At 57.8% G+C, this 56,559-nt stretch carries 57 protein-coding genes (2 of these 57 running past the window's edge); 22 read left to right on the top strand and 35 right to left on the bottom strand.

What is annotated here, in order from left to right; all coding sequences use genetic code 11:
• The 3 genes in view from B0B09_RS12070 to B0B09_RS12060 are tightly spaced (at most 13 nt apart) and all read right to left on the bottom strand, a layout consistent with a single transcriptional unit that may run on beyond the window.
• A protein-coding gene (locus B0B09_RS12070) for a mechanosensitive ion channel family protein (protein ID WP_076660115.1) crosses the window boundary here: on the bottom strand, positions 1 to 296 show its beginning. 1,012 nt of this gene lie to the left of the window's left edge; the window shows 296 of its 1,308 coding nt (coding positions 1–296); its start codon is at positions 294 to 296; the stop codon falls past the left edge of the window.
• A gap of 13 nt (positions 297 to 309) precedes the next feature.
• Positions 310 to 933, bottom strand: a complete 624-nt coding sequence (locus B0B09_RS12065) for an enoyl-CoA hydratase/isomerase family protein (protein ID WP_076660113.1) — start codon at positions 931 to 933, stop codon at positions 310 to 312.
• Positions 930 to 1,679 (bottom strand): SDR family oxidoreductase, encoded by a 750-nt coding sequence (locus tag B0B09_RS12060; protein ID WP_076660649.1) that lies wholly within the window; start codon positions 1,677 to 1,679, stop codon positions 930 to 932. Before B0B09_RS12060 ends, B0B09_RS12065 begins: the two co-directional genes overlap by 4 nt.
• Positions 1,680 to 1,807: 128 nt before the next feature.
• Here B0B09_RS12060 and B0B09_RS12055 point away from each other — a divergent pair, with 128 nt between their 5' ends.
• From B0B09_RS12055 to lpxK, 6 genes are all read left to right on the top strand, one after another.
• Positions 1,808 to 3,310 (top strand): DUF2125 domain-containing protein, encoded by a 1,503-nt coding sequence (locus B0B09_RS12055; RefSeq protein ID WP_242654423.1) that lies wholly within the window; start codon positions 1,808 to 1,810, stop codon positions 3,308 to 3,310.
• Between the two features lie 122 nt (positions 3,311 to 3,432).
• Positions 3,433 to 4,779, top strand: a complete 1,347-nt coding sequence (locus tag B0B09_RS12050; protein ID WP_076660112.1) for a TldD/PmbA family protein — start codon at positions 3,433 to 3,435, stop codon at positions 4,777 to 4,779.
• Positions 4,766 to 5,557 carry a 3'(2'),5'-bisphosphate nucleotidase CysQ gene (locus tag B0B09_RS12045; protein ID WP_076660109.1) on the top strand — a complete coding sequence of 264 codons (792 nt, stop codon included), beginning with the start codon at positions 4,766 to 4,768 and terminating at the stop codon, positions 5,555 to 5,557. Before B0B09_RS12050 ends, B0B09_RS12045 begins: the two co-directional genes overlap by 14 nt.
• A gap of 36 nt (positions 5,558 to 5,593) precedes the next feature.
• Entirely contained in the window at positions 5,594 to 5,839 is a 246-nt protein-coding gene (locus tag B0B09_RS12040) for a DUF4170 domain-containing protein (protein WP_055295023.1), read from the top strand.
• A 21-nt stretch (positions 5,840 to 5,860) separates the two neighbouring features.
• Positions 5,861 to 7,057 (top strand): 3-deoxy-D-manno-octulosonic acid transferase, encoded by a 1,197-nt coding sequence (locus B0B09_RS12035; protein ID WP_076660107.1) that lies wholly within the window; start codon positions 5,861 to 5,863, stop codon positions 7,055 to 7,057.
• Positions 7,058 to 8,044, top strand: a complete 987-nt coding sequence (gene lpxK / locus B0B09_RS12030; protein WP_076660104.1) for a tetraacyldisaccharide 4'-kinase — start codon at positions 7,058 to 7,060, stop codon at positions 8,042 to 8,044.
• Here the strand turns inward: lpxK and B0B09_RS12025 are convergent.
• From B0B09_RS12025 to B0B09_RS12015, 3 genes are read right to left on the bottom strand one after another with little or no spacing between them, the layout of a single operon-like run.
• On the bottom strand, positions 8,041 to 9,162 hold the full coding sequence (locus tag B0B09_RS12025) for a CaiB/BaiF CoA transferase family protein (RefSeq protein ID WP_076660102.1): 1,122 nt from the start codon (positions 9,160 to 9,162) through the stop codon (positions 8,041 to 8,043). The genes lpxK and B0B09_RS12025 overlap by 4 nt on opposite strands.
• 31 nt (positions 9,163 to 9,193) lie before the next feature.
• Positions 9,194 to 9,859 carry a DsbA family protein gene (locus B0B09_RS12020; protein ID WP_055295016.1) on the bottom strand — a complete coding sequence of 222 codons (666 nt, stop codon included), beginning with the start codon at positions 9,857 to 9,859 and terminating at the stop codon, positions 9,194 to 9,196.
• A 2-nt stretch (positions 9,860 to 9,861) separates the two neighbouring features.
• Complete coding sequence (locus B0B09_RS12015) at positions 9,862 to 10,380, bottom strand: DUF721 domain-containing protein (protein WP_055295014.1); 519 nt, start codon at positions 10,378 to 10,380, stop codon at positions 9,862 to 9,864.
• 122 nt (positions 10,381 to 10,502) lie between these two features.
• Between B0B09_RS12015 and B0B09_RS12010 the strand changes: the two genes are divergently transcribed.
• Positions 10,503 to 11,501 (top strand): A/G-specific adenine glycosylase, encoded by a 999-nt coding sequence (locus tag B0B09_RS12010; RefSeq protein ID WP_242654461.1) that lies wholly within the window; start codon positions 10,503 to 10,505, stop codon positions 11,499 to 11,501.
• A gap of 52 nt (positions 11,502 to 11,553) precedes the next feature.
• Positions 11,554 to 12,696 (top strand): alkane 1-monooxygenase, encoded by a 1,143-nt coding sequence (locus B0B09_RS12005; protein ID WP_076660099.1) that lies wholly within the window; start codon positions 11,554 to 11,556, stop codon positions 12,694 to 12,696.
• A gap of 6 nt (positions 12,697 to 12,702) precedes the next feature.
• Here the strand turns inward: B0B09_RS12005 and B0B09_RS12000 are convergent, their stop codons facing one another.
• The 5 genes from B0B09_RS12000 to B0B09_RS11980 are packed head-to-tail and all read right to left on the bottom strand — an operon-like array spanning position 12,703 to position 17,295.
• Positions 12,703 to 13,440, bottom strand: coding sequence for an SDR family NAD(P)-dependent oxidoreductase (locus B0B09_RS12000; RefSeq protein WP_076660097.1), 738 nt, complete (start codon positions 13,438 to 13,440; stop codon positions 12,703 to 12,705).
• Between the two features lie 2 nt (positions 13,441 to 13,442).
• Entirely contained in the window at positions 13,443 to 14,015 is a 573-nt protein-coding gene (locus B0B09_RS11995; protein WP_076660095.1) for a DUF3833 family protein, read from the bottom strand.
• A gap of 3 nt (positions 14,016 to 14,018) precedes the next feature.
• Positions 14,019 to 15,245 (bottom strand): MFS transporter, encoded by a 1,227-nt coding sequence (locus tag B0B09_RS11990; protein ID WP_076660093.1) that lies wholly within the window; start codon positions 15,243 to 15,245, stop codon positions 14,019 to 14,021.
• Positions 15,242 to 16,000, bottom strand: a complete 759-nt coding sequence (locus B0B09_RS11985) for a DUF1365 domain-containing protein (RefSeq protein WP_076660091.1) — start codon at positions 15,998 to 16,000, stop codon at positions 15,242 to 15,244. The genes B0B09_RS11990 and B0B09_RS11985 overlap by 4 nt, the downstream gene beginning before the upstream one ends.
• A complete protein-coding gene (locus B0B09_RS11980) occupies positions 15,997 to 17,295 on the bottom strand; it encodes an NAD(P)/FAD-dependent oxidoreductase (protein WP_076660089.1) in 1,299 nt (432 codons plus the stop codon). Before B0B09_RS11980 ends, B0B09_RS11985 begins: the two co-directional genes overlap by 4 nt.
• 257 nt (positions 17,296 to 17,552) lie before the next feature.
• On the opposite strand from B0B09_RS11980, the gene B0B09_RS11975 reads away from it, so the two are divergent.
• Together B0B09_RS11975 and B0B09_RS11970 are read left to right on the top strand one after the other, a co-directional pair.
• Positions 17,553 to 18,077 carry a sigma-70 family RNA polymerase sigma factor gene (locus B0B09_RS11975; protein WP_242654421.1) on the top strand — a complete coding sequence of 175 codons (525 nt, stop codon included), beginning with the start codon at positions 17,553 to 17,555 and terminating at the stop codon, positions 18,075 to 18,077.
• An 8-nt stretch (positions 18,078 to 18,085) separates the two neighbouring features.
• Positions 18,086 to 18,736, top strand: a complete 651-nt coding sequence (locus tag B0B09_RS11970) for a ChrR family anti-sigma-E factor (RefSeq protein ID WP_055295490.1) — start codon at positions 18,086 to 18,088, stop codon at positions 18,734 to 18,736.
• Positions 18,737 to 18,809: 73 nt separating this feature from the next.
• Here B0B09_RS11970 and B0B09_RS11965 read toward each other — a convergent pair whose 3' ends face one another.
• The 10 genes from B0B09_RS11965 to B0B09_RS11920 form a co-directional block, all read right to left on the bottom strand.
• Positions 18,810 to 19,568, bottom strand: coding sequence for an SDR family oxidoreductase (locus B0B09_RS11965; RefSeq protein ID WP_076660087.1), 759 nt, complete (start codon positions 19,566 to 19,568; stop codon positions 18,810 to 18,812).
• A 3-nt stretch (positions 19,569 to 19,571) separates the two neighbouring features.
• Positions 19,572 to 20,810, bottom strand: a complete 1,239-nt coding sequence (locus tag B0B09_RS11960; RefSeq protein WP_076660085.1) for a DNA recombination protein RmuC — start codon at positions 20,808 to 20,810, stop codon at positions 19,572 to 19,574.
• Entirely contained in the window at positions 20,807 to 22,618 is a 1,812-nt protein-coding gene (mutL, locus tag B0B09_RS11955; RefSeq protein WP_076660083.1) for a DNA mismatch repair endonuclease MutL, read from the bottom strand. The genes B0B09_RS11960 and mutL overlap by 4 nt, the downstream gene beginning before the upstream one ends.
• Positions 22,619 to 22,679: 61 nt before the next feature.
• Positions 22,680 to 23,990, bottom strand: a complete 1,311-nt coding sequence (locus B0B09_RS11950; RefSeq protein WP_076660080.1) for a M16 family metallopeptidase — start codon at positions 23,988 to 23,990, stop codon at positions 22,680 to 22,682.
• The gene (locus B0B09_RS11945; RefSeq protein ID WP_076660077.1) at positions 23,990 to 25,321 is read right to left on the bottom strand and encodes a M16 family metallopeptidase; all 1,332 of its coding nucleotides are present in this window, start codon (positions 25,319 to 25,321) and stop codon (positions 23,990 to 23,992) included. Before B0B09_RS11945 ends, B0B09_RS11950 begins: the two co-directional genes overlap by 1 nt.
• 84 nt (positions 25,322 to 25,405) lie before the next feature.
• A complete protein-coding gene (locus B0B09_RS11940) occupies positions 25,406 to 26,128 on the bottom strand; it encodes a DUF3035 domain-containing protein (RefSeq protein ID WP_242654420.1) in 723 nt (240 codons plus the stop codon).
• Positions 26,106 to 26,612, bottom strand: a complete 507-nt coding sequence (locus B0B09_RS11935) for a signal peptidase II (RefSeq protein ID WP_076660072.1) — start codon at positions 26,610 to 26,612, stop codon at positions 26,106 to 26,108. The genes B0B09_RS11940 and B0B09_RS11935 overlap by 23 nt, the downstream gene beginning before the upstream one ends.
• 9 nt (positions 26,613 to 26,621) lie before the next feature.
• The gene (purH, locus tag B0B09_RS11930) at positions 26,622 to 28,211 is read right to left on the bottom strand and encodes a bifunctional phosphoribosylaminoimidazolecarboxamide formyltransferase/IMP cyclohydrolase (protein ID WP_076660069.1); all 1,590 of its coding nucleotides are present in this window, start codon (positions 28,209 to 28,211) and stop codon (positions 26,622 to 26,624) included.
• Positions 28,212 to 28,227: 16 nt separating this feature from the next.
• On the bottom strand, positions 28,228 to 29,928 hold the full coding sequence (locus tag B0B09_RS11925) for a heparinase II/III family protein (protein ID WP_311135459.1): 1,701 nt from the start codon (positions 29,926 to 29,928) through the stop codon (positions 28,228 to 28,230).
• A 109-nt stretch (positions 29,929 to 30,037) separates the two neighbouring features.
• The gene (locus B0B09_RS11920) at positions 30,038 to 31,312 is read right to left on the bottom strand and encodes an RsmB/NOP family class I SAM-dependent RNA methyltransferase (RefSeq protein ID WP_076660067.1); all 1,275 of its coding nucleotides are present in this window, start codon (positions 31,310 to 31,312) and stop codon (positions 30,038 to 30,040) included.
• A gap of 72 nt (positions 31,313 to 31,384) precedes the next feature.
• On the opposite strand from B0B09_RS11920, the gene B0B09_RS11915 reads away from it, so the two are divergent.
• Together B0B09_RS11915 and B0B09_RS11910 are read left to right on the top strand one after the other, a co-directional pair.
• Entirely contained in the window at positions 31,385 to 31,561 is a 177-nt protein-coding gene (locus B0B09_RS11915; protein ID WP_055295486.1) for a DUF1674 domain-containing protein, read from the top strand.
• 104 nt (positions 31,562 to 31,665) lie between these two features.
• Positions 31,666 to 32,778, top strand: a complete 1,113-nt coding sequence (locus tag B0B09_RS11910) for a polysaccharide biosynthesis/export family protein (RefSeq protein ID WP_076660064.1) — start codon at positions 31,666 to 31,668, stop codon at positions 32,776 to 32,778.
• Between the two features lie 6 nt (positions 32,779 to 32,784).
• Here the strand turns inward: B0B09_RS11910 and B0B09_RS18175 are convergent, their stop codons facing one another.
• Both B0B09_RS18175 and galE read right to left on the bottom strand, forming a co-directional pair.
• Entirely contained in the window at positions 32,785 to 34,962 is a 2,178-nt protein-coding gene (locus B0B09_RS18175) for a calcium-binding protein (protein WP_076660062.1), read from the bottom strand.
• Positions 34,963 to 35,286: 324 nt separating this feature from the next.
• Positions 35,287 to 36,303: a UDP-glucose 4-epimerase GalE gene (gene galE, locus B0B09_RS11900; RefSeq protein ID WP_076660059.1), complete on the bottom strand. Its 1,017-nt coding sequence runs from the start codon at positions 36,301 to 36,303 to the stop codon at positions 35,287 to 35,289.
• 162 nt (positions 36,304 to 36,465) lie between these two features.
• On the opposite strand from galE, the gene B0B09_RS11895 reads away from it, so the two are divergent.
• From B0B09_RS11895 to B0B09_RS11870, 6 genes are all read left to right on the top strand, one after another.
• The gene (locus B0B09_RS11895; RefSeq protein WP_055294977.1) at positions 36,466 to 36,819 is read left to right on the top strand and encodes a DUF2793 domain-containing protein; all 354 of its coding nucleotides are present in this window, start codon (positions 36,466 to 36,468) and stop codon (positions 36,817 to 36,819) included.
• Between the two features lie 347 nt (positions 36,820 to 37,166).
• A complete protein-coding gene (locus B0B09_RS11890; protein ID WP_055294975.1) occupies positions 37,167 to 37,727 on the top strand; it encodes a F0F1 ATP synthase subunit delta in 561 nt (186 codons plus the stop codon).
• Entirely contained in the window at positions 37,728 to 39,263 is a 1,536-nt protein-coding gene (gene atpA / locus B0B09_RS11885; RefSeq protein ID WP_055294973.1) for a F0F1 ATP synthase subunit alpha, read from the top strand.
• A gap of 25 nt (positions 39,264 to 39,288) precedes the next feature.
• Positions 39,289 to 40,161 (top strand): F0F1 ATP synthase subunit gamma, encoded by an 873-nt coding sequence (locus B0B09_RS11880; protein WP_055294971.1) that lies wholly within the window; start codon positions 39,289 to 39,291, stop codon positions 40,159 to 40,161.
• A gap of 18 nt (positions 40,162 to 40,179) precedes the next feature.
• The gene (gene atpD, locus B0B09_RS11875; RefSeq protein ID WP_055294969.1) at positions 40,180 to 41,604 is read left to right on the top strand and encodes a F0F1 ATP synthase subunit beta; all 1,425 of its coding nucleotides are present in this window, start codon (positions 40,180 to 40,182) and stop codon (positions 41,602 to 41,604) included.
• A gap of 24 nt (positions 41,605 to 41,628) precedes the next feature.
• Positions 41,629 to 42,054 carry a F0F1 ATP synthase subunit epsilon gene (locus B0B09_RS11870; RefSeq protein WP_076660057.1) on the top strand — a complete coding sequence of 142 codons (426 nt, stop codon included), beginning with the start codon at positions 41,629 to 41,631 and terminating at the stop codon, positions 42,052 to 42,054.
• Between the two features lie 83 nt (positions 42,055 to 42,137).
• Here the strand turns inward: B0B09_RS11870 and B0B09_RS11865 are convergent, their stop codons facing one another.
• Positions 42,138 to 42,818 carry a hypothetical protein gene (locus B0B09_RS11865; RefSeq protein ID WP_076660055.1) on the bottom strand — a complete coding sequence of 227 codons (681 nt, stop codon included), beginning with the start codon at positions 42,816 to 42,818 and terminating at the stop codon, positions 42,138 to 42,140.
• A gap of 152 nt (positions 42,819 to 42,970) precedes the next feature.
• Here B0B09_RS11865 and B0B09_RS11860 point away from each other — a divergent pair, with 152 nt between their 5' ends.
• A complete protein-coding gene (locus B0B09_RS11860) occupies positions 42,971 to 43,321 on the top strand; it encodes an H-type lectin domain-containing protein (protein WP_076660054.1) in 351 nt (116 codons plus the stop codon).
• Positions 43,322 to 43,329: 8 nt separating this feature from the next.
• Here the strand turns inward: B0B09_RS11860 and B0B09_RS11855 are convergent, their stop codons facing one another.
• Positions 43,330 to 44,349, bottom strand: coding sequence for a ribose-phosphate pyrophosphokinase (locus B0B09_RS11855; RefSeq protein WP_055294961.1), 1,020 nt, complete (start codon positions 44,347 to 44,349; stop codon positions 43,330 to 43,332).
• 116 nt (positions 44,350 to 44,465) lie between these two features.
• Here B0B09_RS11855 and B0B09_RS11850 point away from each other — a divergent pair, with 116 nt between their 5' ends.
• Positions 44,466 to 45,062, top strand: a complete 597-nt coding sequence (locus B0B09_RS11850) for a 2-hydroxychromene-2-carboxylate isomerase (RefSeq protein ID WP_076660052.1) — start codon at positions 44,466 to 44,468, stop codon at positions 45,060 to 45,062.
• Complete coding sequence (locus B0B09_RS11845) at positions 45,062 to 45,847, top strand: alpha/beta fold hydrolase (RefSeq protein ID WP_076660049.1); 786 nt, start codon at positions 45,062 to 45,064, stop codon at positions 45,845 to 45,847. Before B0B09_RS11850 ends, B0B09_RS11845 begins: the two co-directional genes overlap by 1 nt.
• Here B0B09_RS11845 and B0B09_RS11840 read toward each other — a convergent pair.
• The 6 genes from B0B09_RS11840 to B0B09_RS11815 form a co-directional block, all read right to left on the bottom strand.
• Positions 45,816 to 46,862, bottom strand: a complete 1,047-nt coding sequence (locus B0B09_RS11840; RefSeq protein ID WP_076660047.1) for a threonine aldolase family protein — start codon at positions 46,860 to 46,862, stop codon at positions 45,816 to 45,818. The genes B0B09_RS11845 and B0B09_RS11840 overlap by 32 nt on opposite strands.
• Positions 46,863 to 47,330, bottom strand: a complete 468-nt coding sequence (locus B0B09_RS11835) for a YcgN family cysteine cluster protein (RefSeq protein WP_076660045.1) — start codon at positions 47,328 to 47,330, stop codon at positions 46,863 to 46,865.
• Positions 47,320 to 48,261 carry a bifunctional riboflavin kinase/FAD synthetase gene (locus B0B09_RS11830; RefSeq protein WP_076660042.1) on the bottom strand — a complete coding sequence of 314 codons (942 nt, stop codon included), beginning with the start codon at positions 48,259 to 48,261 and terminating at the stop codon, positions 47,320 to 47,322. Before B0B09_RS11830 ends, B0B09_RS11835 begins: the two co-directional genes overlap by 11 nt.
• Before the next feature lie 94 nt (positions 48,262 to 48,355).
• Positions 48,356 to 48,799 carry a MaoC family dehydratase gene (locus B0B09_RS11825; protein WP_055294950.1) on the bottom strand — a complete coding sequence of 148 codons (444 nt, stop codon included), beginning with the start codon at positions 48,797 to 48,799 and terminating at the stop codon, positions 48,356 to 48,358.
• Positions 48,800 to 48,890: 91 nt separating this feature from the next.
• On the bottom strand, positions 48,891 to 49,766 hold the full coding sequence (locus tag B0B09_RS11820; RefSeq protein WP_076660040.1) for a TIGR01459 family HAD-type hydrolase: 876 nt from the start codon (positions 49,764 to 49,766) through the stop codon (positions 48,891 to 48,893).
• Between the two features lie 86 nt (positions 49,767 to 49,852).
• Positions 49,853 to 50,770: a manganese-dependent inorganic pyrophosphatase gene (locus B0B09_RS11815; RefSeq protein WP_076660038.1), complete on the bottom strand. Its 918-nt coding sequence runs from the start codon at positions 50,768 to 50,770 to the stop codon at positions 49,853 to 49,855.
• Positions 50,771 to 50,917: 147 nt separating this feature from the next.
• Here B0B09_RS11815 and B0B09_RS11810 point away from each other — a divergent pair, with 147 nt between their 5' ends.
• The gene (locus tag B0B09_RS11810) at positions 50,918 to 51,577 is read left to right on the top strand and encodes a DUF2161 domain-containing phosphodiesterase (protein ID WP_076660036.1); all 660 of its coding nucleotides are present in this window, start codon (positions 50,918 to 50,920) and stop codon (positions 51,575 to 51,577) included.
• A 57-nt stretch (positions 51,578 to 51,634) separates the two neighbouring features.
• Here the strand turns inward: B0B09_RS11810 and B0B09_RS11805 are convergent, their stop codons facing one another.
• The 4 genes from B0B09_RS11805 to B0B09_RS11790 form a co-directional block, all read right to left on the bottom strand.
• A complete protein-coding gene (locus B0B09_RS11805; RefSeq protein WP_076660034.1) occupies positions 51,635 to 52,627 on the bottom strand; it encodes a TraB/GumN family protein in 993 nt (330 codons plus the stop codon).
• Positions 52,628 to 52,691: 64 nt separating this feature from the next.
• A complete protein-coding gene (locus B0B09_RS11800) occupies positions 52,692 to 53,006 on the bottom strand; it encodes a hypothetical protein (protein WP_055294941.1) in 315 nt (104 codons plus the stop codon).
• A 446-nt stretch (positions 53,007 to 53,452) separates the two neighbouring features.
• On the bottom strand, positions 53,453 to 54,133 hold the full coding sequence (locus B0B09_RS11795) for a Crp/Fnr family transcriptional regulator (RefSeq protein WP_076660032.1): 681 nt from the start codon (positions 54,131 to 54,133) through the stop codon (positions 53,453 to 53,455).
• Positions 54,130 to 56,559 carry the 3' portion of an ATP-binding protein gene (locus tag B0B09_RS11790; protein ID WP_076660030.1) on the bottom strand. It continues 582 nt past the right edge of the window, so only the last 2,430 of its 3,012 coding nucleotides appear in the window; its start codon lies off the right edge, out of view; it ends in the stop codon at positions 54,130 to 54,132. The genes B0B09_RS11795 and B0B09_RS11790 overlap by 4 nt, the downstream gene beginning before the upstream one ends.

Below are 56,559 nucleotides of genomic sequence, written 5' to 3'. Positions count from 1 at the left end.
GTGACGCTTTCGCCGACGGCGGTGAACCCATAAGCCAAGAGCGGCAAGGTGAGCGGTAGGAAGATGAGCAGGAAGCGGCGCGCCTTGGAGAGGATGGATCGGTTGGCCGCATCCGGTGTGAGCAATGTGCGCAGGCGCGGCGTAATAATCCCGCTCGCGATCCGTGCCAGAAGGTAGGCACCGATCAGAAGCGCAAATTGCGACCATGCCGCCGGTGAAAGAAGCCAGCCTTGCGCAAGGACCAGTGCCTGATCAAAAGCGTTATGGGCCTGCGCCATCAATCCGTTTGGTTCCATCCGCGCCCGCCCTTTACTGTTTAAACGCTTCTACTGTCATGCGTTTGATCGCTGCAATATGCTCCGGCGCGGCAGAGAGCGCATCTGCCCCAAGATTTTGTGCGGTTTCAAGCAGCGCATCAGGGGTGGTGATCTGGTCCACCAATCCCCATTGGAGCGCCCGTTCCGCCTTGATCTTTTGTCCTGCCATCAGAATCATCTTGGCGCGCGCGGGCCCGACAAGCCGTGTCAGGCGCGGGGGATCAGAGGGTTGCGGCAGAAAGCCCAGCTTCATCACCGGATAAAAGAACTTTGCCCCTGTAACGGCGATCCGCAGATCGCAGGCGAGCACCATGCCAAATGCGCCGCCTGCCACTGTGCCGTTCAGGGCTGCGATGGTGAGGCACGGCAAGGATGCGATCGCGCCCGAGAGCCGTTCCCAGACCGGATCGGTGGCAAGTCCTGCACGCGCGGCTTCCAAATCTGCACCGGCGCTAAAGACACCGCCCGTGCCTGTCAGAATGAAGAGTTTCGCATCCTGTGCCGCCTCTGCGGTCTCGGCCAGCCGGATCAGCATATCACGCGTCAACGCGCCCGCTTTGTCGGGGCGGTCAATGGTGACGACCCATGTGTCACCATCCTTGTCACATCGGATCATATAAGCCCGACCTTTTTGCGGATATCCTCGTCACGCAGGCTGACGTCATCGCCCAAGAAATCGTCGGCCTCGGGTGTGCACATCCACAACAGCGCCTGTGCGGGCCACTCGGGCGGGATATGGACGGACCAGTCAAGCTGGCTGACCGGATTGATGCCTGACGCCTTGATTTCACGCTGCATTTGCGTGGCTACCGTGCCGGGCGAGAGGCCCAAGATCCGCAGGCCTTTCTCGCGGGACTCCTTGTCGGCTGTGCGCGTGAGCATATAGACGGCGGCCTTGGAACTGCAGTAGGCCGACCAGCCCTCGACCGGACCATGGGCGGCACCGGACGAGATGTTGATGATCGTCCCGTGTCCTTGGGCGATCATGCCGGGCATTGCGGCATGCATCCCGTGCATCACGCCTTTGAGGTTGATGTCGATGGTGCGTGACCACGCCTCTGGATCGGTGTCTTGCAGGTGGCCAATGGGCTCAACCACGCCTGCGTTATTGATCAGAACATCCAACCCGCCAAATGTGCGCGCGGTTGCGGCAACGGCCGAGGCAACATCGGAATAGCGCGACACATCGCAGGGGATCGCAAGTGCTTTTTCCCCGATTTGTCCGGCAATTTCGGCAATCTCGTCAGTGCTGCGGGCAACCAGTGCGACGTTCGCCCCTGCTTCGGCAAAGGCATAGGCGGCGGCCGCGCCGATGCCGCGGCTGGCCCCGGTGATAAGTACGGTTTTCCCGACTAAATTGATGTTTTTCACACAAGTCCCTTTCAGATTGCTTTTGGGATAGCTAGTTATTGTCGGAATAGTAAAGCCCATCGCCGGTATATTTCAAAGCCGGGTCCGGTGGGACAAAGATATATCGAAAGGGATCATCCATGACATATCCGACAGGAATGCGTAGTGCTGTTTGCATCGCCGCATTGATCGCTGGCAGCGCAGCGCAGGCCGACGTCACCGCCGCACAGGTCTGGGAAGACTGGAAGGCGCAGATGAGCCTTTACGGTGAAGACAGCCTGACAATCGGTGCGGAAGAGACATCAAGCGGCGTTGTGACGATCCGCGATTTGTCTTTGCGGACCACGGATGATGAAGTTACCGCCGAGATATCCGTCGGAACGATCACCTTCAACGAACAGTCCGACGGTACTGTGCGCGTGACGATGGATGATAGCTATCCAATGGTCATCACAGGCGAGGATGGTGTGGTCGTGACGCTGGCCGTCACCCAGCAAAATATGGACATGATTGTCAGCGGTGATCCGGACGCCATGAATTATGCGATCACGGCGGATCAGTATGGTATTGCCCTTCAGGATGTTGTGGACGGCGATATCACCTTTACTGGTGACGCGCAGGTGATGGTGAACGACATCGACATGAGATATCAGACCGAAACCGGCGATCTGCGCGAAATCTCGTATAACGGGACAATCGGATCAGTCGACCTGCTGGTTGATTTTCAGATTCCCGGCGGCAATGGCGAATATGTGACTGCGGGCGGTAAAATGACGGCCATTGCGGCGCAGGCTGAAATGTCGGTTCCCGCCGATGCGGATTTGAACGATCCTGATACGCTGATCGTCGACGGTTTTGCCATCGCAGGGGGCTATACGATCGACCGCTCGGATTTTGTCTTCGACATCAATGCAGATGGCGATCAGGCTTCGGGGTCAATCACGGTGGGTTCATCCACACTGACAGGTGAAATGAACAACAGCACTGTCGGTTATACGTCATCAACCAATGATGTTGCGATGAATATCGTTTCGGGTGATTTCCCGCTTCCGATTGAACTGAGCTTGGCGCAATACGGTGTGAATGTCCTATTCCCGACTGCCGCTTCTGAAGAGGCTTCGGATTTTGCCTTTGGTTTTGATCTGGTTGACCTGTCGATCAGCGATGCGCTTTGGGATCTTTTCGATGCGGGCAAGGTTTTGCCGCGCGATCCTGCGACGATCCAGCTGGCACTGAGTGGCCGTGGCAAGGCGCTGTTTGATATGTTTGATCCTGAACAGCAGGATGCGATGAACAGCGCGGAAATGCCGTACGAGCTTGAATCAGTGACGCTGGAGCGTCTGAACGTCAACGCCGCCGGTGCCGCTTTGGTGGGCAGTGGGGCCTTCACGTTTGACAACAGCGACATGGACAGCTTTGCGCCGTTGCCGCGCCCCGAAGGGTCAGCGACGATCGAGATTACGGGCTTTAACGCGCTGCTCGATAATCTGGTCGCTATGGGGCTGGTTCCCGAGCAGGATGTCATGGGCGCGCGCATGATGGTGGGGATGTTTGCCCGCTCAACCGGTGACGACCAGATGGAAACCTCTGTCGAGGTGCTGCCAAACGGTCAGGTCAACGTGAACGGCAATCGTGTACGGTAACCCATTCTTTTGAAAAAGGGGGCGCAGGTGGCGACACTTGCGCCCCTTTTCTTTTGCGCAATCCTTGGCCTTGCGGGGCAGACCTTGGCGCACTAGGTCTTTGAGCAAGCAAAGGACACACGATGACCCAATCTCTTTCAGACCTTTCCGATCAGATATTGCAAGCCGCCAAGCGCGCTGGCGCAGATGCCGCCGATGCGATTGCCGTGGATGGCACGTCGATCTCCATTACTGTGCGTGAAGGCGCCTTGGAACAGGCAGAGCGGTCCGAGGGCATCGACATCGGCTTGCGCGTCTTTGTTGGCAACCGCCAGGCCTGTGTGTCGTCATCCGATACCAAGCCAGAGACGCTGATCCAGATGGCGGAACGGGCAGTTGCGATGGCCAAGGAAGCGCCTGAAGACCCCCATGCCGGCCTTGCTGATCCGTCACAACTGGCAAGCAATACTGCGACCGAGGCGTTGGAACTTTATGATCCCAGCGACGAACCCGATCCTGCCGCGCTGCAAGAGGACGCAACGCGTGCAGAGGCGGCAGCCCTGCGCAATGCAGGCGTTTCACAGGTGCAATCCGCGTCGGCAGGTTACGGGCGTCGGCGTATCCACTTGGCTGCAACGAACGGATTTTCTGCGGGGTATGCGCGCAGTGATCGTGGTCTGTCCTGTGTCGCGATCAGCGGCACCGGCACAGGGATGGAGCGCGACTATGACTATGACAGCCGCGTGTTTCATGCCGATCTGCGTGACGCCGAAGAAATCGGACGCATCGCAGCGGAACGTGCGGTGGAACGGGCGGGCGCGAAGCGCCCCCGCACCGGGGCCTATCCGGTGCTCTTTGATGAACGTGTCGCCAGCACCCTGATCGGGAGCCTTCTGCAAGCCAGCAACGGATCCATGATTGCGCGCGGTTCAAGCTGGTTACGCGATGCCATTGGCCAACAGGTTTTGCCCAAGGGCTTGTCGATTATTGAAGACCCGCACCGCGTGCGTGTCACCGGATCAAAGCTCTTTGATGCCGAAGGATTGGCGACCACGCAGCGTGCGATTGTCGATGACGGCGTCCTGACGGGCTGGACGCTTGATCTGGCGACAGGCCGCAAGCTTGGGATGCCAAGCACGGCAAATGCCGCGCGCGGCACCAGTGCTCCACCATCGCCGAGCCTGACAAATGTGGCCCTGACCATGGGCGACAAATCACGCGATGATCTGATCCGCGAGATGGGCACAGGGCTTTTGGTGACCTCAATGATCGGGTCGACCATCAACCCCAACACGGGCGACTATTCCCGCGGTGCGGCTGGTTTCTGGGTTGAGAACGGTGAAATCGCCTATCCTGTTAACGAATGTACCGTTGCGGGTAATCTGCGCGAGATGTTGAAGACGATCCAGCCTGCCAATGACGGCCGCAGGCATCTGTCGCGCGTCGTTCCCTCGCTGTTGGTTGAAGGATTGACGCTTGCCGGAGCCTGATCTTGCGTTGCTTGTGCAAGCGGCGCGTCAGTCCGGCGACATTGCCAAGCGGTATTTTCAGCAAAATCCTGATGTGACCGATAAACCCCATGGTGCGGGGCCGGTGACAGCCGCAGATCTGGCCGTGAACGCGATGCTCGAGAATTTCCTGCAAGCAGAGCGGCCCGAATATGGCTGGCTGTCGGAGGAAACCGAGGACAATGCCGCGCGCCTGAAGACGCAGCGCCAGTTCATCATTGACCCGATCGACGGGACGCGCGCCTTTATCGAAGGCAGCAATGATTGGGCACATTCGCTTGCCGTGACCGAGAATGGCATTCCGGTCGCCGCCGCGGTGTATCTGCCGATGCGTGATATGATGTTCGCTGCCGAAATTGGTGGTGGTGCGACGCTGAACGGCGCGGTGATCAGCGCCTCTGACCCGCAGATTGATGATGCGACGATCCTTGGCGCAAGGCCGAATTTTGATGCCCGGTTCTGGAAAGGCGGGACGCTCCCGCCAGTCAAGCGCGCATTCAGGTCATCGCTTGCCTACAGGCTTTGTCTTGCGGCCGAGGGCAGTTTCGACGGGATGATCACCCTGCGCCCCAGTTGGGAATGGGATATCGCGGCGGGTGCATTGATCGTGCAAGAAGCGGGCGCCACGATTTCAGACCAACACGGTGCGCCGCTCCGTTTCAATAATACCCACCCGCAGGTTCCCGGTGTTCTGGCCGCCGGTCCACGGCTTCACGGTGATCTGCTTGCACGGCTTGAGCCATCCGCGCCAAAGGCCTAGACTGCCCCTGACACATATTTTCGCAAAGGTTTATCCATGACACAACGCCTGCACCTCGTTTTTGGCGGTGAGCTGATTGATCCAACCAAGAACGCATTCAAGGATGTGGATGCCATTGATATCGTTGGCATGTATCCAAACTACGAAGCGGCCTATAATGCGTGGAAAGGTGCCGCACAGCGCACCGTTGACAATGCGCATATGCGGTACTTCATTGCACACATCCACCGCTTGCGGGACGAAGAAACAGCGGCGTCGCCGACTGAAGAACTCGAAAGCTAAGGCAAGGCCACCGGTCAGAAAATGGCAAGATCCCTCGCAATCGCAGCTTATCTGGCAGGCTTGGGGTCACACGACCGCAAAAAGCCGCTGGCCGCGCAGCCACCCCGTCCCGCGGGCACGATCATCTGGGCACGGTGTAGCCGCCCTGATCAGTTAATGGCGATTGAAACCCTAGACCGGAAACTGGCCGAAGACGGCGATCCCATTCATATCGTGGCAACGCTGCTGCATTGGGGTCCGGAATATGCGCAACGTGCCTTGCCCGAGCCGGAGGGCCGCAATGATACCCGCGACTTCATTGCGCATTGGCGACCAGCCATGAGTATCTGGGTGAAGGGCGATCTTGACCCGATTCTTCTTTCGGAAATTGATAACGCCCGGCTCGCGTCCATCTTTGTTGATGCGACGGCTGAGGGGCTGGATGATATTGTAGGGAAATGGGTTCCCGGTGCCCGGCGCTCGATGTTGTCGCAGTTCGAGGCTGTGCTTGCACTTGATCAAGCGGCAGCGGACCGATTGATTTATGCGGGTGCACCTGCGGATAATGTTTTGGTGACGGGTGCGATGGAAGACTGCGCGCCAACATTACCCTGTAGCGAAACCGAGCGCAGCGAAATCTCCAAAGCCATCGGGACACGCCCTGTCTGGCTCGCCGCAGCTGCACCGGTGTGTGAAACTGATTACATTGCAAAGGCCCATCACGCCGCGAGCAGGCGCGCACATCGCCTCTTGCTGATTGTTGTCCCGCAGGATGCGACGATGGCCCCGGTGATTGCCGAAGAAATGCGCGAAAAGGGTTTTAATGTCGCTTTGCGGTCGGACGAGCCGGACCCATCCGAGATTACGCAGGTCTATGTGGTCGACACCGACGAAGAGCTTGGCCTGTGGTACCGCATCGCGCCGATTACCTATTTGGGGGGAACGTTGGATGGTAAAGGGTGCCGCGATCCCTTTGAGGTGGCAGCTCTGGGGTCTGCTGTTCTGTACGGCCCTCAGGTGGCCCCTTTTCAACGTCATGCAGCACGGTTGAACGCAGCAGGCGCGTCCCGTTTGCTGCGCTGTGGCAATGATCTGGGCGTTGCGGTTGAGACGCTTTTGGCTGCGGATAAAGCGGCGGAGCTCGCCCATGCGGCTTGGGATGTGACATCGCGCGGGGCTGCGGTGACGAACCGTATCGCTGCATTTATTCAGCTTCGTCTGGAAGAATTGGTTTCATAGATGCGCGCACCGTCCTTCTGGTTCACACCACCCGATCAACCAACACTGACCGCGCGCGCTTTGGCCCCCTTGGCCGCACTCTACGCCGCTGGCACCGCACGTCGTCTGCGCCGGCCTGCCAAGGTGAAGGCCAATGTGCCGGTGATTTGCATTGGCAATATCAACGCCGGCGGAACGGGTAAGACACCGACAACTATCGCTTTGATCACGCGCCTTATGGATCGCGGCCGGACCCCGCACGTCGTGTCACGGGGCTATGGCGGTCATCTTGAAGGCCCTGTGCGTGTCAGTGAACGCGATCATAAAGCAGACCAGACGGGCGATGAGCCGCTGCTTCTGGCCGCCTTTGCACCCACATGGGTGGCCAAGGACCGTGCGGCTGGTGTGCGCGCCGCGCAAGAGGCGGGCGCGGATGTGATCCTGTTGGATGACGGGTTCCAGAACCCCGATGTCGCCAAAGACCTTTCGATCGTTGTCGTCGATGCGATGCGGGGGTTTGGCAATGGCCGCGTTATTCCTGCGGGGCCCTTGCGCGAAACTGTGGCCTCGGGCCTGAAGCGGGCTGATCTGGTGCTGTCCATCGGGCCACCTGCGGCGCAAGACCGGTTTGGCGCGCAGTGGCATTTTGATGTGCCGCATCTTGTGGGCCATCTGGCCCCGTTGCCGACGGGCATGCCATGGCGTGATCTGAAGTTGTTGGCCTTCGCAGGGATCGGCCACCCCGAGAAGTTCTTTGTCACGCTCCGCGATATGGGCGCGACTTTGGTCCGCGCCGAGGCGCTGGGCGATCATCAGCCGCTGACCGAGGCTTTGATGAAACGCCTTGAGATCGAGGCAGAGGCACGCAAAGCACAGCTTGTCACGACGGAAAAAGACGCCGTGCGCCTGCCTGCCAGTTTTCGCATGAAAGTGCTGACCCTGCCTGTGCGCCTACAGCTGGTGGATTGGGGGCCGATTGATGCGGGCTTTGACCGCCTGGGGCTTTAATCCAGCAGGTCTTGGTTCGCACCCAGTTTGGGTGACGCGGTCCTTGGCGTCACATCGGCATCCGAGAACGTGATCGGCAACCGGACAGAGGGGACACCATCCAGATCAACCCGCATGCCGCGGTGGATCACTTGAGGATCGGCGAAGGTTTCTTCCAGATCGTTGATGGGGCCTGCGGGGACACCATGTGTTTCGCAGGCAGCCAAGAGATCTGCCTTGGTCCATGTCTGCGTTTTCGCTGTCAACTGTGCCGTTAGCGCATCGCGGTTCTTCAAACGCGCTGCATTGGTCGCATAGTCGGGATGCGCCGCCAATTCCGGCAGGCCCAGAAGTACACAGAAATGCTGGTACTGCCCGTCGTTCCCGCTGGCGACAATGATATGCCCGTCGGCGCAGTCAAAGACCTGATAGGGCACGATATTGGGGTGCGCGTTGCCCATCCGCCGGGGCGCGTTCCCCGTTGCCAGATAGTTCATCGCCTGATTGGTCATCACGGCAGTCGCGACATCCATCAGCGCCATATCAATATGCTGGCCCTTGCCCGTCGTGTGCCGCTGGTTCACGGCCGCAAGGATACCTGTGCAGGCATAGATGCCGGTGAAAATATCCGTGACCGCGACGCCCACTTTCTGTGGCTGCCCGTCAGGGGGGCCTGTGACGGACATCAGGCCTGACATCCCCTGAATGATATAGTCATAGCCCGCGCGTTTGGCGTAGGGCCCGGTCTGGCCAAAGCCGGTGATCGAGCAATAGATAAGACGGGGGTTAAGCGCGGAAAGACTGTCGTAGTCGAGGCCGTATTTGGCCAGCCCGCCAACCTTGAAGTTCTCGATCAGGATATCGGCGTCCGCCACAAGGCGGCGTACCTGCGCCTGACCTTCTGGGGTGCGAAAATCAATGACCACCGATTTCTTGCCGCGATTGCAGCAATGGAAATAAGCGGCGGCCTGTTCGCCCTCGTGATCGACAAAGGGAGGACCCCATTGGCGCGTGTCATCGCCTTGGGGGCTTTCGACCTTGATCACCTCGGCCCCAAGATCGGCAAGTGTCTGACCGGCAAGCGGGCCCGCAAGGACCCGCGCCAGTTCCACAACTTTCAGGCCCGCAAGAGGCTTCATTACAATTCTTTCAGTTCATGCGCGGGCTGATCTAGCCCAGCTTCCCGTCCAGAATAGCAGCGAATTCGTCATAGGCCATGTTGGAATATTTCTGGCCGTCAATCAGGAAGCTTGGCGTGCCTGTGATCCCGTCACGATCGGCATTTTCCTGATACCACGTGAACAAGGCCTCGGCCTTGGCCGCATCGCTGAGGCAGGCATCAAGTGCCGCATCATCCATGCCTGCCGTCTTGGCCAAGCGGCGCAACTCTTCAACGATTGTGGCCGGATCACCAGAGGCGAGCCAGTTGCGTTGCTCTGTGTAAAGCAGCTCTGAGAAGGCGAAGAAGAACTCAGGCGTGTCGTTGCAACGTGCAATCATTGACGCCCACAGGCCTGGACGGTCGAAATAGACCTCGCGGTAGACAAAACGAATACGGCCTGTGTCGATATAGTTTTCCTTCAGCGCCTGATACTGGTTGGCATGGAACGACGCACAGTGGGGGCAGGTGTAAGAGGCATATTCGATCACCTCAACCGGTGCATCGGGATTGCCCAGAACCATTTCGATCACTTCAGGCAGTGCACCATCGGTACCCTGCGCCATGGCCGCCCCTGGCAAAAGCCCTGTTGCAGGGTCAGGCCGTGTCAGTGTCCAACCAGCGCCCAGCGCGACCAATGCACTGCCACCTGCGGCCAAAAGAGTTCTACGTTTCATATCTACCTCTGATGCGAGTTTTGTTTTGTTAAGACATTTGCGCCCAGCGCCGTCAGCGCTGCACGCAGTTTTTCGTTTTCTACTGTTTCAGATAGGGCCTTTGCGGCCATTTGCACGGCTGGATCAGGTGTTTTCCTGACTTTTGGGGCGTGCCCGAAGGCCACGCGCCCTTCGGCAAAGCCCGTTGGCGCTGTCTGTGTGATCCGGACCCGCGAAATAGCGCGGTAGCCGTAGCAGGCATTTACCTTTTCGCGAATCTGCTCCTTTTGCATTTCCAACATGGGGGCCTGCGCCCCTGTTGTCAGCAATGTCAGCGTCGCACCCATGCCGCCCTTGCCGTAGCTGACGTTCACAGGTGTGGCGATTTGTGCCGTCGCTTGACCCACTACCTCTGCCCAATGCGTTAAAAGGCGGGTCACAGCAAAGCCGCGATCCTCGCTGGCTTTGCGCACTTTGCCTTGCATCAACGTCGCCGCGCGGGAAAATCCGCGCGTGGTGCTGGTAGGACGTGGTTCTTTCATGTCTAAGCCCTACTCTAAGATGAAAGACGCGCCAAGTCTGCGGGGCGGTTTGAAACGGGTAATAAACATTGCGTGACCTTAGTGCAGAGCTTTTGGCATGGTATGACACCCATGCGCGTGAAATGCCGTGGCGTGTTGCCCCGGCCGATCGTAAGGCGGGTGTCCTGCCTGATCCTTATGCCGTCTGGATGTCCGAGGTCATGTTGCAGCAGACAACTGTTGCGGCGGTGCGTGATTATCACCGCAAATTCATGACAGTCTGGCCCACGGTGCGGGATTTGGCGGCGGCTGATGATGCCGATGTCATGGCCGCTTGGGCGGGTTTGGGGTATTATGCCCGCGCCCGCAATTTGCTGAAATGTGCCCGCGCAGTGGTTGCCGATTATGACGGCGTGTTCCCCGATACCTATGCAGAGTTGCTAAAACTGCCCGGCATTGGCCCCTACACAGCGGCGGCTGTTGCTGCGATTGCCTTTGACCGGCCCGAGACCGTGGTCGATGGCAATGTCGAGCGTGTCATGGCGCGCCTGTACGATATTCACGCGCCCTTGCCCGGATCAAAGGCGGAACTGACTGCACGGGCCGCGGAACTGACGCCCCAGACACGCCCAGGGGATTATGCGCAGGCTGTAATGGATCTTGGCGCCACGATTTGCACGCCGCGCAGTCCGGCTTGCGGCATTTGCCCGTGGCGTGATGATTGTGCCGCGCGCATCGCCGGTACCGCAGCGGAACTGCCCAAGAAGACGCCCAAGAAAAAGACACCCACGCGATTCGGAATTGTATATGTGGCGCGCCGCACCGACGGGGCATGGCTGCTCGAGACGCGTCCGGAGACCGGCTTGCTTGGCGGGATGCTGGGGTGGCCGGGGTCTGAGTGGGGTGACAACCCCGAACCACAGCCGCCGTTCGCAGCCGATTGGAGAGAGTTAACCGAAGAGGCGCGGCATACGTTTACGCATTTTCATTTGCGGCTTAAGATTATGGTCGCGCGGACGGGTCCAGCGACGCAGCCGTTGCGCGGTGAATTCCTGTCTCAAGCCAAATTTAACCCAACTGCGTTACCGACGGCGATGCGCAAGGTGTTTGATCTTGCCAGTGTGACGTTACGCGACGATTGAGAAAAAGAACCGCCCCTCCTAGTATTTTCGTACGCATAGTTTTGGACATGAAATGGCAAACAGCCCCGCAGACTTGAAGATCGGAAAGCTACCAAGCGCGCTTCCATTCTGGTTGTCGCTTGGTTTGGTGCCACTCGCAGTTTTTGCAGCGATTCAGGGAGGCTGGGCAATTGCTCTTTTACCATTGTCGACATGGTATCTTTTTACGGCTCTGGACTATTTCGCAGGGCTGAACACGCAAAACCCGGATGTTGAAACGCCCGAAGGCGAGCTGTTTTGGTATCGCTTGATCACGCTTCTATGGGCACCGATCCAACTTGTTACACTCTTCTGGATCATGCTCTATGTGGTCCAATCCGGTCATCTGAGCAGGTTTGAAGAGTGGTTGCTTTTTGCAGCACTTGGCATTCTGTCCGGCACAATCGGGATCACCTATGCGCATGAATTGATGCACCAAAAGCCCAAACTGGAACGGTGGATGGCCGATATTCTTTTGTCATCGGTGCTGTATGCGCATTTCCGGTCCGAACATCTGCTGGTTCACCACCGCTATATCGGGACGCCACGCGATCCGGTGACCGCGCGCTACGGTGAAAGCTTCTATCGTTTCTTCCCGCGCGTGCTTTACCAATCACTTGTATCATCCTTCAAAGCCGAGAAGGCGATGTTGGCGCGCAAGGAATTGCCCTGGTTTCATCGGTCCAACCCGTTCTGGCGGTATTGGGCGCTCGAAGCCGGTTTTATCCTGCTTGCATGGGGCATCGGCGGTTGGTGGGGCGTGTTCCTGTTCGCAACACAGGCGTTCTGGGCTGTCTTCCAGCTCGAGTTGGTCGACTATGTGGAACACTACGGGCTCACACGCAAACACTTGGGCGATGGCAAATATGAACACGTGCTGCCAAGGCATTCATGGAATGCATCTCAGCGGGCCTCCAACTGGCTGCTGATCAATCTCCAGCGGCACTCTGATCACCACTACAAACCCAACCGGCGGTTTCCGTTACTTCAGACCTACGATGACGATGAGGCGCCGCAACTGCCCTATGGTTATCCGCTGATGACGATGATCGCGCTGGTCCCGCCTGCATGGCGCAAGGTCATGAACCCACGCGTCAAGGACTGGCGCCAGCGGTATTATCCAGAGATCAGGAACTGGAAACCCTACAAGAACGCCACCAATCCGATGCCGCGGTAATCGGGACTACTTGGACCCGAACAACCGATAATACATCCAATCCGGCATGAATTGCGACAAACGGAAGACCCAAGAGAAGAGCATGGGAAAGCTTTTCTTGAAGTTTTCTGTGTTCATATGCTCGAACACCTCTTTGGCTGCATCTTCTGGCGACATGATGAATGGCATGGTAAAGTCGTTCTTGTCGGTCAGGCGGGTCTTGATGAAGCCGGGGTTGATCAACTGCACTTCAATTGGAGAGGTGCGCAGATCGGCCTGCATTGATTCCGCCAAAGACATCAGGCCTGCTTTTGAAGCAGAATACCCGATCGCACCGGGCAACCCGCGGAAGCCCGAGAGCGAGCCGACCAGTACAATGTGCCCCGCCTCTTTCGCGACCATATCCTTGATAACCGCGCCGACGACACGCGATGCGCCGAGGAAGTTGACCTCGCCCATCATGTCCGCCTTCTCATTGTCCCAGTCCTGGGCCTTCATCGGCCAGTAGACGCCAGCGAGATAGACAACGCCATCAATCTCGCCTGCTTCTTTGGCGGCGGCCTCAACCGCGGCGCGGTCGGCGACATCTACATTGATATAAGAGGCTTTACCGGGAAGCTCTGCGACCAATTCCTTCAACCGGTCCTCTGATCTGGCAGACACGATCACCTCGGCCCCTGCGCGGCTCAGGCAGAACGCCACTTCGCGTCCCAACCCCTCGCTTGCGCCTACAAGCCAGTATCGTTTTCCTTGCCAGTTTTTCACAATTATTCTCCTGCGTAGGCTTTGCCTTTGGGGCGCATGGTGGCGACGAGTTCGGCCACTTTGATCCCGAACTTGCGGAACTGGCTGCGGTTCATGATTGACCCGTTGGCCATCAGATACATCCAGTCGGTGACATCAAGTGCATGCCCGCCTGCCTCTTCGGTCAGTTTGATGCGGTAGTTCAGCGAAACGGCAGAGCCTTTCTGCGCACCAAAACCGGAACCGACGAGATCAGGCGCGTCAGCCTTGATCGACCCGTCATTGCCAAGGGTCAGTGTCCATTCGCGCTCTTGCACCTGTCCACTGTCGTAATGAAAGACCTCTTTCATGGTTCCGATATTGCCGTTCCACGAGGCCTCAAAATCCGCTACGAAACGCGATGATACGCGGCCGGTTGGCCCGTAGATCACACCTTCGCAGACAATCGGTCCGTTGAATCGTTCGCGGATATCAAAGATCGGGCCGTCGGCGTAATCATCAGTTTTCTGCGCCCAGAACGACACGTAACGCTCTCGCAGGAACACGGCGATGGCCATCAAGGCTGCACCGATCAGAATGTAGGTCATAAACGACATCGTTTAGTCCTCAAGTCTTGTGGCAACCAGCAAACCGATTGCCAAAATTTTCAATAGCGATGGCACCAGTGCATAGAGCACCGTCAGCATCGTGATGGCTTCAGCGGGCAAATCGGTTGCCCCGGCCTGAAAACCGGATCGTTCAAGTAGCGGCAGCAAAACCACCGCGGCGAAGGCAAGCGTGAACTTGTTCACCAAATTCCATAGGCCAAATCCCTGTCCGCCATTTGGCGAGATGGCAGCCATACGTTTCGCAAACATCGCGGGCAGCAAAGTAAGGTCTGCGCCGATGCTTGCTCCACTTAGTACGCAGATAACCGCGAAAGGGATCACATCACCGGGCGATAAAGTGAGGGTGTAACCAAATGAAGCGACGGCAAGCACCATGGCGGCCAGCAAAACGGGTTTGGGCGAGAAGCGCCGCGCGAGCGCTGACCAAACGGGGGAAGAGACCGCGGCGGCGAGGAAAAACAGGACCAGAAGGGGCCCTTCCCAGCCTACCGCGCCCAGTTTGCTCTCGACATAAAAGAGAAAAAGTGTCGAAGAAACAGCGAGGGGGGTGGCATTCACCAAGGCCAAAACAAGCAACTTGCGTGCCGTTTTGTCGCGAATGATTTCACCGATCTGCGATGGTTCCTGACTGACCCTTTCCTTCCACTCGGGCCACATAAAGATGGCGGCGGCCACGGTGAGCGCGGTGAAGCCGTAGGCGAAGGCCGCGAAAGGATCGGCCACCACACCGATCAACACGGTGGGTACGACGGCGGCTATGCAGACACCGATCAACGCCCCGCTTTCGCGCCACGCGGCCAGCCGCACATGGCCTTGCGGGCCACTGCCGGCTTTGCTGACGCCTTGGGCGTAGAAATTGATCGTGAGGAAGCTGAATGCCGTAAAGAGCCCTGTCACCGTGATCGCGAACCACCAAAGTGGATTGATCGGCGGCGCCACCGCAAAAAGCCCTATCATCGACAGCGCCATGACACCCGCCGTCAGCGTGATCACCAGCTTCTTGGCGCTTGTCAGCCGTTCGCTGAGCCAGCCCAGAACAGGGTCCTGGATCATGTCGAAAAGGCGCATCACGAATAACAGCGTGCCGAGTGCGGCAAGGCTGACACCATAGGTGTCGGCGTAATATTTCGGCGCATATATATAGATCGGCAGGCCTGCACCCGCGAGAACGGCAGCGAAAAGCGAATAGGCGGGAAGGCGGTCGGTTAGCGCCTTCACCGGCTCACCTCGTCGGCGGGTGGTTCGGGCTGCGACCGGAACGTTGCACCTTTCCACCAGAGTTTGACCGCCTGCCAATGGATGAGTGCCAGCACGCGACGAGACCCGAAGGGTCGCCGGAGCGCCGCCTTGATGATCGCTGTATTGGTGATGGGTTTGCGTGGCCCTGTCAGCGTGGCAATCAGCCCGCCGTTGCCGCGTGAATAATCAATCCAGATGCCAATCGCGTCAGGCTGCATATCAAAACGAAACGTATAGCCGCCCTCGATTGGCTGGAACGGCGAGACATGCATCAGTTTTTGTGCCGACAGTGTTTCGTCCTTGGTGATCGCACGGCCGTCCGCATGACGACACAAGTAGGAATGGCGATCGCCAAAGGTATTTGTCACCTCGGCAATCACTGTGGTCAGCGCGTCATCCGCATCATAGCAAAGCCAGAAGGAAACAGGGTTGAACACATGACCCAGAACGCGGGGCTGAGCGAGAAGTTCAATACGTACAGCATCCTCTATCTCATAAGCTGAAAGCACGTTCCGCACCCACGCGGCTCCGACACCGGCCTTGGATGCGCCACCATGATCATTGTCATGCAGTGACATCAGGTTGCCTGCATTGCGCGAAAACAGGGTCGGGGTTGCCAGTTCGGCCTCCGCGTCCAGCAACACATAGTCGATCGAATAGCGAAAGGCGTTTTTTACCGCCCCCCGCCGTCCGTGGTAGGTCTCAGCTGCGATATGTTGAACGGTGGATGTCACTCCGCCGCGACGTTCATCCGCGCACGCGCGTCGAGTGAGCGCACGACATCCAAGGCGCTCGACAGGCCATCCTCATGGAACCCGTTCTTCATCCATGCACCGCAAAACCACGTCCGGTTCGCGCCGTTCATCGCCGCCGCCGCGTCCTGTGCGGCAATCGCTTCAAGATCATAGACGGGGTGGCGCAGTGTGACTTCGTCCCAGATCAGTTCTTCCTTGATCGGACGATTGCTGTTCAGAGTGACCATCATCTCCTCGGCTTTCAGCCAAGGCTGCAGCGAATTCATCCAGTAGGTCAAGTTGATCTCGGTATCGGTGCGCTGGGCATCCTCGGAATAGATCCACGACGACCAGACCTGACGGCGCTTGGGCATGATGGATGTATCAGAGTGCAGAACCACCTTGTTGGCTTGATACCGCACCGCGCCGAGCACAGATTGCTCAATGGCTGTGGCGTCCGACAGCATCGCCAGCGTATCGTCGGAATGGGTGGCAAAGACCACCTCGTCAAAGGCCTCCCATTCCGCGCCATCTGTTTTGACTTCGGCACCAGCCTGCGTGCGGCGTACCGCATCAATTGGCGCGCCGAGACGGGTTTCAACACCGCGTTTCATCATATCCGCCCCAAGCCGCGTGACATATTCACGCGACCCGCCATCAACCGTGTACCACTGGTGCTGGCCCGTTGCGCTGAGAAGTGCGTGGTTGTCAAAAAACTTCATCATTGCATAGGCAGGAAAATCGAGAATCTTTTCTTTCGGGGTCGACCAGATCGCGCCCGAAAATGGCAGCAGATAATGATCGCGGAAATAATCGCTGAGTTTCAGTTTCTTCAACAACTGGCCGATGGTCAGCGTCTCATCCTGACTTGCCTCGAGGCCTTTCGCGTTGAATTTCAGAATATCGCGGACCATGCGTAAAAAGCGCGGGCTTGCGATATTGCTGCGCTGGGCGAAGAGCGCGTTCATGCTGGCAAGGCCATATTCCATGCGGCCTCCGCTGAACGATGCGCCAAAGCTCATGTTGCTTTTTGTAACCGGCACATCGAGGTCGCCGAACAGCTTTGTCAGATGTGGGTAATTGGCATAGTTGAAAACGATAAAGCCCGTATCCACAGCCTGATCGCCGTTCTTGCCCGCCATCCGTGTGCGTGCATGGCCGCCAAGACGCCCCTCTGCTTCATACAACACAACTTGGTGGTTTTGTGCGAGCGCATGTGCAGCGCCCATTCCCGAAATACCGGCACCAATGACCGCAATTTTCTTGGGCGCGATCGTCCCGGTTTCGAATGGCATGGGTGGGGGGCTCCAGTTTCGCTTGATCGTTTCTTATTGTTGTTACGTCGCTGCCACTTACATGGATCATCACAAAAAAGCACCTCTGTTGTGATCCACTCCGTCATTGGGCGCGTAATACTCATATGTTAACGGAACCAACCACCTTGAGAAAAGCGGATGCGTTGCCCGTGCCAAGCACATATGATGGTGCGAAGGCACATCTTAAGCGCGCAGCGGAGACATCAAAGGTGAACACCGAACAGACGACGAAACGCATGGCTTGGGTCGTCCAGGTCTACGCGGTGCGTGATAACCAGGACCGTGCGGCCTTCGCCGAGCTGTTTGGCTATTTTGCACCTCGCGTGAAATCGTTCTTAATGAAATCGGGGGCCAGCCCGGATCTGGCAGAAGAATGCACACAGGAGGTCATGGCGACCCTTTGGAACAAGGCCCATATGTTTGATCCGACCAAGGCGAGTGTATCCACATGGATTTTTACAATCGCCCGAAATCGCAAGATCGACATTCTGCGCAAACAGCGCCGGCCTGAACCCGAAGATTTGCCATGGGGCCCAGAAGCGGAACCAGATCAGGCCGATGCCATCGGCCTGCAGCAAGAAACAGAACAGCTCGGGCAGGCCTTGGCCACTTTGCCTGAAGAACAAAGGAAACTGATTGAGCGCGCCTACTTTGGCGAGCTGACCCATAGTCAAATCGCCGCAGAGACGGGATTGCCACTGGGAACAATCAAATCGCGGATTAGGTTGGCGTTGGATCGGCTGCGCCACGCAATGAAATGATGAACGACATGACAAAAATAAAACATCACCTGACCGAGCCCCTTTTGATGGGCTATGCCGCCGGTACGCTGCCGGAGGCCTTTAATCTGGTCGTGGCGACCCACATCAGCATGTGTGACGATTGTCGCGCGGCCTTGGCCGAATATGAAGCCGTCGGCGGCGAGGTCATGATGGATACAGCGCCTGTTGATGTGGCCGAGGATGCACTGGCTGCGACACTCGCCTTGATTGACAGTGGCAAGTTTGCGGACAAGCCGGCACCGCGGCGTACAAAAGACAGCGTGTTCCCGGGCCCTCTTCAGGATTATGTCACAGGCGATATCGACAGTCTGAAATGGCGCAAAGTCGGTGGCGGTGTAAGCCAACTGGTACTGAAAACATCAAAAGACGCCAGCGTCCGCCTATTGCGGATTCCGGCAGGTACGGCTGTTCCGGATCACGGACACCGCGGGACAGAGCTTACGCTAGTGCTGCAGGGCGCCTTTACGGACGAAGAAGACCGCTTTGGCGCGGGTGACGTTGAGGTTGCCAACGAAGATTTGAACCACACGCCAGTCGCTGAGGAAGGTATGGATTGTATCTGTCTTGCCGCAACAGATGCGCCGCTCCGGTTCAACGGTTTGGTTCCCCGCATCGCGCAGCGTTTCATTGGCATCTAATCACGGTAGCAAAATTTATTGAAAGGCGTCCCAATTGGTTTTGTGGCGCCTTTTCCTTTATTGCGTCCGGTCCCTAGACTGAATGGTAAGTCTCGGTGTTGCCATCAACCGCGATTGCCTGACCTGATATAAATTTCGCTGCATCAGAGGAAAGGTAAAGACAAAGCTGCGCGATTTCTGATGGTTCAGCAAACCGGCGCAGGGAACTGCCGGATGCATATTCCTGATAGACATCTTGCGGAGCCACGCCACGCGCCTGCGCTTCGGCGGCAAGTACCCTGTCCATCCGATCACCACTGACCGCACCCGGACAGATCGCATTGCAGCGGATTCCGTATGGTCCCAATTCAGTTGCAATGGTTTTGGTAAAGCCGATCACCGCCCATTTTGCCGCAGCATATGGCGCACGAAACGGCGCACCAAAGAGGCCGGAGGTTGAGGACAGATTGATAATCACGCCAGATTTCTGGCGTTTCATCACAGGAGCGATCGCGCGGCAGGTGATCATCTGCGCATCGAGGTTCACGGCAAGGCATGTCCGCCACTGTGCAAGATCAAGTGCCTCAACAGGGTCAGCTTGTCCTGCAATACCCGCATTGTTGATCAGGACATCGCAACCGCCAAATCTGGCAATCCCGTCTTGCAGCCAAGCGTCCAATGCTGCTTCATCGGTCACGTCAACGCACGTCCCGTTGATCTCCTCTGTGAGGTTATCAATCGCTGTGTGGTCCTGATCGCACACAAATACCTGCGCACCTTGTGCGACATAGGTCTCGGCGATCACCTTGCCGATGCCGCCCGCGCCAGCGGTGATGAAAACACGTTGCGACATTGGCTAGACCTTCGGTGGCATAATGGGCACGACCTTTGCGGAGTCCTCTGGCGCCAGTTCCTCAAAATCAAATTGATCCAGACGATGCGCACGTTTGCCCGCCTTTTCGGCTGATATCTTGATATCTTCGATATCTTTTGCCGCTTGCCCAAAGTGACGGTCAAGGTTGCCCACGCGCGTCACCAGACGGTCGACATCGCCCCCCAGCAGCGCGAGTTCCTTGCGGATCGCACCCGTCTGTTCGCGCATCCGCGCGTCTTTCAGGATGGCGCGCATCGTGTTCAGGGTCGCCATGCAGGTGGTCGGCGAGACAATCCAGACGCGCGCGGTGAAACCTTCGCGCACCACATGGGGGAGGCGGCTGTGGAGTTCGGCATAGACGGCCTCGGACGGCAGGAACATCAACGCTCCGTCGGCGGTTTCGCCTTCAATCAGATAGCTTTCGGAAATCTTTTTGATGTGCGTTCTGATCGCCTGTCCAAAGGTGGTCAGCGCGCGTTCGCGTTCCGGCTTTGTCTCTGCCGCCATCAAAGCTTCGTAGGCCTCAAGCGGAAATTTCGCGTCAACAACAATAGGGCCGGGCGGATTGGGCAAGTGGATGAGGCAATCGGGTCTGCTGCCGTTTGAAAGGGTCGCCTGCCAAGTGTAGCTCTCCGATGGCAGGGCCTTGGACACGATATCCTGCAGCTGGATTTCGCCGAACGCGCCGCGTGTTTGCTTGTTTGACAGAATATCCTGCAGGGACAGCACGTCGCCCGACAGCTTTTCAATATTGGTCTGCGCCTTGTCGATTGTGGCCAGCCGTTCTTGCAACTCTGTCAGGCTTTTGGTGGTCTTTTCGGACGATCCGGTCAGCGTGTCCTTCATGCGCTCCTGCATTTCGGTCAAGGCGCGCGCCGATTTCATCGCGTTTTCAGCCAGCCGTTCGGCCATCTGGGCCTGCACTTCGGCCAGACGTGCCTCCATCGTCTGCACCACATGCACCTGCGCATTGGCCTGCGCCTCGCTGACGATGCTGATGTTGCCTGCAAGCTGTTGCTGACCCTGCCCCAACGAATGGACATCCTGCGACAAGCGCCCGACCTGTGACGCGACAAACTGGACGGCCTCTGTGGATTTTCCTGCACGGCGCACCGTCATGATCAAAAGGATTAGTACGAGGAGCAAAATTGCCCCTCCAAGGATCACGCCAAGCACCATGGGATCGCTGAGGTCGTAGATATTCTCGCCAATCTGGATCATGTGCGCCCGAAAAGCCGTTCGATATCGGCCAGTTTGAGTTCAACATAGGTGGGCCGGCCGTGGTTGCATTGCCCTGATAGTGGCGTCGCCTCCATTTCACGGAGAAGCGCGTTCATTTCCGCCGCCTGCATGCGCCTGCCAGAGCGGATCGAGCCGTGACAGGCCACACGGCTGAGGATTGCCTCGATCCGGGCTTGGACCGACGCGCTGTCGCCTTGGTCGGCAAGTTCATCCAGAATATCGCGGATCATTGCTGCGGCGTTTACCTCGCCCAGAATTGCGGGCGTCTCGCGCACAGCCACAGCATTGCCGCCAAAGGGTTCAATGGTCAGGCCGAATTTGGCCAGATCATCGGCGATTTCCAGCAAATGCGCCGCTTCGTTCGCTGAAAGCTCGACCACTTCGGGGATCAGCAGGGCCTGCGCCGCAACGCCGTTTTCAGCCATCTGTGCTTTCAGCTTCTCATAGACCAGCCGTTCGTGTGCGGCATGTTGATCAACGATGACGATGCCTTTTTCGGTTTGCGCGATGATATAGTTTTCATGCACCTGCGCGCGGGCAGCACCAAGCGGCAGGTGATCGGGTTCATCCGCCACCACCGGTTCAAACCGTGCAGAGGGTTGTTCACCAAATCCCGGGGCCTGTGCCTGAAAGGTCATAGACCGTGCGCTGAAACTGGGACGGTCCATCTGGTAAACGCGGGGTGCGGCCGGTTGCGGAGTCATCGCGCCCAGCGTCGCGTTCGCCACGGTTGTGGAGGCACGGTGCCCCGCGTCGGCCAAGGCATGTCGCAGGCCGGATACGATCAAGCCGCGCACAGTTCCCGGATCGCGGAAACGGACCTCGGATTTTGCTGGGTGGACGTTCACGTCCACCAATGTCGGATCGCAGTCCACGAACAACGCCGCCACCGGATGCCTGTCGCGCGACAGCACGTCCATGTAGGCCGCGCGCAACGCGCCCAGCAGCATCTTGTCCCGCACAGGGCGGCCGTTGACGAAAAGGAACTGCGCCACTGCTGCCCCGCGTGAATAGGTCGGGAGCGCGGCATAGCCTGTCAGGTGAAAACCATCGCGCTGGGTGTCGATCCGCAGGGCGTTTTCGGCAAAATCCTTGCCCAAGACCACCTGCAACCGTCCGTGCAGTGCATCAAAAAGATCGCCTGTTTCAGCATCGGCACGAAACACCGTGCGGTTATCCCCGTTTGAGGCATCGCGCAGAATGAAGGTGATGAAAGGTTCGGCCATGGCGAGCCGCTTGACGACATCGGTGACCGCCTGTGCCTCGGCCCTGTCGGTGCGCAGGAACTTCAGGCGGGCAGGGGTGGCGTAGAAGAGATCGCGCAATTCAATGACGGTGCCAGCGGAAAGCGCCGCCGGTTTCACACCCTCTGTCTTGCCGCCGGCGACAGCAATCATGGCGGCATCTGCACCTTTTGCACGCGATGTGATCGTCAGGCGACCTGTTGCACCCAACGATGGCAGCGCTTCGCCGCGAAAGCCGAAAGAACGGATGTTCAACAGGTCAGAGCCGTCGATCTTTGATGTTGCGTGCCGCGAGAGCGCCAAGGGAAGGTCTGCGCCTGTCATACCGCAGCCGTTGTCTGTGACGCGGATCAGGGTCTTGCCGCCATCGGCGATCACCACCTCAATGCGGGTGGCGCCTGCATCAACGCTGTTTTCGATCAGCTCTTTGACGGCCGAGGCAGGCCGTTCCAGCACTTCGCCCGCCGCAATCCGGTTGATTGCAGCGTCATCAAGTTGCCGGATCACGGGGCGCGGCTCTATTTGGGGGTCTGCGGTGGCCATGCCACAATCTGTAGCATGGCCCACCGCGATTCTGCGAGTGGAAAACAGGGCCGCAGAGGGGCTACTGCGTCGATTCAAGCCCCTCGGGCTGACCAACCACAACAAAGTGCAGCCCGTCGGGTTGTAGCAATTCGGCAGCGACACGGTTCACGTCTTCCAGCGTCACGGCTTCAACAAAACTGTTGCGGTCCACCACATAATCCGGCGTCAGGCCGATCATCTGCATCCCTGCCATGATGCTTGCAATTTCGGCATTTCCGTCAAATCGCAAAGGGTATTCACCCGTCAGATAGGTCTTGGCCACTTCAAGCTCTTCCGCTGTCACACCCTCGCGCGCCATCCGTTGCCATTCACTGCGCGTCACTGCAATGGCTTCGGCGATTGTCTCGTTCGACGAGGCGACAGAGCCAAGGATCATTTCGGCATGGTATTTGGGCACAAGGGACGTACCGATGCCATAAGTCAGGCCGCGCTTTTCACGCACCTCGGTCATCAGGCGGGATTCAAAGCCACCCGCACCCAGAATGTGGTTCAGTATGAAAGCGGCGAAAAAGTCCTCATCATCACGTTTCAGGCCTGCCTGTCCGAAGAAGGCCACAGATTGAGGGGTTTCAAAGTCAAAAACCGTGACCCCCCCATCCAGGCCAAAGGCCACGTCTTCGGCCAAAGGCGGGCCCTCTGCGGGCAAATCACCCAACAGGTCATCAAGCATGGCACCCACGGTTTCGGCGCTCGTGTCGCCAACAACGGACACATAAAGCCGATCAAGAACCAGCGCATTGCGGTGCGCCTCGAACATGTCGTCACGCGTCAGCGCAGTGACAGAGTCGATCGTGCCGTCAATGCTGGACCCATATGGGTGCTCACCGAAAGCGTTGGCGTAGAATGTTGAACTTGCGATCGCATTGGGGCTCTTGGCATCGCTGTTGATGCCCGCAATGACCTGTGCACGCACACGATCCAGCGCGTCTTGGTCAAAGCGCGGCGCGATAAGGGCCTGCCGCAACAAGGCGATGGCTTCTTCTTTGTTTTCGGTCAGGAAGCGCGCCGAAATTTGCATTCTGTCGTCAAATGCGCGGAATGAGAAACTGGCGGCAAGATCTTCCAGCGCGGTCTGGAACTCTTGCGCCGTCATGTCGCCGGACCCTTCTTCCAGAAGTGCGGCCATCAGGTTCGTCGCGCCACGCTTGCCGGGCAGGTCAAGCGTACCACCACCCTGAATACGGATTTCGAGAGCCACAAACGGGATTGCAGGTTCCTCGACAACCCATGCATTGATTCCGCCAGGCGAAGTGACTTGTTTGATGTCCAGTTCCGCCCGCGCCGTTGTGGCGACAACGGTCAGGCAAAATGCAATCAGAATACGCAGCATCAGCGTGCCTCCTCTTGGTTTGCCACGACCCAGCCGGTCACGGATTGATCACGGTTCAGCACTTTGGCGGCGACTGCTTTGATGTCTTCTGCGGTCACGGATTGCAGGATCTCGGGCCATTCCTGCACATCGGCGACAGTCAGGCTTTGCGATAGGGCCGCGCCATAGCGTTGGGCAAGACCTTGCACATCATCAAGCGCATAGATTTCGGATGCGCGAAGCTGCGTGCGAATACTTTCCATGCGCGCAGGGTCGATCTCTGCCTCTAGGAACGCGCTGATGGTCTCATCCATCGCGGTTTCGGCCGCCGACAGGGCAACACCGTCAGCAGGGACGACAGCGAATGAGAAAATGCCATCATCCAATGATGCGCCTTGATAAGAGGCATTGGTATAAATTGCAGTCTGCGTGTCGAACTGGAGCGCCTGACCCAGCGCTGATGTAAACGGAGAACCGCCCAAAAGTTCGGCCAGATAGACCAAGGCTGCTGCCTCTTGCTGCGCGCCCGGGTCACGTTCGGGTGCCAGATACATGCGCACGAGGAACGGCTGGCTGACGCGGTCGTCTACATAGGTGATGCGGCGTTCCGCGCGCTGTGGCGGTTCCTGCGGGCGTTCGCGTGCGGGAAGCTGATCTTCGGCAGGGATGACACCGTAGTAGGTTTCTGCCAGCGCAAGCACCTCTTCCGGTTCAACATCGCCAGCCACGACAAGGATCGCGTTATTGGGTGAATAGTAGAGATCGTAGAAGTCGAGCGCGTCCTGCAAATCAAGTTCTTCCATCTCGTGCTTCCAGCCGATGATCGGCACACCATAGCGGTGGTTCTGGAACAAGGCTGCGCGGAACTGTTCACGGGCGAGCGCATTTGGGCTGTTCTCGGTGCGCTGATTGCGTTCTTCAAGAACGACCTGACGTTCGGTTTCGACATCCTCTGCAGTGATCCGCAGGTTGTTCATCCGGTTGCTTTCCATCTGCATCATCAGCTCAAGCCGATCGGCGGCAATGCGTTGGAAATAGGCCGTGTAATCATAGCTGGTAAAGGCGTTGTCGCGGCCACCATTGGCCGCCACAGTTGCCGAGAATTCACCTGATTCCAGCACATCAGTCGCTTTGAACAGCAGATGCTCAAGAAAGTGCGCCACACCGGAGGCACCAACTGGTTCATCTGCAGACCCGACTTTGTACCAGAGCATATGCACCACAACCGGCGCGCGGTGGTCTTCGATCACAACCACTTCCATGCCGTTGTCGAGCGTATAGGTCGTGACTTCTTCGGCTTGCGCGGCCGAAACCGATAACATCATGAGCAGAGCGGCGAACAGGCGTGTCATAGGCATCCCTTCAGAGTTCAACACAAGGGAACGTACGCCGCTTTGCGCTTGGTTCAAGTCACCATACGCAGATGTGAGGTCCGCCTATTCTTCTTCTGCTTCTTCGTCAGGCGGGCAGACGCGGCGCAAGCGACCGTCCGGTGATCCTTCGGTTGTGAAAACACAGTCTCCACGGAACCCTAACCGTTCTAGCAAGGGGGCTGATGCAAGCTCTCTTGCCTTAATGGCTTCGGCAGGAATTTCCGGAACAGCAACGCCCAGCCCGCCAAGACGTGCCAATTCGGCTGGCGCATCAAGAGCCTGACGCTTATATGCGGGAAAATATCTGTCCCGCCCAAGGGGATTGAACAGGTTGCTGCGCCGAGCGCGACGCAGCGTCGCATCATCTTCTGCTGCAAGCTGTGCGCGGATCGCCGGGTCCACGCCATATCGGTTCGTCCGTGCCAGAAGCGCCGCATCACCGGAAGGAATACCGCCTGCAAACACTGCAGCAGGTGATCCGCCCAAAGCGCGGATCGCATCAGCGTTTGGTGTCGGATCAGCGCGGTTTTCACCGCCCGGTGTGGGGTCAGGCAAGGCGCGCGTTTCAGGGATTTCCAGCGGATCAAACGGGATCACGGCGAACTCGTCAGGCCCGCCACTGGCCGAGCGCAAATCGCGCAGGGGACGATCCGTGTTGCCACAGGCGGTGACCAAAATTAGGGCCAGAACAGAAAAGGAAAGCGCACGCATCAATGATCCCTCAGGGTTGGTGGGGTTTGTGTAGCTCAAGCCAAGCGCAAGGTCACGCCGATTTCTTTTTGTCATCGGCAAGAAAGGCCAGCCCGATGGCACCGAGGAAGATACAGATATCCGCAACATTGAAAGCATAAGGGTTGTTGAACCCGCAGCAGGACATGTTCAGAAAATCCGCGACAGCGCCATAAAAGAAGCGGTCAATGACATTGCCCATCGCGCCACCAATCAACAACCCGCCCGAGATATAGACCCACTTGGTCCCGCCGGTTTTATTCAGCCACCAGATCACGCCTGCTGTAATCGCAAAGGCAACCCCGATCAGCACCCAGCGCATGTCATGTTCAGCAAAAAGGCCGAAATTCACGCCACGGTTCCATGCCATCCGCAGCACAAGGAACGGCGGAAACACATCCACCGCCTGCGGATAAGGAAGCTGATCCGAGGGCACAGTGACCTGTTCCCACCGCAGCCCGAAGACAGTGAACAACACGTAGAACTTGATCACCTGATCTAGCAGGAAAATCCACAGGGCAGTGAAGAACATCAGGCGCATGGCGGTCCTCTAGTGGCGGAAGTGGCGCATGCCGGTAAAGACCATCGCGATGCCGGCCTCATCGGCGGCTGCGATCACTTCGTCGTCACGCATTGACCCACCGGGCTGGATGACACATGTGGCACCGGCCGCAGCGGCCTCCATCAGACCATCCGCGAAGGGGAAGAACGCGTCGGACGCCACTGCAGACCCTTTGGTCAACGGCGTGTCGAGCCCCATCGCCTCGGCCATACGTTCGGCCTTTTTGGCGGCAATCAGCGCGCTGTCCAGACGTGACATCTGGCCCGCGCCAACGCCGACGGTGGCCTTGTTTTTGACGTAGACGATGGCGTTGGATTTGACATGTTTGGCGACTTTCCATGCAAAGAGCAGATCGGCCATCTGTTCATCGGTCGGGGCGACTTTGGTCACGACCTTCAAGTCATCCATGCCCACATATCCGGTGTCTTTGTCCTGAACCAGCATGCCGCCAGCCACCTGACGGTAGGTGGTGATCGGTGCTTTGACATCAGGCAGACCATCGGTTGTCAGCAGGCGCAGATTCTTTTTGCTTGCGAACACAGCCTTGGCTGCATCAGAGGCACCCGGCGCAATCACGACTTCGGTGAAAATCTCGACAATCGCCTTTGCCGTCTCTTCATCCAGCGGCTGGTTCAAGGCCACGATGCCGCCGAACGCGCTGGTGCGGTCACAATCAAAGGCGTTCTGATAGGCCTCAACCAGTGTTGCACCGCGCGCAACACCACAGGGATTGGCATGTTTGATGATGGCGACAGCAGGGCCCTCGGCGGGGTCGAACTCGGCCACCAGTTCAAAGGCCGCGTCTGTGTCATTGATGTTGTTGTAGGACAGTTCTTTGCCCTGATGCTGCACCGCTGTCGCGACGCCGGGGCGGTTTGTGCCATCGGTATAGAATGCTGCCGACTGGTGGCTGTTTTCGCCGTACCGCATTGTTTGTTTGAATGTTCCGCTGAACGACCGGCGGCGGGGTGTATCTGCGCCAATCGCACCCGCCATCCATGTGCTGACGGCCGTGTCATAGGCCGCGGTGCGGGCATAGGCCGTCTGGGCTAATTGCTGGCGCAGGGTCAGTGTGGTCTGGCCCTCGTTGGCGTCAAGCTCGGTCAAGAGCGCGGCATAGTCTTCCACGTCTGTCACAACAGTCACAAAGGCATGGTTCTTGGCGGCAGAGCGGATCATCGCAGGCCCGCCTATGTCGATGTTCTCGATGCAGGTGTCAAAGTCGGCACCTTTGGCGACGGTTTCTTCAAACGGATAAAGGTTCACCACCAACAAATCGATCGGCCCGATATTATGTTCCACCATGGCATCGCGGTGTGCCTCAAGATCGCGGCGCGCAAGAAGGCCACCGTGCACGACAGGGTGCAGTGTCTTGACCCGACCGTCCATCATTTCAGGAAATCCGGTGACATCGGCCACGTCGCGGACCTCAAGCCCCGCGTCGCGCAGCGCCTTGGCGGACCCGCCGGTGGACAGAAGTTCAACACCACGCGCAGCAAGCGCTTGGCCAAGATCAATCAACCCGGTTTTGTCAGAGACAGAAAGAAGGGCGCGGCGCAGTGGGACAAGATCGGTCATGTGGGTCCTTTGAAGGCTAATCAACGGCGTCCAGTGGATCGGCCTGCACAAAATCACGCACAGCAGCGGGCGTATCTTGCGTTTTGGCCAAGGACCAACGGACACGCGTCGCATAGGCCATTGCGGAACCAGATAAAACCACCTGTTGTGTGGCAATGGGCTTTAATTCGTGATTTTGCAGATAAACCGATGCCTTCAGGCCAAGTTTCGCCGTTCCGTCGTGGCGCAAAACCCAGACTTCGCCGGATTTCAGCGTCAGAGATACGGCCGTACCTGCGGTATCTATTGCAGCTTCGATATCCGGATGAAGATGAAACCGCACGATATAGGGCAGGCTGCCGCGCGCCCGTGCCGCATCAAAGGCCGCTTCATCATCGGGGCCAAGCGTTGTCAGCATGTCTTCGCCTTCGAGCGTACGGCCATCCATCGAAAGTTGCAGGGTCCGCGCATGGGTGAGCCCGTGTGACGGTTGATAGCCGTTGTGCGATAGCTCGAGTTTGCGGGTTTGTGCTGTTTCCGAGGGGATGCAGTCCACCCGTGTCGGCAATTCGGTCAAAAGTTCTGCGCCGGCAATCCCGCGCCCCCTGAGGCCAAGATGCGATGAAGACACGCCCTCGATCATCATTGTGGAATGGCTGGGTGTGGCACGGCTTGCCCTGCGCCATTCCTCTCCGAAACGGGCACCGGACCCGCAGTTGACGATCAGTGGCCTGCGCCCAGATGTCAGTTCAAAGGCCAAGGTACTGGCATGCCCGTCAGCCGAGGCAGCGCCTTGCGGGGGTGGGGCGGCGTCGGCGATCAGTGTGGTCCGGCCTGCCGCAAGGCGCGCGTACCCCATATGCCGGTCCCCTCGGGGCGGTGTCTTGATGCCTGACGCGACCAAGGCCTCGTCCAGCCGTCCATCAACACCAACGCCGCCACCGTGGAATCGCGCCAAGCCGCCGTCGGCGTGGCGCAGGGCGCGCAAGGTGGGCGTGATGCGTGCAATGGCGTTGGTCAGTTCCGGCGGGCACGCGTGGTCGGCATCCTTCAATGACTGGACCGTCCAGTTCAGAAGGCTCAGGATATCCAGCAGGTCTTGGGGTTTACGGGTCGCAACCGCGCCCTCTGCGCTGATGTGGCTGTCGCAGTCCTCGGCCAATGCCTGCAAGGCTGGCGCGGTATGGGGGTCGATGCTTTTCAAAGACAGGCTGGCATAGATGATGCCTGCCAGTGCCTCAAAACGGCGCACACCCGGTTCGGTTGCGTGCCAGCGACGTGACAGGAAAAGTGCCTGCCGCGCAAGGCTCTGGAAGAACCTGTAGGATGTTGTCTTGTCCTGCCCCCTTAACACAAACGGGCCATGGTTTATCAGGCGCATGAGCCGGCGTCCCGTGACCCCGGGTGTCCAGCCGTCACCGCCGCCGTCGCCATAACGGTCGATCCATGTCAGCACCCATGTCCGCGCCAAGGCGCGTGCAGCCTCGTCCCCGACCGCCGCCAGATCATCTAGCCAGCCGCATCCTTGTATCTCATCCGACACCTCGGGGTAGGCGTCGGCGATATCCCAGATGCTGTGTTCCTTCCCTTCGACAAACAGACCGGAGAAAAGAAATTTACCCGCAACAAGTTGCTGACCACGGGCAAAAACACCAATTGTGTGTGGTTCCGGCAGGGATACGAATGCTGTCGCGACGGCGGCACGCGCGGCACGGCGCGCATGAAAACGGTGCATCATGCGCCTGCGGCGTTGTTGCCATTTTGTGAGTTGCGCCAATTCCTGCGGCCTCGGGTTATATTCTTACGGGACTATTTTTCCCGAACCATAGGAAATGGTTGCCGCTAAGTCACGCAGGCTTTCGCATCACCGCCATATAGAAACCGTCCATCCCGCCGCGATCTGCCCAGAAATCGGGGCGCAGACGCAGGCCGCCTTCTGCTGTGATCCAGTCAGGGTCGATCCCTTCGATGCGCAACGCATCGGCGTCAATGGTCAGACCTTCGTGCCGTGCCAGCGCCTCTTCAGCCTGCACTTCGCCTTCATCCGGCAGCAGTGAACAGGTGCAAAACACCAGCCGCCCACCGGGTTTTAGAAGCGTGAGCGCGTGATCAATCAGTGTTTCCTGCTGGTCGATCAGCGCGCCAAACTCGGACCCGTCCTTTGCATAGGGCAAATCCGGATGCCGCCGGATCGTGCCGGTCGCTGAACAGGGGGCATCCAGAAGAACGGCATCAAATCCGCTGTCACTAAATTCAAAGGCGTCACTGATCACGCAACTTGCGGTCAATCCCACACGGGCAAGGTTTTCGCTGACCCGCGCCATCCGCTTGTCCGAGATATCCAAGGCTGTGACATCTGCGCCCAAGGCCGCCAGTTGCATGGTCTTGCCACCCGGTGCGGCGCAAAGGTCAAGCACTCTCAGTCCTTTGACATCGCCGAGCAGTTTCACGGGCATAGCCGCTGCCGCGTCCTGTACCCACCAGTCTCCACTCGCATATCCTGCAAGGGACGACACCTGTCCTACATTTGGCACACGGACAGAGCCTGTCGGCAAAACTGTTCCGCCGACCGCCGCGGCAACCGCTTCCGCGTTGCCTTTGGCTGTCAGATCAAGCGGCGCACCTGCGAAATGCGCGGCCTCCATGCCGGTCACCGCGTCGCGCCCCCACGCGGCCACCAGCGGTTGCCGCAGCCAGCCCGGTGTGAGCGGCACAGCACGCTTGGCCCAACCTGCGGGCCCCTCATCGGCGATTTTGCGCAGGACGGCGTTTGTCAGACCCTTCATGGACTGGGTCCGTTTATTGCGGGCGACGATTTCGACATAGGCGTTGACGACACCGTGGGCGGCCTCGCCATTGCACAGCTCGATCACGCCAAGACGCAGGGCATTCATCACATGGTCAGGGGGCGTTTTCTTCAGATACGGCTTCAGCATCCGGTCCGCACGGTCAAGGCCGCGCAGGGCCTCGGTCGCAAGGCGCTGGGCGCGCGCACGGTCATCATTTTCCAGATGCGCCAAGGCCCCGCCGGCGATCAGTTCGGCCATCAGGCGACCTTCGGTCGTGATCTGCATCAGCAGATGATGGGCGGTGCGGCGGGCAGGCAGGCCGGTCTGGGTCATCTGTGGTCTCACTTGAAGCTTGCACTTCTGCGCGTATATCAAACACAGGATATCGACAAGGAGCCGCCTGCCATGACCGAAGAGATCAAAGACCTGCCCCCTGCGGCACAACGCGCCTTGGCCGAGGCAGAAGAGCGCCGCAAGAAAGCTGGTGCGCAAGAGCTGCCGACCGAATTGGGCGGGCGCGACGGGCCCGAGCCTGTCCGCTATGGCGATTGGGAAAAGAAGGGATTGGCGATCGATTTCTGATCCTCTTGTCAGGACCGTGTATTATCTGACATTTTGCCGTCTTAGACGCTGTTCATAAAAACTTGGCAGTGTAGGATACGCGGATTGCCCGAAAGGATTCAGGTTTGATCGTTCATAAATTCGTTGCTCTCGTCGTATGTTGTGCGCTTGCCGGTTGCGGCTTGCCGCGTGGCGCCGGTTTTCAGTCAGAGGTTCTTGCCGCTGCCAAGGCAAATACTGCTGCGGCAGGCGAAGAGCCCGCTTACGATTTTGCCGTTTATGAAGTGAACCGCAATACGCTGCCTGTCTTGCAGGGCTGGCCGGCCACGGGTCAGACGACATTACCGTGGCCTGTTGCGCAGGAACAGCCCGCCTCGATGGTGATTGCATCGGGTGACACTGTTCAGGTGACGATCTGGGACGCCGAAGAAAACTCGATCTTTGGCGTGGCTGGGGTGACGCCGCTGCAACCTGAAATCGTAAGCGCAGACGGCCGCATCTTTGTGCCCTATATCGGGAGCCTGCGCGTTGCCGGAATGGCCCCCAACACAGCCCGCGAGCGGATCGAAGAAGAGCTGATCCGCACCGTGCCATCAGCGCAGGTTCAACTGACTGTCGAGCCGGGACAGACAAACACTGCAAATCTTGCCGCAGGTGTGTCAGCGCCCGGTCTTTATCCTCTGCCGAACCGCAATTTTAAGATACTCGATCTTTTCTCGCAGGCAGGTGGCCCGCTTCTCGATCTGAATTCACCGCAGGTGCGTTTGGTCCGTGGCAGCCGGATCTATGGTATCCCGTTTGAGCAGTTACTGAGCGACCCGACCTCCAATATCGCCGTGCGTGGCGGGGACCGTATCTTTATCGAAGACGACAAGCGTCAGTTCATCACCCTTGGTGCGACTGGCGCCCAATCAATCTTTGATTTCCCTGAAGTCGAATTCTCAGCGCTTGAGGCACTCGCCTTTATTGGTGGCGTCAATGCGGGCAGCGCGAATCCGGAAGGAATTCTGATCTTGCGGGAATACGCCCCAAGCGCCGTGAAAGACGGTATCGCGGGGCCGCCGCAAGAGCGTGTTGTCTTCACGATCGACCTGACTTCGGCGGATGGACTGTTCTCGGCGGGAAAGTTCATGCTTGAGGGGAATGACCTGATCTACGGCACCGAAAGCGCGCTTGGCCCTGCGCTGACGCTTTTTGGTCTCACGAATAATTTGGCATCTGTGGTAAACAGCAACTGATCACGTTCAGAACAGAATGATGTCGTCTGCAAGCATGGCGGGTGCGATGATCCCGTCGATATGCAGGATATTGCCATCTGAAAAATCAATCGTCATGCGCCCGTCTTCGTAGGTGCCATAGACGAAAAGCAGATCCGCGGCAGAGGTCAGACCCGTCCAAAGACCCGGGTCGAGGACGATCTGGTCGATGCCCTGTTCGAAGTCGGCAATCACATCAACGCCGCCATTGAACACAAAGGTATCAGCACCCGCGCCGCCATTCAGCCAATCATGGCCGTTGCCTCCATCAAGCCAGTCATCGCCGATGCCGCCCACGAGCGTGTCTGCACCGTCACCGCCGTTCAGGGTGTCATCGCCGGCCCGGCCTAGGATTGTGTCGTCACCTTGCGCTCCGCTGACGGTATCGTTGCCGCCGCCCGCAAAGATCAAATCAAACCGGTCGCTGCCAAAGAGTGTTTCGTTCGCGTCGGTTCCATCAATCGTGAGCCCGTAGGGTCCACTGCCCGCCGCATCATTCATCGTGTCGCGCAGTTGATCCAGATTGCCTGCACCAATGATTTGAAGCGGTGTCAGGGCGCTGTTCTCGCCACCCTGATCGCCCGGGGGCTCCTGTGGTGGGTTGTTCAGGTCGGGAACCGGCGTTGCCGGCCCGGGATAGCCGGGTGTGATCTCGACTGGCAGGCGCGTCGCCCCGATCAGATCGGCGGTTGTCAGGGTGCGGTAATCAATGGGCCCCCCGTCGGCGCTCTGCACGATCAGTATTTCGTCACCGTAGCTGATTGTCATGCCATCGCTGCGAATTGTGATAAAAAGCTGGCTGATGTCGCGCAGCATGGGCCAGAGCGACAAATCAATGCTGTCTTCGCCCACAGTGAAGTCCGTAATCGTGTCGGTCCGGCCATCAGCGCTGAGAATAAAGACATCCGCACCGCTGCCGCCTGACATGATGTCGGCGCCTGCGCCATCGCGCAGAATATCGTCACCCTGCCCCCCGGATATGGCATCGTCACCGTCATGCCCTTGCAGGATATCATTCCCTATGGTGCCGACTAACGGCCCCCCGGCCAGAGCGGCGGTCAGATCAACGCCGGCAACACCGGTATCAAACGCCAGTTGTGTAAGACCCGGTTCGCTGCTGCTGGCCACAAAGATATCTATGCCGCCAATGCGGTCCCATGCTGCCAGTGCGCTGACGTTATCAAGCCCGAAATCGTCGGTGTCTTCAATCGTTGCGCAATGCACCAGCAGACCGCCAGCGAGCAACAGAAAAACCGAAACCCCGTCATCGGCGCCGCCTGCAATCACATAGGTCTTGCCCTCCGTCTGGATAACCTCAAGTGACGTCACACCACCAAAGCGCGTATCGCGTCCATCCAGCACATGGTCACGCACGATCATGCCGCCATCAGCGCCAAGCTCTACCACGCTGAGGCTGCTTGATCCGGCAGCGGCGAGTATGACGAATGTCGCATCCCCTACGGTAGTTGTCTCAAGCGCTGTTGGCGTGCCGATCCAAAGACCGTCATCGGCACCGATGGTCGTTGCGCTTACGATAGCACCTGTCGAATCGACTGCCCGCGCAGTCAGGCCGTTCTGGGTTTCGCTTGTTGTAAGAACAAAGTTCTGGCCCTCAACCGTCGCCAGAGCGACAGCCGCGATGCGTGCAGTCGTCATAGGGTCCGCATCATAAAGCACCGTATGATCTTGCAGGGTGCCGTCGGCTTCGAAGCGGATGCGGGCAAGGCCGGTCTGGCCTGCAAGCGCACCGTAAACAGCCTGCGTTCCATCAGGAAGGACAAGGGTGACCCCGTGCTGAAAGCCGTTGAATGTTGCCGGAAGACTGGCCAATGGCGTTACTGTCGTAAAACCGCCATCAGGGGCAATCGCAACCGTCTGAAGCGCCCCGCCAGCACCGCCTCCGACCAAAAGACCGGCGTTAGCACCCTCTGCTATCGTGCTGATGCTTGCGGCACCACCAAGGACCACGCCGCCAGAATAGGGCTGGGTGTCTTCTATGACCAAAACGCCGCTATCGATGCTCCAGTGCCGCAGGACGCCATCATAGCGTGTCGTGCTATAAAGCTGGTCAGTTCCGCCGATCTCCATGATGAAAAGATCAGTGATATGCGAGTGCGCCACGTCACCGGGATCGGTGACATAACCGGTAAAGGATAGTGAAGACATGAAAGGTACCCCCCGGAACCACGTGTCAACTGTATGTTTTGCAGCGTCATTTTTTTTGGCGGTTCGGTTGCGGCGGAATTGGGGCGCAGGCGTGAACTTTGCCGTGTAATTTCTTCAATAACGCATCGGATTTACGGAAATTCCGCACGCAGATGCGATGTGTGAGGTCCGAAATTCAATGCCCCTTGGAAGGCTTGTGTGACAAAACGCACAGAAGAAATGCTGCACATGCGTTAAAGTGACGTTGGGGAATTTTTCCAGTGGTGAGGGTTTAACGGTTCGTCTTCAGTGTGCCTTGCGTTTGTTACGCAGGGCACATTTCATTTACGACCCGTCGTACCCGTCCGGATTGGCAGATTGCCACGCCCAAGTGCTCGCAGTCATTGCATCCAGATCATGCGTCGCCTTCCATCCCAATTCCGCATTGGCGCGCGTGGCATCGGCTTGCATTGCTGCAATATCACCTTCACGGCGGCCGACCTGCTGGGTCTTTATCGCCGCGCCGCAGGCGCGCTCGAATGCAGCAACCATGTCGCGCACGCTATAGCTTTGGCCGGTACCGATATTGAATGGTCGCGCACCTGTTGCCTGTTCAGCGTAGGCAATGGCCGCGACATGGGCGCGGGCAAGATCGACCACATGGATATAGTCGCGCAGGCCCGTCCCGTCCGGTGTGTCGTAATCATCCCCGAAAATTTGTAATGCTTCGCGCTTGCCCACCGCGACCTGCGCAATAAAGGGCATCAGGTTATTGGGAATATCCTTGGGGTCTTCGCCGATCTGTGCCGAGGCATGTGCCCCGACAGGGTTGAAATAGCGCAGCAGCACGGCCGCGCGGGTCGAATCAGCGGCAGCCCAATCCGTCAAAATCTGCTCGGCGATCAGCTTGGTTTTGCCGTAGACAGATGTGGGATTTGTGGGATGCGCCTCATCATAGGGCAGATAGACGGGTTCGCCGTAAACCGTCGCCGAGGATGAAAAGATCAGGCGTTTGCAATTTGCCCGCTCCATCGCATGCAGCAAAGCCAGCGTCCCAGAGACATTGACGTCATAATAGAGCAGCGGTTTTTCCTGACTTTCGCCAACTGCCTTGAGGCCTGCAAAATGGATTACGGCCTCGGGCTGAAAATCCTGCATGACCTCGTCGAGCTTAGCGGCATCACGTACATCGCCGATATAATCATGGACCAAACCGTTCGACAGGGCGCGGACGCGGTTCAGGACTTCGGGTGTCGCATTGCTGTAGTTGTCCAGTACGCAAACCTCATGGCCTTGTGCCATAAGTTCAAGCAATGTGTGGCTGCCGATATACCCTGCGCCGCCGGTCACCAATACGCGCATGCGTGTCTCCAAATCATACCGTTCCCTTCTAGGGACTTGCAGGCCCAGGTTCAACGTCGCTGAAGGCAGGGTTTCGGCACCGCACGGTCCTGTAAGGCTCTTGTGAGACGTCATCGGAAATACTGCGCGTCAATTCATTCCCAGCGGAAGGCGCAGGACCACATGCCAGATATTACCCCAAACCTCGAGTTGCCGTTCATCATGCCGGCGCAGGCGCAAAAACACGTGACCCACAACGAAGCCATCGAGTTGCTCGATATGATCGTCCAGCTGACAGTTGAAAGCACGGGCGCCACGACCCCGCCCGCATCAGCCAATGAGGGACAGGCGTGGGTGCTGGGAACGTCCCCTTCGGGCGCATGGGCAGGACAGGCGGGCAAGATCGCCGCATGGCGTGGCGGCGGCTGGCTGTTTGCCACGCCGCGCGAAGGGTGGATGGCATGGGTCAAGGATGATTCCGAGCTGCAGGTCTTTACCGGAAGCATCTGGGCGACTTTGGCCGGAACCGCGGCCTAGTGCCTTAGCGGCGAATCCGGCTTTGCGCGTTTTGGCGCGAGCGACATCAAGAAAGCGGAAAGCGCGGCACTCGAAAGGGGCTGCGCTTTCTTGTATTTTCTCGCAGAAGAAATGGAAAAAGCCTAAGTTTTGGTCTGAAATTGCTGTTCAATGCAGATAACAGCACCATATGCCCCTTCGAGTAGCGGATTCTTGTCGCAGGGTGCTTGCGACGCCATAGGGGCTCTGCTACATCGCGCAGGATTTTGCTGCTCTCTCGTTTTCGTGAGGGCTAAGGAAGTTGCTCATTCGCGTCCTGTCACCGACGGGGCCCGCGGGTCTGGGCCCAAGATATCGGAAGGCTCCACGTGTCCGAAACTGCTGGTATTTCGACAGGCATCGCTACGCGCTATGCGACTGCTGTGTTTGACCTCGCCAAAGACGGCAAGGCAATCAAGACACTCGAATCAGATGTTGCTTCGTTGGAAGCAGCGATGGCCGAAAGCGCCGATCTGCGCACACTGCTGACATCACCGCTTTACAGCCGCGAACAACAGTCTGCCGCAATCGTTGCGATTGCCAAGAAAATGAAACTCTCTGACACGACAAGCAATGTGCTCGCGCTGTTGGCGTCCAAGCGTCGCTTGTTTGTGCTGCCACAGCTGATCGCTGTATTGCAGGACATGTTGGCAGAAGAGCGCGGCGAAGTGACGGCCGAAGTCACCACAGCCAAGGCGCTGACCAAGGCGCAGGCTGACAAGCTGGCGAAAACGCTCAAAGCTCAAGTGGGCAAATCTATTACCATCAAAGAAACCGTCGATGAATCAATCATCGGCGGTCTTATTGTCAAAGTGGGCTCCAAGATGATCGACACGTCGATCGCCTCCAAGCTCAACGCACTCCAAAGTAAAATGAAAGAGGTCGGATAAATGGCGATCCAAGCGTCTGAAATTTCTGCGATCCTGAAGGACCAGATCAAAAACTTCGGTCAAGAGGCCGAAGTTGCCGAAGTCGGTCGTGTGCTGAGCGTGGGCGACGGTATCGCCCGTGTTTATGGCCTCGACAACGTACAGGCCGGTGAAATGGTTGAATTCCCCGGTGGTATCCGCGGGATGGCCCTGAACCTTGAATCCGACAACGTGGGTGTTGTTATCTTCGGTTCCGACCGCGACATCAAAGAAGGTGACGTTGTTAAGCGCACCAAATCCATCGTGGACGTGCCTGTTGGTGACGAACTCTTGGGTCGTGTTGTTGACGGTCTGGGTAACCCGCTGGACGGGAAGGGCCCGATCAAGACAAAGAAACGCGCTGTTGCTGACTCCAAGGCACCTGGCATCATCCCACGTAAATCGGTGCATGAGCCGATGGCGACCGGTCTGAAATCCGTTGACGCGATGATCCCGATTGGCCGTGGCCAGCGCGAATTGATCATTGGTGACCGTCAGACAGGTAAAACTGCTGTGGCACTTGATACGATCCTGAACCAGAAATCCTATAACGACGCCGCCGAAAAAGAGTACGACAAGCTGTACTGCGTGTACGTGGCTGTTGGTCAGAAGCGTTCGACAGTTGCCCAGCTGGTGAAGAAGCTCGAAGAAAGCGGCGCGATTGAGTATTCGATCGTTGTGGCTGCGACTGCGTCCGACCCTGCACCGATGCAGTTCCTTGCACCATATGCGGCAACCGCGATGGCCGAGCACTTCCGTGACAATGGCCGCCACGCGCTGATCATCTATGATGACCTGTCCAAGCAGGCTGTATCCTATCGTCAGATGTCCCTGCTGCTGCGCCGCCCACCAGGGCGTGAAGCCTACCCAGGTGACGTTTTCTACCTCCACTCCCGCCTGCTCGAGCGTTCGGCGAAGCTGAACGAAGATAACGGTGCGGGTTCTTTGACCGCGCTGCCGATCATCGAAACCCAAGGTGGTGACGTGTCCGCATTTATCCCGACAAACGTGATTTCGATCACCGACGGTCAGATCTTCTTGGAAACTGAACTCTTCTATCAAGGTATCCGCCCTGCGGTGAACACCGGTCTGTCGGTTTCGCGTGTGGGTTCGTCCGCGCAAACCAACTCGATGAAATCGGTTGCTGGTCCTGTGAAACTTGAGCTTGCACAGTACCGCGAAATGGCCGCCTTTGCGCAGTTTGGTTCCGACCTGGACGCCGCAACACAGCAGTTGCTGAACCGTGGTGCCCGTCTGACCGAGTTGATGAAGCAGCCACAGTACGCGCCGCTGACCAACGCAGAGATCGTGTGTGTCATCTACGCAGGCACCAAAGGCTACCTCGACAAGATCGCCGTCAAGGATGTTGGCCGCTTTGAAGCAGGCCTGCTGAAGCACCTGCGCACAAACGCATCTGACGTGCTCGACATGATCACGAAGGAAGACCCAAAGATCAAAGGTGACGCAGAAGAAAAGATCAAAGCGGCACTCGACGCTTTTGCAAAAGACTTCGCGTAATCTTTGAGACAAAGGAGGCTTTGCTTTGCCAAGTCTTAAGGACCTGAAAAACAGGATCGAGTCGGTCAAATCGACCCGCAAGATCACAAAGGCCATGCAGATGGTCGCGGCTGCAAAACTGCGCCGCGCCCAAGATGCAGCCGAGGCGTCGCGCCCTTACACAGAACGGTTTAACGCCGTGATGGCCGGGCTTGCCGCATCGGTTGGTGGATCAGACACGGCGCCAAAATTGTTGACCGGTACGGGCAGCGATCAGGTGCAGTTGTTGATCGTTATGACAGCAGAACGCGGGCTGTGTGGTGGCTTTAACGGCAACATCGCAAAGCTGGCGAAAACCCATGCGCAAAAGCTGCTGGCCGAGGGCAAGACGGTGAAAATCGTCACTGTCGGCAAAAAAGGCCGCGATGCGATGAAGCGTGATTTCGGCAGCTTGTTTGTCGGTCACGTTGACCTGACGGATGTCAAACGTGTTGGTTACGCTGACGCGCAGGGGATCGCCAAGGACGTGCTTGGCCGTTTCGACGCCGAGGAATTCGATGTCGCGACGATCTTCTTTGCGCGCTTTGAAAACGTTGTGACGCAGCACCCGACAGCACAGCAAATCATTCCTGCCAAATTTGAGCAGGTCGAAGACGCTGATGCGACACTCTATGACTACGAGCCCGGTGAGGAAGAAATTCTTGCCGACCTGCTGCCACGTGGTGTGGCGACGGCAATCTTCAGCGCGCTGCTGGAAAACGCCGCGTCCGAGCAGGGCGCACGTATGTCTGCGATGGACAACGCGACACGCAACGCCGGCGAGATGATCGACAAGCTGACCATCGAGTTTAACCGCTCGCGTCAGGCTGTGATCACCAACGAGCTGATTGAAATTATTTCGGGCGCGGAAGCGCTCTAGACCCCGGAGAAGACGAAAATGGCAAATGCAAAAGGCAAGATCACGCAGGTCATCGGCGCTGTCGTCGACGTGCAGTTCGACGACCACCTGCCCGAGATTTTGAACGCACTGATCACAGACAACAACGGCAAAGCGCTGGTGTTGGAAGTGGCGCAGCACCTTGGTGAAAACACTGTGCGGACCATCGCGATGGACAGTACAGAGGGTCTGGTGCGCGGTCAGGAAGTGGTTGACCAGGACAACACCATCACAGTGCCCGTGGGCGACGCAACTCTGGGCCGCATCATGAACGTGATCGGCGAGCCGATCGACGAAAAAGGCCCGATCGGTGAGAAAGAGCGCCGCTCGATCCACGCTGATGCGCCAACGTTTGAGCAGCAGTCGACAGCTTCCGAGGTTCTGGTCACAGGCATCAAGGTAATCGACCTTCTCGCACCCTACGCAAAGGGTGGTAAGATCGGTCTGTTCGGTGGTGCCGGTGTTGGCAAGACCGTTCTTATTCAGGAACTGATCAACAACATCGCCAAAGTGCACTCCGGCTACTCGGTTTTCGCCGGTGTGGGTGAGCGTACTCGTGAAGGCAACGACCTTTACTACGAATTCATCGACTCCAAGGTTATCGACATCGACGACCTGACCAAGTCAAAAGTGGCGCTGGTGTACGGTCAGATGAACGAGCCTCCAGGAGCGCGTATGCGTGTTGCGCTGTCCGGTCTGACAATGGCCGAAGCGTTCCGCGACCAGTCCGGTACGGACGTTCTGTTCTTCGTGGACAACATCTTCCGCTTCACACAGGCCGGTTCCGAGGTGTCCGCGCTTTTGGGTCGTATCCCATCCGCTGTGGGCTACCAGCCGACACTGGCGACCGACATGGGCCAGATGCAGGAACGCATTACATCGACAAAGAACGGTTCGATCACGTCCGTTCAGGCGATTTACGTCCCTGCGGACGACTTGACCGACCCCGCACCAGCGACATCCTTTGCGCACCTTGATGCGACAACGGTTCTCAACCGTGCGATTTCGGAAAAGGGTATCTACCCTGCGGTTGACCCGCTCGATTCCACATCACGCCTGCTGGACCCAGCGATCGTTGGTGAAGAGCACTATGCAGTGGCGGCCGACGTGCAGCAGATGCTGCAGCGTTACAAATCGCTTCAGGATATCATCGCGATCCTCGGCATGGACGAACTGTCAGAAGAAGACAAACTGACCGTTGCCCGCGCCCGCAAGATCGAGCGTTTCCTGTCCCAGCCATTCGACGTGGCACAGGTCTTTACAGGCTCGCCAGGTGTTCAGGTGCCGCTGGAAGACACAATCGCGTCGTTCAAGGCTGTTGTGGCTGGCGAATATGACCACTTCCCAGAGGGCGCCTTCTACATGGTTGGCGGCATCGAAGAAGTGAAAGCCAAAGCCGAGAAAATGGCCGCAGACGCCGCGTAATTCTGGGCTGAAGGAGAAGCCGATATGGCAAACCTACAATTCGATCTGGTCTCGCCCGAACGCCGTTTGGCGTCGGTCGAGGCGACCGAGGTCCGCATCCCCGGTGCAGACGGTGATCTGACAGCCATGGCAAACCATGCGCCGACGATCACGACACTGCGCCCCGGGGTTCTGACCGTGGTGCACGGTGGTGGGTCCGACACCTATGTTGTGTCCGGCGGTTTCGCCGAGATCACAGCAACCGGTGTATCCGTTCTGGCCGAGCGCGCCTTGCCACAGGCAGAGGTGACGCAAGAGGTCTTTGACGCAATGGTCGAAGAAGCCAAAGCGGTGCATCGCAAGGCGCAGGACAACTTCAAGAACGAACCGGGCCCGGTTGATGACGCAGCCAAGCTGTTATCTGACATGGTGGCCATCGGTGGTCACATCGGTCTGACTGCAAAGAACTAAACAATCGGCATAAGCTCTGATGAGCTTATGCCGGCACATACTTCCCAAAAAATTGGCGATGATGGCTTAGCGCTGCTTGCGATCTAGTCCGACAGCGCCCAAAGCGTTGCCGTGCCGTAAACCGGTGCGCCGTCAGCGGTTAGCGTAATGTCCTGACCCAGGCCGAAATAGCTGCCCGAAGCATAGATTCCGCTGGCATCTGGTCCATAGACTGGACCGTCGATATTGCCCGTGATCGTGAATTGTTGCACGCCATTGTCGAACGCACCGTCGATTTCGATATCAATAATGGCATTGCCGTTGCTCGCTGCGGTCAGGGACGCACCAAGGAAGGTGATACCGCCGTCATAAAGCGCCAGTTCGGTGGTGTCCGTCTCGCTGTTATAGACGTAGCCCATGAACGCTTGCGCACTGCCGGTTGTGGCACCTGTTCCCATATCGACAGTCAGGGTTGCCGGACTTGCGATGTTGGCATTCGGGGTGCTGGTAAACAGAACTTCCATGAACCCGCTATATGCGATTGTCCCTATAGGCAGATCTGCAAAAGGTGTTCGACCGCCCTGACTATAGGTGCTCTGCACCAAAGACAGCTCGTCCGGCATGACATTGCGGAAGTAGAGCGCTTGTTCTTCGGTCGGTGCAAAGAAAGGGCTGGGAGGCGGGCCACCACCGCCACCGCCACCATCGCCACCGTCGCCCCCGCCATCACCACCACCGCCGTCGCCGGGGTCTGACGTTGCCCCTGATCCGCCGCCACATGCCATGACAAGTGCGAGCAGTGCGCAGCATCCAAAATTTTTAACAAAACGGTGTAACACGATCTAACCCTAACGACAGTTTTCAAAACGTTAAGGTTGAGTTATCAACGAATGATTAACCAAGTGTTAGTATCGGTTAAGCAAACGCAGGAATAGCAATGCGACGCCTTGAAGGTGGTACAATCGGCATAGACCACGGAGATGTGGTTCTGTTTTCGGATTTTGAGGATGACGGGCAGATGTGGCGCGGCGAAGGCCCGAGACAGTCCCGCGCTGCAGTACAGTTTTCAAAAGCCTACGCCACGCCGCCCCATGTGCAGGTTTCTATGTCCATGTGGGATATTTCCAACAACACCAATATCCGTGCCGATGTGCAGGCCGAAGATATCACTGAGACAGGGTTTACTATCGTCTTCCGGACGTGGTCAGACACCCAGGTCGCGCGTGTGCGCGTCGCCTGGACGTCATTTGGGGAATTGCCCAGTGATGATGGGTGGGAACTTTACTAGCGCCAGATCTATTCTGCCGCGTAAAGCCCCTCGTAGATCGGCCCGAGCGTCTTGTGATCAAACAGCGACGATACAGATGTACCGTTCCACGTGTTCAGGATCGCTTGCGCAAACATCGGCGCTGTCGGCACAATACGGATGTTTGGGCAGGCTTTTACGGCGTCGGTCGCCCGGATCGTGTCTGTGATGACCAGCGATTTCATCACGGATTTAGAAACGCGCTCAACTGCAGGGCCCGACAACACGCCGTGGGTGATATAGGCGTGCACTTCTTTCGCCCCATTTTCCATCAGAACTTCGGCGGCTTTGCAAAGCGTTCCAGCGGTATCGACGATGTCATCCACGATTACACAGACCTTGTCTTTCACATCGCCAATCACAGTCATTTCGGCGACTTCGCCGGGTTTGCCGCGGCGTTTGTCCACGATCGACAAAGGCGCGCCGATACGCTGTGCCAGATCACGCGCACGGGCCACGCCACCGACGTCAGGGGACACGACCATCACGTCTTCCATCTGGCCACGGAAATTATGCATCGCATCCAGCGCATAGATCGGCGAGGCATAGAGGTTATCCACCGGAATATCGAAAAAACCCTGAATCTGCGTGGCATGCAAATCCAGGGTGAGAACGCGTTCAATGCCGGCTTCGACAATCATATTCGACACCAGCTTGGCGGTGATCGGCGTGCGTGCTTTCGAGCGGCGATCCTGACGGGCGTAGCCGAAGTAAGGGATCACGGCAGTAATGCGCGCTGCTGAGGACCTGCGCAGCGCATCAGCGATGATCAGCAGTTCCATCAGGTTGTCGTTGGCGGGGTTCGATGTGGGCTGGACGATGAACATGTCCTCGCCGCGCACGTTTTCGTAAACTTCGACGAAAATCTCGCCGTCGTTGAACCGTTCCACCCGCGCATCACATAGGCTGACATCCATGCCACGGTGCATCGACATGCGGCGGGCGATAGCAGTGGCCAAGGGCTGATTGGCGTTACCGGCAATCAGCTTGGGTTCGATCATGGTCGGCATGGGTGTGGTCCTTTGGCAGAAGGCAGTTACAGGCATGTAACAGATTCGTGGCGTTGACACCGCGTAGCACAAGCTTACCGTCTCGCAAAGAATTGACACGCGACAGGAGACGCAAAATGCCACATATCGACTATTACTTCGCAACACTGTCGCCTTTCACGTACCTGAGCGGGACACGCCCGCGCGATATTGCGCAGAAACATGGTGCGACGCTTACTTACAAGCCGCTGGATATCATGGCGCTCTTTGCGCGTACCGGCGGTGTGCCACCCAAGGATCGCCACCCGAACCGGCAGGAATACCGCCTGCAGGATATGGCGCGCCGGTCCAAGCGTTTGGGGGTGCCGCTGAATCTGAAACCGATGTTCTGGCCGACAAACGGTGCGCCTTCGGCCTATGCGATCATCGCTGCACAAAACGCCGGTGCAGATGTGGCCGAGCTTGTCACGGCTTTCGGCGCCGCGTGCTGGGCAGAAGAACGTGATATCAGCCAGGATGATGTCGTCCGCGCCTGTCTGGAAAAATGTGGGCTTGATCCGGCGTTGGCGGACAAAGACATGCTGACCAGTGCGGATACCTTTGGCAAAAACCTAGAAGATGCAGTGAATGCGGGGGCCTTTGGCGCGCCGTTTTTCATTACTGATAGTGGCGAGCGTTTCTGGGGCGAAGACCGCCTTGATGATCTGGACGCCTATCTTTCCGGAAAACTCTGATGCCTGACGCCTTCGGGCATGCCATCCACAGTGTCACGGTCGGCTCTGGTGAACCGACCGTGATGCTGCACTGTATGCTGGCGCGCCACCAAGCAATGTTGCCGCTTGCAAAAGCACTTGGGGGGCAAGCTACGCTGCTTGATCTGCCCGGTCACGGACGCAGTGCCGACTGGGACGGAAAGAGCGAATATCAATCGCTGACAGTTGAGGCGGCGAGACAAAGCTGTACCGGCCCCGCGCACATCATCGGCCATTCATTCGGTGCGACAGCCGCCCTGCGACTGGCCGTTGAAAGCCCTGAGTGCGTTTCAAGACTTACCCTGATTGAGCCTGTGTTCTTTGCCGCGGCAAAGGGCACCGCCGCGTTCGCCGCGCATATGAAAGCGTTTCGTCCGTTTGTCGCTGCGATGCTGATGGGGGATGAGGCGCGCGCAGCCGAGATTTTCAATGCGCAGTGGTCTGATAGCGAATGGACAGCCCTGTCAGATCGGCAGAAGGACTATCTGATCCAGCGCATCCATTTGGTCGTCGCTGGCGGTGCCGCTATTGAGGAAGATGCCGACGGTGTCACCTCGACAGCACGGCTCGGTGCATTGAATATCCCTGTCACGCTCATCCGCGGTGGACAAACGCAACCCGTCATCAAGGCTATTCATGATGCGCTTGTCGCGCGGATTCCGCGGGCGACAGACCATGTTGTGGCAAATGCAGGGCACATGGTTGCCCTGACACATGTTGCGCAGATCGCGCAGATTATCCGTTCAGCAGATCAAGAAACTGGTTAATGCCCGTTTCGGTCATGGACCAGTCACAGACCAGACGTCCGATCAGCGGTTCTTCCGGATCGCCCGCCTCGGGATCGCCATTCATGACGTAATAGACTGCACCACCATCCAGCATGCGTTTATGCGCGCGCCGTGGCATCTGGAAGAAGATCATGTTGGCTTGCGGCTCAAACAGGAGTTTGACGGCATCGTGCTGGCGTAGCCCTTCGGCCAACTGGGCGCAGCGGGCGTTGGCGGAGCGCGCCATATCAAGCCAAAGGTCATCCTGAAGATAGGCCTGCATCTGGGCCGAAAGATAACGGTGCTTGGACAGCAGGTGTCCGCCGCGCTTGCGCCGCAGCTCGAATTCCCACGCGATTTCGGGGTTGAATATGACACAGGCCTCAACTCCCATTGCGCCGTTCTTGGTGCCGCCGAAGCTGACGGTATCAACGCCGGCTTTCCATGTCATGTCCGCAGGCGAACAGCCGAGCGCGGTCATCGCGTTGGCGAACCGCGCGCCATCAAGGTGGGTTTGCATGCCGAATTCGCGGGCGGTAGTGGTCAGCGCCTGAATTTCATCAAGCGTGTAGATCGTCCCCTTTTCAGTGACTTGCGTAATCGACAGCGGGCCCCGTTGCGGGCCGTGCACACCACGGTTTTCTTCGCCAAGAATCTTGCTGCGCAGAGCATCCGGCTTCATCTTGCCGTCCGCCGTTGGCACAAGGGTCAGCTTGGCTTGGGTGTAAAATTCCGGCGCGTTGCATTCGTCTTCGTGGATATGCGCGCATTCGCTGCAGAAGACCGTCTGCCAAGGCTGTGTCATTGAGGCAAGCAACACAGAGTTCGCCGCAGTGCCGTTGATGATCAGGTAAACGGCAGCTTCGGGTGCTTCAAACAATTCGCGGACCTGCGCGCGCACGGTCTCCATGATCGGGTCCGCGCCATAGCCCATGGCATAGCCGGTGTTGGCGGCGACCAGCGCCTCCATCACCTTGGGATGGGCGGGGCCTGCGTTGTCTGAAGCAAAAAACATCTAGAGTGGCTCCTCGATAATGTGGTCTTCCCAATCGTCCTCATCGACCTGAAATTCTGGAATGGTCATGCCCCTGACCGACACCCCGGCCCGATGGACCGATTCCGGATCGCCCGAGATCAGCGGGTGCCAGTCGTACAGCGGGCGGCGTTCATGGACCAAACGGTAGCCGCAGGTCATGGGCAGCCAGTACAGGTTCTCGAGGATGGTTTTCGGGGTCAGCACGATACACTCAGGAACGAACTTGTGCCGGTTCGGATAGTTGCTGCACAGGCAGTTTTCACCATCCAGCAAACGGCAGGCGATGCGGGTCATCGCCACGGTGCCGTCGTCATCTTCAAGCTTGTTCAGGCAGCATTTGCCGCACCCATCGCAGAGCGCTTCCCATTCCTGTTTGTTCAGTTTCGACATCGGTTTGGTTTCCCAAAACCGCGGCGTCAGGCCGTCGCGGGGGATTTCAACGGACATCGGCAAGGATCTCTCGGGCGGTGACACAATCGGCATCCATCTGGGTGATGAGCGCTTCGAGGCTGTCGAACTTCAACTCAGGCCGCAGGAAATCAACCAAGGCAACCGAAAGGGTAGACCCGTAAAGGTCACCTTTGAAGTCAAAGATGAAGGTTTCGCAATTCGGGACATTTTCGCCAAACATCGGGCGCACGCCGATCGAGGCAGCGCCGTTGTAGGTGCCTTTGTGCGGGCCATCAAGGACGTCGACTTTCACAGCATAAACACCAAATTTCGGCGGGTGCAGGCCTGTGATCGACATATTGGCGGTGGGGTACCCCAGATCGCGGCCGCGTTGATCACCACGAATGACCTCGCCCACGATACGGTGCCAGTGGCCCAGCATTGCGGCGGCGTCGCGGGGTTTGCCATCGCTCAGGGCTTGCCGGATCGCGGTGGAGGAGACATTGGCGCGGTCGATTGCGACGATGGGTGCGACGGTCACGCCAAAGCCCATTTCGGCACCGAATTTTTGCAGGTCTGCCACCGTGCCCGCGCGGTCTCTGCCAAAGCAGAAATCGGCACCGACAACCACATGTTTGAGCCCCAGTTGATCGGCGATCACTGTTTGTGCAAAGGCACGGGGTGTAAGGGCGGCAAGGGCTGCGTTGAAGGGAACTTCATAAAGTTTTTCAACACCCAGTTTCGCCAAACGATTGGCACGCGCTTCCGCGTTCATCAGGCGGAAAGGGTTGGGATCGCGGGAAAAATAGCTGCGGGGGTGCGGCTCGAACGTCATGATGCCGAGGGGTGCGTCCGCCTCTTTGGCGGCTTTACGGGTCAGGTCAATGACAGCTTGATGGCCGATATGCACCCCGTCAAAATTGCCGATCGCCGCGGCGGCGCCACGGTCAGCAGGATCAATGAAAACGGTGTCACGAATGATGCGCATGGCTTTGGGTAACGGACCACGCAAGGCCGTGCAAGCACCGCTTGTCAGCCCTTGCGGGCTTACTCGCGTGGAAAGCCGTCAGGCTTGAACAGCGCTAGTCGAATTTCCGGCTGGGTGCGAGAACAGTGGCATCGCCGACCAGCACCTTTTTGTCGTTCACAATGCAGCGCGTGTTCATGGTGACGCGCCGTTTGGAATGGTCGATATCGGTCACTTCAACTTCGGCCAGCACCATGTCGCCGGGGCGCACAGGGGCGAGGAATTTCAGGCTTTGCCCCAGATAAACCGTGCCATGCCCCGGCAGTTGTTCACCGATCACGGCGCTGACCAGCCCCGCCGTCAGCATCCCATGGGCGATACGCCCGCCAAAGATGGTGTCCTGCGCATAGTCTTCATCAAGGTGCACAGGGTTTCTATCGGTCGACACCTCTGCAAACATTTCGATATCGCGGTCCGTGATCACCTTGCGGAGCGAGCGGGTCATCCCGATTTCGATATCTTCGATGCAGATCGTTCCGCGGGGGGCGTTATCCAGCATATCAGGCTCCATTAGGTAACAAAAAATCCAGTATCAAGTCGATATTGAAATTTTATTACTTTGCCGATGCAGAAAGATCAAGCGATTCCTGTTACCGCAACTGCCCGATGGTGTAGGTCGTGCTGATCTGCGCCTCGTTCAAATAGGCCTCTAATGCCTCCGGGTCAGGCTGGCGGTCGGTCTTTGTCTCTGCTGCGGCCAATCCGCCCGAGATAAACAGCGTGTCGATATCTTCTTGCAGTCCCCCCAGAATATCCGTGCCGATCCCGTCACCGATCCCGATAATACGCGGATCTGATGGCGCATTTGATAACGCAGCGAGCCTGCGGCGCGCGAGGTCATAGATCGGCGGGTGCGGCTTGCCGAAGTAAAGGCTCTCGCCGCCCATTTCAGTGTAAAGCGCGGCCAGCGCACCGGCGCACCATTCGCGCACTTCGCCACGGTCCACGATGATATCTGGGTTGGCGCAAAGCAGTTTGAGGCCCTTGGTCTTTGCATAGAGGAATTCAGGACGGTTCACATCGACATCGGCCAGCGGATCAAAAGGGCCGCAGCAAACAATGCCTTCGGCCTGATCCAGCGGAACCTTCTGGATATTCACAGGGTTTTCAATGATTTGCAGGGGCTGAAAGAAATCATCATCTCGGGGGCTTTCGCCCATGAACCATATTTTTTCACCCACGATGCCGCGGAACATGGCCGCGCGTGCACTGTCGCCAGAGGTGGCAATCGCGTCCCACGCGTCATCTGGTACGCCCAGACCGTTGATCTGGCGCGCGACGGAATCCCATGGACGGGGGGAATTAGTGACAAGCACTACAATGCCGCCCTCCGCCCGGTATTTCTGCATGGCAGCCACGGCGTCTGGCAGGGCCGTGACGCCGTTGTGCATACATCCCCAAAGGTCCACAAAGGCGGCATCATACTGCCCCGAGATGTCGGCGAATTGGTCGATGATCTGGGTCATGCGTTAACCTTTGTGAACGGTTTGTAAGGCGTACAGATCCTGTACACATCCGGTACACAACCTGTACATACGTTTGCGCGGCCGGCTTAGACCTTGAGCGCGGGGATAATCTGCTTTTTCCGGCTCATGATGCCGGGCAGGACCACGCTGTCGCCGTCGACTTTTGCGTCAAAGGATTTTTCGGCCACGGTCTTGGTCAGATCGTTGGGGATCAGCATGGTGGCCTCTTCCTTGAGAATATCCACGACGAAAAGCAGGACCTGGTCGACGCCGTCCTCTTCCGCGACCTTCGGCATGGTTTCCATCAGTGATGCCTTGCGGTCGAGCACGATGTCGGGCGCTGTGGTCTCGAGCACGGAGACGCGGAATTTCTTGCCGTCGACGGCATATTCCTTGCTGTCCATGCGCAGCAGTTCGGCGTCGGAGAATGCAGAGACATCGGATTTTGCTGCAAACATTTCACCGGCGTAAGTATCGATATCGACCCCAAGGTCCTTGGCAAGCGCCTCGGCCAGTTCCTTGTCCACCTCGGTTGTCGTGGGAGACCGGAAGGCCAGCGTGTCGGAAAGGATGCAGGACAGCATCAGGCCCTTGATGCCCTGTGGCATGTGGCTGGCGTGATCACCCATCATCTGGTGCATGATCGTCGCGGTGCAAGCCAAGGGGCGCACAGTGATGTTGATCGGGTTCTTGGTTTCCAGCCCGCCCGCCAGTTTGTGGTGGTCGATGATCGCCAGCACATCGGCGTTATTGATGTTTGCAGGCAGTTCAGCGGGGTTGTTGGTGTCCACGATCACGCAGGACTGGTTGTCATCGACGTCGGCAATGATCTCGGGAAGCGCGAAGCCCCAACGCTCGGCCACGAATTTGGCTTCGGTGTTGGGCTCGCCCAGCAGGGCCGCTTTTGCGTCGATGTCGGTGTGGTTCAGGAACCATTCCCAGATCAGGGGCGAACCTGTGCTGTCTGTGTCGGGGGATTTGTGGCCAAATACGAGGGTTGTCATGTGCGTCACTTTCTATCGGAGCAAAGGTTGGCCCGTATATAGGAGTGTGCGCTGGGGCTGTCACCCCATCCCGTCAGTTTGACTGATCGGCTGGCGGGGCTTGTCATCACCCGAATTTTCCAATTGGCTATGCCGAAAGGAGCACCCATGCCACGCGAGGCCGATTTATACCCCCCCATCAAGGCCTATCTGCAACGCCAGGGCTATGAGGTGAAAGGCGAGGTTGGGCCCGCTGATGTCGTCGGGCGGCGTGGCGATGAACTGGTGGTGGTCGAGCTCAAGTTGGGGTTTTCGCTGGCGCTGTTCCATCAAGGGATTGAACGCTTGCTGACCACCGATGACGTCTATCTGGCGGTGCCGGCGGGCGGCAAAGACAAGGCGCTGAAGGCGAATGTCAAACTGGCGCGGCGTGCGGGTTTGGGCGTGCTGACCGTGCGTTTGCGTGACGGGCATGTCGAGGTGCTGGCTGACCCCGGGCCTTATGCTGCGCGGCAGTCGAAGAAGAAGAAAACCCGTCTGTTGCGGGCCTTTGAGCGGTTACAGGGTGATCCCAATGACGGGGGTGCGACACGGCATGGGATCATCACCGGCTATCGGCAGGATGCGCTGCGCTGCGCGCGTTTTCTGGCCGTCCATGGGCCGTCAAAGGGCGCGAAGGTCAAGGAATGGGCCGAAGTACCACAAGCCACACAGATCATGGCGGCGGACCATTATGGCTGGTTCACACGTGTGTCGCGCGGGGTTTACGATTTGACCGATTTGGGGCGCAAAGGGTTGTCCGATTACGGGGATGTAGAAGGCCCATAGTTTTCGCGGAAATTATTGATGGGCTGGAAGGAATTTCCTGCAATTCCTGCGCCCTTCTCATTCCGCCCTTGTGATGGTCCAGCCCTCGTTTTCCAGAAGCTGCAGCACACCCTGTTCACCGATCAAATGACCTGCACCAACCGCCACGACAATATCGTCGCGGCCTTTGGCAGCATCCGTGATGACCGGAATCCAGTTCCGGTTGCGGATATTCAGCATCGATTCTTCCATTTCGTCGAACATGGCGTTCCCGGCGGCGGGGTCCATGCCGGGGACATCGGACATAGCGAGGCGCGAAAGCTCCCAAAGCTGGCCGATTTCCTCAGCGAAATAACTGTCGAGCATCGATACGAACATCTGCTGTTGTAGCTCGGGCACCAGCATGCTGATCCGCAGCATACTGATTTGTTCGTCCATGTTGTCGTCTCCGAACAGATCAAACAGTGTCGTGTAGGGTTCGACCGCTTGCATGGGGACCCCTGCTGCCTGCGCATCCTCGATGATCATCTGGTCAAGGCCGCGCGCGCCCGCCATCATGTCGGCCATCGCACAGGATGGCACCGCAAGGGTCATTGATAGATACCAAGGTTGCATTTTGGCGGCCATGAACGAGGGAATGCCGCGTTCGCCGGCGGCGGCCAGAATCAGTTGCCATGTCTCTTCATCCACCAGCTCTGGCAGGGTAGGCCCGTCAACAAGAAACAGGCGGTCGGGTTCGCGCGTGATCAGTTCTTCCAGTTGCGCTTCTTCTTTCGGCGTTGCCTCGAGCAGGACAAGATCGGCCGTCGCGACCCTTTCGGCCAGTTGCGCACGCAACTCCTCCAGGCGCGGATCATAGATGTGCATCGTGCCGACGACGGTGATCTGGGTTGTGTCCTTTGATGCTGTCCAGATTAACCCTTCGGAATAGGGCATATCGGCCACCTCCGCAGACAATTGCGCTTCTTGTTGCGGAGTCAGTTGATCCAGATAGCTGTCACCGACACAGACGGCTGCTGCCGGAAATGCAATGCATGACAACAAAAGCGTTGCGGCGGAGCGAAAGAACATGGGCGATCCTGTGTCTGATAATCTCTTACTACAGGTAAGCGTTCCGCGCTGAGGGTCAATTCCCTCAGGCGCGGTTTTCCATGATCATGCGCTGACCGGTCCGGATAAGAAGCCGGCCAATGAAATCGCGCAGCGTGCGTTGCGGCGGTGGCACGATCTGCAAAGCGGGGTGCGGCGCGAGCATGGCCCCGCTAGGCAGATAGAGTGCGCCATTATCGCTGAACGCGCCTGTCGCCATCGGCACAGGCGGCCAACCCGAGGCTGTTGCGGTCAGCGCAAGCCTTGCGGGGGCGGTCCGCCGGATGACGGGTTTATGATCTGTATGATGATAGACATCGGGGCCGATCTTGTGATCGACAACATAAAACGGGGGATGCATGGACGTATCCGATCTTGAATCTTATTCTGGAGAAATTCGTGTCGGGCGTAGACGCGCGACAGCACTGCAATGTGGTTTCTAACACCACGTAAAAAGTCGGTCCTTTCGATACATTGCAGTCTCCTTGATTCGGGTTCGAATAGCGGTTGTTTATCCCGAGGGTTGTATTTTTCCCAAGCGAATTTTTGAAAAATCTGTCGCGGCAGCACAAAGTAGATGCAGCAAGGCGACACCGGTATGTGCAGAAGTGACTATCACGCCGAGAGAAATCAGCCGAAGATGAGAAACACCAAGCCTACGCCGCCGCCAGCCAACATCAGTGTCACTTCACCGCCCAGAATGCTAAAAATACGTACTAAACTAGTCAACTCTATCTCCTTGTGCGTAAACACTCCCGCGTCACCACAATCAAGACTTGGCTCAATTTCGTAAAATTTGGATTAAAATCAGGCATGGTCTTCCGAGAGCGCTGCAGGATCAAGGATTTCGATTTTCTGACGTGCTGATCTGATCACACCGCCCTTGACCAACTTGCTGATCGCACGGCTGACCATCTCACGGTTTGCCCCGACAGAACCCGCAATCTCTGCGTGTGTCGGCGCATGTTCGATAACGGCCCCTTTGAACAGTTTGGCTTCCTCTGCGGCCAGCCGCAGCAGGTATTTTCTGACCCGCTGGTCAACCGAGAGGGTTGTCATCTCCATATTGCGCTCGGTCAGGGTACGTATCCTGTCCACAAGGTTTTTCGTCATCCGGTCCCGCAGCAGGGGCACCTCGTTGAACAATTGCAAAAAGCTGCTGCGCGTCATCGTCAGGACGGTGGCCTCGGTTTTTGCAACAACCGCAAGCGAGCGGGGAATGCCGTCGAAGGCGGCCAGTTCTCCGAAGTAGGACCCGACAGGAAAGCGCGAAAAGACGATTTCGCGTCCTTGCGGCGTCCAGAAAACAGCCAAGAGAGCGCCTGATAGCAAAAAGTAGATGTCGTAGGATGCATCATCCTGATCAATGATCGTCTGCGATGGCGCGAGGTGCTGTTCGCTGATGTCCAACGTGATGGTGCCAAAGTCGGCAGGTTTCATGCCTGCAAAAAGCGGGAGATTATAGCCGAGGAGTTTCTCGGGGGTCATGCCTGCGACAACAGCGCAAGTGCTGCCTGTTTTTCGGGAGGCGCCGCGCGCCGGGGAAGCTGGCCAACCGTCTCTGCCAGAACTGTGGCGTCTATTTCGCCCGCGCACAGTTGGTCGACCCGTGTGCGCAGCAACCAAAGTGTTGCACCTTGTTTGCCCGCTATGGCCGCGGCCTCTTGGCGAAAACGTGCGGCACCGGCTGTGCCACCTTCGATATCACACACAAGAGCATGCAGCCGGAGAACCTCTGGATACCAGCTATGCAGGCCGTCAGTCTGGTTCTCGCGCACGGCCTGCAAGGCGCTTTCATAGGCGGCGGCGATATCGCCATGCTCGGCCTGTGCCAGTGCGAAATGCGCCCGGAAATAAGGGAGCCCGATATGTGCGCCCATCCTTTCATAGGTGCTAATCGTTCGCGCGAACCGCGCAAGGCCTTCTGCGCTGGCGCTTTCCGAAGGTTGCATAACGTGCAACCACGCAGTCCCTGTGATCTGCCAGAAGCACGCGCCCTGTTTGGCAGCGGTGGCGATCCCGCGTCGCACGCGGTCCGTGGCCGCGTCCCGCTGGCCTGCGTAGAATAATGACACCGCCCCCCAAATCTGGGCCCAGGGTTGCATCACCGGTATATTCAACTGCCGTTGGTGCGCATCCGTTTCCATGATCATTTCCGTGATCAGATGCGTTTGCCCGCAAATGGCGCGTGTCACACAGTCAAACATCTGCGCTGCGGCGAACGTGTCTGCACCATAGCTGGCGATCATCGCGCCATGGGCGGTGATATCATAATGCCTGCGCAGCGATCTGACTGTAGACGATACCTTCGTAAAATCACCGGTATAGAATTGCAAGGCGGCGTCTGTATTCAAAGAGGCCAGCCGCATTTCGTTATCAGGGCCGTCAGACGGCACGATGTGCGCGGCGCTCCGCAGCATATCGGCGAACCGCGTGGCGGCCTTTTTGTCGCCCGACACAATGGCATGGGTAAAGCTGCCGTAAAGGGCGGGACCGTTTGCAGAGGAATGTGCATCCTTGCCGCTTGCCAACTTTGCCACGGTTTCAAAGGCTGCCTTTGCCGAGTCAGCGGTAAAACCCTGCGTTTGCATCCGGATTGACCCCAGCGCGGAATAGCAGGCGATTTCGAGCGTGCGGACGTCGACCTTTGCCGGTGCTTTCTTGCAAAGTGCAATGGCGGCCAAAACATGGGCTTCGGCATCGTCAAAGGCCCCTTGTGACAGTGCCCAGCGGCTGACCGAAAGATAATTCTCGATCGCCGGAATATGTTGTTCGGCGCGGCTGAGATGGGTCGTCAGCAGGGCTGGATTGCGCATTACTGCGTCGACATGGTCTTGCTTGAGATGTGCTGCAATCTTGGCGTGATAGGCGATGCGCTTGTTCCGCAAGAGGCTGTCATAGGCCGCCTGATGCAAGAGGGCATGCGCAAACCCCCATTTGGCGACATCAAGCTTTTTGAGCACACCTTTTCTGCAGGCCTCTTCCAGATGTACATCAAGGGGTGCGTGATCTGATGCGATGGCCTCAAGCGCGTCGAGGGAAAAGCTTTGTCCGATGACCGCTGCACACTGCAACACGGCTTTGGTCGGTCCTGTCGCATCAATCTGATCCGCCAACAGATCTTTCAACGACCCCGGAACATCTGCCGATACGTTGTCGTCGACAGCGTTCCGCTTGGACAAATGCTCGATGAACAAAGGGATCCCTGCGGATTGTGAAATCACAAAGGCCTTTTGGTCGGGCGAGGGTGGTGTATCTGCAACCGCATCAAGTAGATCAGCCGCCTCGGCGTCGGAGAATGGCGCGAGGGGGATCACTGTGATCCGCGACGTATCGAGGTGCTTGTCGATCTTGCTGTCGTCGCGGCTTGTCATCAGGATTTGATGATCATCAGTGCTTGCGTTTTCGAGAATATATCGCAGGACGCCAAAGCTGGCGTTGTCCAGCCAATGCAGGTCTTCAAAAACAAGCAGCCCCGCAGGCTGCGCCGCACAGATCGCTTGCCAGAGACTGTCTTCAATTAGCGCCTTGAGCGCGACATTGCTGCGATCAATCAAGAGGCTCTGGCCCTCTGGCAATCCCAAAACGAGCGCAAGCGCGCGTTGGGTCTCATGTGCCAAAGTCGGGAAAGCCGCCGCGATGTCTTCAAAATCTGGCAGGGTGCTGCCGGTTTGATTCAAGAGCCACTCCTCGAAAGGTTGATAGCTGCGGGGTGTTTTGACGCCATCGGCGGCAAAGGTTGTCGCGGCCGCGGCGTTTTGTGCAAGATGTCGTGCCAAGGCGGACTTGCCAATTCCGGCCTGCCCCAGCACCAGCACGGGATCGCTGCTCCGACTGATCTGCGTCAGAACGTCTTTGCGCCCGATAAAGGGCTGCGACGACGTGACCGTCTGCGTTTGGTTTGCAAGCGGGTG

Origin of the sequence: Yoonia rosea, assembly GCF_900156505.1 — a bacterium.
Classification (GTDB): Bacteria; Pseudomonadota; Alphaproteobacteria; order Rhodobacterales; family Rhodobacteraceae; genus Yoonia; species Yoonia rosea.
The sequence above is the reverse complement of the archived record's forward strand: the minus strand, read 5'-3'. Positions and strand labels throughout refer to the sequence as shown.

Coding starts and splice junctions, on each gene's coding strand:
- B0B09_RS11865 (WP_076660055.1), bottom strand. CDS start 42,818: ATGGCATGTGGCGGCGGATCAGGGGCAACGTCAGACCCCGGCGACGGC.
- B0B09_RS11915 (WP_055295486.1), top strand. CDS start 31,385: ATGACCGAAGAGATCAAAGACCTGCCCCCTGCGGCACAACGCGCCTTG.
- B0B09_RS11950 (WP_076660080.1), bottom strand. CDS start 23,990: ATGCTGCGTATTCTGATTGCATTTTGCCTGACCGTTGTCGCCACAACG.
- B0B09_RS12050 (WP_076660112.1), top strand. CDS start 3,433: ATGACCCAATCTCTTTCAGACCTTTCCGATCAGATATTGCAAGCCGCC.
- B0B09_RS11920 (WP_076660067.1), bottom strand. CDS start 31,312: ATGACCCAGACCGGCCTGCCTGCCCGCCGCACCGCCCATCATCTGCTG.
- B0B09_RS12065 (WP_076660113.1), bottom strand. CDS start 933: ATGATCCGATGTGACAAGGATGGTGACACATGGGTCGTCACCATTGAC.
- B0B09_RS12025 (WP_076660102.1), bottom strand. CDS start 9,162: ATGAAGCCTCTTGCGGGCCTGAAAGTTGTGGAACTGGCGCGGGTCCTT.
- B0B09_RS11795 (WP_076660032.1), bottom strand. CDS start 54,133: ATGACCCCCGAGAAACTCCTCGGCTATAATCTCCCGCTTTTTGCAGGC.
- B0B09_RS11830 (WP_076660042.1), bottom strand. CDS start 48,261: ATGCGCATCATTCGTGACACCGTTTTCATTGATCCTGCTGACCGTGGC.
- B0B09_RS11995 (WP_076660095.1), bottom strand. CDS start 14,015: ATGTCGTTTATGACCTACATTCTGATCGGTGCAGCCTTGATGGCCATC.
- B0B09_RS11855 (WP_055294961.1), bottom strand. CDS start 44,349: ATGCCGACCATGATCGAACCCAAGCTGATTGCCGGTAACGCCAATCAG.
- atpD (WP_055294969.1), top strand. CDS start 40,180: ATGGCAAATGCAAAAGGCAAGATCACGCAGGTCATCGGCGCTGTCGTC.
- galE (WP_076660059.1), bottom strand. CDS start 36,303: ATGCGCGTATTGGTGACCGGCGGCGCAGGGTATATCGGCAGCCACACA.
- B0B09_RS11940 (WP_242654420.1), bottom strand. CDS start 26,128: ATGACAAAAAGAAATCGGCGTGACCTTGCGCTTGGCTTGAGCTACACA.
- B0B09_RS11815 (WP_076660038.1), bottom strand. CDS start 50,770: ATGACAACCCTCGTATTTGGCCACAAATCCCCCGACACAGACAGCACA.
- B0B09_RS11805 (WP_076660034.1), bottom strand. CDS start 52,627: ATGTTCTTTCGCTCCGCCGCAACGCTTTTGTTGTCATGCATTGCATTT.
- B0B09_RS11845 (WP_076660049.1), top strand. CDS start 45,062: ATGCCTGACGCCTTCGGGCATGCCATCCACAGTGTCACGGTCGGCTCT.
- B0B09_RS11960 (WP_076660085.1), bottom strand. CDS start 20,810: ATGATCCAGATTGGCGAGAATATCTACGACCTCAGCGATCCCATGGTG.
- B0B09_RS12010 (WP_242654461.1), top strand. CDS start 10,503: ATGCCGTGGCGTGTTGCCCCGGCCGATCGTAAGGCGGGTGTCCTGCCT.
- B0B09_RS11970 (WP_055295490.1), top strand. CDS start 18,086: ATGACAAAAATAAAACATCACCTGACCGAGCCCCTTTTGATGGGCTAT.
- B0B09_RS11825 (WP_055294950.1), bottom strand. CDS start 48,799: ATGCTGGATAACGCCCCCCGCGGAACGATCTGCATCGAAGATATCGAA.
- B0B09_RS11800 (WP_055294941.1), bottom strand. CDS start 53,006: ATGCATCCCCCGTTTTATGTTGTCGATCACAAGATCGGCCCCGATGTC.
- B0B09_RS11975 (WP_242654421.1), top strand. CDS start 17,553: ATGGCTTGGGTCGTCCAGGTCTACGCGGTGCGTGATAACCAGGACCGT.
- B0B09_RS11980 (WP_076660089.1), bottom strand. CDS start 17,295: ATGCCATTCGAAACCGGGACGATCGCGCCCAAGAAAATTGCGGTCATT.
- purH (WP_076660069.1), bottom strand. CDS start 28,211: ATGACCGATCTTGTCCCACTGCGCCGCGCCCTTCTTTCTGTCTCTGAC.
- B0B09_RS11870 (WP_076660057.1), top strand. CDS start 41,629: ATGGCAAACCTACAATTCGATCTGGTCTCGCCCGAACGCCGTTTGGCG.
- B0B09_RS12020 (WP_055295016.1), bottom strand. CDS start 9,859: ATGAAACGTAGAACTCTTTTGGCCGCAGGTGGCAGTGCATTGGTCGCG.
- B0B09_RS18175 (WP_076660062.1), bottom strand. CDS start 34,962: ATGTCTTCACTATCCTTTACCGGTTATGTCACCGATCCCGGTGACGTG.
- B0B09_RS12055 (WP_242654423.1), top strand. CDS start 1,808: ATGACATATCCGACAGGAATGCGTAGTGCTGTTTGCATCGCCGCATTG.
- B0B09_RS12040 (WP_055295023.1), top strand. CDS start 5,594: ATGACACAACGCCTGCACCTCGTTTTTGGCGGTGAGCTGATTGATCCA.
- B0B09_RS11895 (WP_055294977.1), top strand. CDS start 36,466: ATGCCAGATATTACCCCAAACCTCGAGTTGCCGTTCATCATGCCGGCG.
- mutL (WP_076660083.1), bottom strand. CDS start 22,618: ATGGCCACCGCAGACCCCCAAATAGAGCCGCGCCCCGTGATCCGGCAA.
- B0B09_RS11850 (WP_076660052.1), top strand. CDS start 44,466: ATGCCACATATCGACTATTACTTCGCAACACTGTCGCCTTTCACGTAC.
- B0B09_RS11925 (WP_311135459.1), bottom strand. CDS start 29,928: ATGATGCACCGTTTTCATGCGCGCCGTGCCGCGCGTGCCGCCGTCGCG.
- atpA (WP_055294973.1), top strand. CDS start 37,728: ATGGCGATCCAAGCGTCTGAAATTTCTGCGATCCTGAAGGACCAGATC.
- B0B09_RS11840 (WP_076660047.1), bottom strand. CDS start 46,862: ATGTTTTTTGCTTCAGACAACGCAGGCCCCGCCCATCCCAAGGTGATG.
- B0B09_RS11860 (WP_076660054.1), top strand. CDS start 42,971: ATGCGACGCCTTGAAGGTGGTACAATCGGCATAGACCACGGAGATGTG.
- B0B09_RS11935 (WP_076660072.1), bottom strand. CDS start 26,612: ATGCGCCTGATGTTCTTCACTGCCCTGTGGATTTTCCTGCTAGATCAG.
- B0B09_RS11820 (WP_076660040.1), bottom strand. CDS start 49,766: ATGACCCAGATCATCGACCAATTCGCCGACATCTCGGGGCAGTATGAT.
- B0B09_RS11835 (WP_076660045.1), bottom strand. CDS start 47,330: ATGTCCGTTGAAATCCCCCGCGACGGCCTGACGCCGCGGTTTTGGGAA.
- B0B09_RS12015 (WP_055295014.1), bottom strand. CDS start 10,380: ATGAAAGAACCACGTCCTACCAGCACCACGCGCGGATTTTCCCGCGCG.
- B0B09_RS12005 (WP_076660099.1), top strand. CDS start 11,554: ATGGCAAACAGCCCCGCAGACTTGAAGATCGGAAAGCTACCAAGCGCG.
- B0B09_RS11945 (WP_076660077.1), bottom strand. CDS start 25,321: ATGACACGCCTGTTCGCCGCTCTGCTCATGATGTTATCGGTTTCGGCC.
- B0B09_RS11810 (WP_076660036.1), top strand. CDS start 50,918: ATGCCACGCGAGGCCGATTTATACCCCCCCATCAAGGCCTATCTGCAA.
- B0B09_RS11965 (WP_076660087.1), bottom strand. CDS start 19,568: ATGTCGCAACGTGTTTTCATCACCGCTGGCGCGGGCGGCATCGGCAAG.
- lpxK (WP_076660104.1), top strand. CDS start 7,058: ATGCGCGCACCGTCCTTCTGGTTCACACCACCCGATCAACCAACACTG.
- B0B09_RS12035 (WP_076660107.1), top strand. CDS start 5,861: ATGGCAAGATCCCTCGCAATCGCAGCTTATCTGGCAGGCTTGGGGTCA.